Consider the following 57,340-nt stretch of genomic DNA (forward strand, 5'->3'; position numbering starts at 1 on the left):
ACCAGCAGTCAGAGTAAATATCGAAACCCCCGCGTCGCTGCGCTCCGAACGTCCAGCTTCGCGCGAAACCGCTGTCCACCTTCACGCGAAACGCGTGTCCAGCTTCCACGAATTACGCAGCTTACTCACTGAATCAGCGCTTGCATGGGTGGTTGTGAGTAAGTTTGCTGACGCGCTGCCGCTGTACCGAATCGCCGCGTTGCTGCACCGTTTCGGTGGCGATATCTCGCGCGGCACGCTGGCCGCAAGCGTAGTGCGCGTCGGCATGGCAGTGCAGCCTTTGATTAATCTGATGCGCGACCACTTGCTCGAGGCCGACATCGTCTACGGCGATGAAACGACGGTGCAGATACTAAAAGAACCAGGGCGTGCTGCACAACGCAAGAGCTACATGTGGGCGCAGATGAACGGTACCGGACCACCAGTGCGAATGTTCAGCTACAGTCCCACGCGCAGCGCGGCGCACGCCGCCGCGCTCTATGCTGGCATCAAACACGGCGCGGTGTTGATGAGCGACGGCTACGAGCCGTACAACGAAATCGCCCGAACAAACCAACTGGTGCACCTCGGATGTTGGGCACACGCGCGACGTTACCTGATTGAGGCGGAAGAGGCCCTTCCGAAGGAACAGCGCGGCGGCAATCATCCGGTGAGCGAATTTATTCGGCTGATCGGCCAGCTGTTTGCCGTTGAGGCACGATCCGAAAACATGACGCCGGAGCAGCGCCAGCAACTCAGGCAGGCCAGAAGTCAGCCAGTTCTTGATCAGATCGAGGCGCTGCTATCGCGTCATTTGAACTCGGTGTTGCCGCAAAGCGGGTTCGGCAAAGCGCTTCAATATCTACGAGGCCAGTGGCCCAAGCTTGTTCGCTACGTCGGCAACGGAGCGTGGCCCATCTCGAACAACCCGTGTGAGAACGCGATAAGACCGTTCACTGTTGGACGCCGGAACTGGCTCTTCAGTGACACCGTCGCCGGCGCAAACGCCGCCGCCAACCTGTATTCGCTCATGCAAACCTGCAAAGCGAACAGCATTGAGCCGTACCATTACCTCATCGCGGTGTTCAAAGGTCTGCCGCACGCGCACACCGCCGACGACTACGACGCTTTGCTGCCTTGGCGACTGAATCCAAACGTGACCTGACGCATGGCGCATGCCAATGCGCAAGGGGCGCCGTCTACTGCGCGCTTACGATCATCGGTGATCGCGGCAAACGACCACAGGTCGGGTTCACCCGGTATCGCCGTGCGCGTCCACAGGCAGGCGACCAGCAGCGGTTGTGACGGTGACGGGTCGAACTGGACGACAACATTCTTCCCGTCGCGCTTGACGTTCTCGTAGAACCGGTTGACGAGCAGGATGCCGTGGTTGTAGCCGAACAGCTTCGCCCATACCTGTTTCAGGCTGTCCAGCCGGGCGTTGTACGTGCCCGGCTTGTCCTTCTCCATCTGCTCGGTCCAGCCAGGCAGCCGGCAGCGGTAACGCATCGGCACCACAACGCGCTGGCCGTCCTGAACGATCAGGACCGGCGCGTACCAGCCGGGATAGATCCGTGAATCCCCCTCTACCGGGACGGTGCGCTCCAGATCAGCCAGCCGGCGCACTGCAGCGTCGATCTTGCCGGTCGCGATCCGCCTGCTTTCGGTGGCCGCCTTGGTCGGCTTCTTTTCAAGCGCACGCTCGGCGTCGGCGAGCTTGGCTCGCTGCCGGAGCAGTTCCTCCTCGAGGGCCGTTTTCGACCACGCGTTGCATTCGGCAATCAGCGCCCGGATGCGTTGCCCTTCTTCGGTCGGGGCATCAGAAAACGCCGCATCCATTGCCATCGGCGTTTTGAGCTTGCTTCCCTTGCGTCTCCAGTACAGATCCACGAACGCGCGCAGGCTCATCGCAGCGCCAAACATCCTGACGTACTTCCGGTAGTCCGCCTCAATCTGGGCCGAATAGCACATGGAATACCTCCAGTGACTTTCCAATGATAGTGCCAGATGCAACCGGCGAAATCCTGGATATACTGTACATTCATACAGTATCCCAACCAACGACTATGCGTCGCCGTCGCCCCCTCACCGCCGCAGAATTGGCCGAAATCTATGACCGGAATCCGACGCCCGCGGCGTTGACGCTGCTCAGGGAGATACACAGGCTGCGCGCGATGATCATGCGCGCCGATCAGGTTCGGAAGATGATCGCCGACAACGGCCGTCCCCATCTGGCGGGGTCGGTATGGGAGTGTTTCGAACGGGAGCTGGATGCGGAGCCGTGTCTGACTGACCCGCCTACGCCACGCCAGCAGCAATTCACCGCCCAGCGAAAGCGCATGATCGAAGAGTGGCAAAAGAATGGCCGAAGGAGATAACGCGATGCTCGTCGACGAACTGGTGGGTTCGCACCTCGACTACTGGGTAACCCAGGCCGAGCAGCGCAACACCGATGTGCCCATGCAGGGTCCGGCGCAACCAGCGCCCAGGTTTTCAGCCGAGCGTGCGTTGGCGGAGCCGATTATCGAACGTGAGCGCATCGTCGTCGGAGTAATCCACGATGCCGAGTTGGGAGTTCAGGCGGTGACGTGCGTCGGGACAATAACGCCGGGCGGGGTAAGGTCCGAGGACGGCCGGTACTGGCTGGGCGACTCTGGGTTGCAAGCCGCGATGCATTGTTATGTCGGCATCACTTACGGGGTGATCGTCGTTTGAATGCTAGCCGTCAGTGAGTCTTGCGGGACCACCAGAAGCTGTGCGGTAGCAACGGGCGTCAGGCGGCGGCGCTCGGCGACGAGGACCGGCCAATTCCAGCCGTTTATGCGGCGGCCACGAAGGAACGTTCGAACGTCGTCCATTGCCAGACAGCGGTCCTTCACAATGGTCAGGCATTGCCCGTTGCGGGCGCGTTTGCAACTCCGTTGCAGGCGACGATGACGGATTCCCGCCTTGAGAGTGCGGGATGTGCGAACCGACCATGTCGCCGGCAGGAATCGCCTATGCAAGAGCGAGTGCTAAGGCCGTCCCCTTGATGAATAGTTGTTCCAGATGCTCTTCCCACAGACTCACCTGCTTCATATCATTCACCACTCCTAGGAAGATCTCGTCGTGGAAGACAATTGCGGCGGTCCCGGCAGAATAGATCGCGGTTGGTTGACACTCGACAAGTATCGTTTCCACAATCGCTAGCAGCTTATTCTTTCGGATAGGGGTAGTGGACTCCTTGTAGCGCCGGAGACGCTCAACCGCGATTTCAATGGTTGCAGCGATCTGCTCGCCCAAGTCAAATCTTCTCGATACAAGGCGGTCTGAGTTGTTAAGATCAAGTGCCTCGATGGTTGAGGCTCCGATTGATGTCAGCCCTTTAAGCCGATATAGGCGAAAAGCGAGGTGCTCTTTGGGATCTATTTCGTATGGATTAATCAAAGGTAGAAGTCTGACATCGTGCGTTCCTTTGGCTATATTGCAACGCTTACATGAAGGCAGCAAGTTTTCCCAGTCAACGACCCGGTCTGGATATTTTCCTTTGTATTCGAAGTGCTCCACCTCCAGATACTTGCTTTCCGTAGCAACGCTACATTCGCAGTAAGCACACTTACCGTTGCTGGAGGCTGAAAGTGCGTCTTTTATATCAGGGTGGTTCCAAACGGATGAGCTGTCGGCCTTGAACGCTTCTACCAACTCTGCTACCTTCTCATCCGTCAAAAAATCCGGGGGGGCGGCTCTATCTAGCTTGATCATTGAGACGTCACCCTCTCAAAGCACCAAGTTGGAACGCAAAAAGCTTGCGTAGATGACTTTCAGGATGCAATAGCAAATCGAGCTCTGCATATGCGCTCGCGGCAGTCTCGAAATCTTCGCTATCAACAGCATTTTCGAATTTCTTTAGGGCGGCTTTATAAACGGGAGTACGCGTGTCCTTCATTCCCATCACATCCTCTAGAACTTCCTCGACGGTCCAGCCTTTGAATCCATACTTGTTTTGAGGTAGTTCTCGCTTTACTACCTTGCCCTCTATGAACTCTAACGCGACGACTTGCTGAGGCTCCGCTGCTTGGATGACATGCGGACTATGAGTAGTTGCAATGAATTGTGACGCGGGGAACGCCTGCATGAGAATTCCGGCGATTTTGGCCTGCCATTCTGGATGGAGATGTAACTCCAGTTCATCAATCAAAATCACCCCAGTAAACTCGTCAACCTTTATCGTCGGGTCTTTGAATCGATATTCGAGCTCCTTTGTAATTCCCAATAGAATTGAAAGACATGACTTAAACCCCGCCGAAAGGTATTCGAAATAAATCTCGCCGCTCGGCGTGTCCACCATGATTTCATTCGAGCCCGCGTCGACGCGGCTGAACTGGAACGACGGATTGAGGAGCGTGAAAAAACGTTTTGCGACTTCCAAATTGTGAAGTTGAGTTGCAGTCAGTGCGGTGCCATGTGGAGCGTAGAGATATCGATTTACGAACCAATTTTTCACCTCATTCAGTTTCACCCCGTTCCTGTTATCTTGCGAAAGTGTATTCACGTCCCGCGTTGCATCGCGAGTCACCGACGGAAGCGCCGAATAGCTGAATGTCCGTGCGACTTTTAGCGAAAGTAGCTGTCGATTTAGATCCTGGTCTAGACCAAAATAATCGTATTGATCTGGAATAAACGACTTCACGTCGAATATGACTTGCTTATTCCCCGCAGCGTTAGCCAAATCAGCAACCACTTTCCCTTGCTCTGACGTAACCCGTCTTTTCAACATGGTGGTTTGCATCCCCGCGAACGCTTGCGCCACGCTTTCCAAGATCGTCGTTTTTCCGATTCCATTGGGGCCACATATGACGTTCATCTGATCGTCGAACCTTATGAGGAGGTCGCCGATTCCACCAATATTTGTGATTGCGATTTGTTTCACATGCATAATATCCCCGTGCTCCGGCTGAATTTGGTATGGATGATATCTGAGCTTCAAGCCTTTGTGGCGAGCAGGCCTGCGCGGCGAACGGCTGGCGTCGACATTCTCATTGCCCCCCCGTTGCGACGAGTCGTTTTTAGTACGGGTTTCCAAACCGACTACGCATCTAGCGTGTATGTCCGCTTCGGCTGATGGCGCAGAGCAATGTGAAGAAGGTGACCGCCATACTTCAGAAGCTGCCGTTGAGGAACGGTGCCGGCGAACGGCTGAGAAGGGTCCAGAGTGTGTGAAAACGCATTGATCGCCTAAACTGAATCAACGCACTGAGACCGGGTGACTCATGAAGCGATTCGTTGAAGGCGATGACCGCAAGCAGGTCGCACTACTTCCCGAATGTATCGATGACTACATCGGACAGGACAACCCGGTCAGGGTTATAGACGCCTTCGTCGACGAGTTGGACCTCGCGGAACTTGGTTTCAACGGTACGACGCCAGCGATCACGGGCCGCCCGTCCTATCACCCAGGCGTGATGCTCAAGATCTATATCTACGGCTACCTGAACCGGATTCCTTCGAGCCGGCGTCTTGAGCGTGAATGTCAGCGTAACGTCGAGCTGATGTGGCTAACGGGACGTCTGGCCCCGGACTTCAAGACGATCGCCGACTTTCGCCGTGACAGCGGCGCAGCCATTCGGAACGTATGCCGGCGTTTCGTCGAACTGTGTCGTGGGCTAAAGCTACTCTCCAGTGACATGGTGGCCATCGACGGTAGCAAGTTCAAGGCGTCAAACAGCCGCGACAGAAACTACACGGCGAGCAAGATCGACAAGCGTCAGCAGCAGACCGAGGAAAGCGTGCAGCGGTATCTCGACCTGATTGAAACCGCAGACCGGACCAGTCCAACAGGTTTCGATGTGAAGACCGTTCGGCTGTACGAGAAGATCGCCCGCTTGCGCCAGCAGATGCGTGAGCTCGCACAGATCAGGAAGCAGTTAGAAAGGCAACCGGACAAACAGCTGTCGATGACGGATCCCGACGCACGATCCATGGCAACCAGCGGAAGAGGCTCGGGCATAGTGGGCTACAACGTTCAGGCAGCCGTAGACACGAAACATCACCTGATCGTTGAGCACGAGGTAACTAACGTCGGAAACGATCACGGACAACTCAGCAGAATGGCGCTGGCTGCGCGGGACGCAATGGGCAGATCGAAGCTGAAGGTTGTTGCTGATCGGGGTTACTTCAGCGGCCCGGAGATACGGGCGTGCGATCTGAACGACATCAGTGCGTACGTTCCCAAGCCACTCACCTCCGCATCGAGGAAGAAAGGTCTGTTCACCAAGGCCGACTTTGTCTACGTGGCAAAAAGCGATGTGTATCGATGCCCCGCTGGCGAGAGGGCCATTCTTCGATTCACGACCGTCGAGCATGACATGAATCTGCGGGTTTACTGGCCCAGCGCCTGCCCACGTTGCCATCTCAAGGAACGATGTTCACCGAGCGACTATCGTCGCATCCGCCGGTGGGAGCACGAGAACACACTGGAAGCGATGCAGCGCCGGCTCGACCGCAAGCCCGAAGCAATGACTATCCGCCGAAGTACTGTCGAGCATGTCTTCGGTACGCTCAAGCACTGGATGGGTCCCGCACACTTCCTGACCAGGACACTCAGGCGAGTGAGTACGGAGATGAGCCTTCAGGTGTTGGCCTATAACCTGAAGCGGATGATGAACATACTTGGCGTTGTGGAGACGTTGAAGGCCATGAAGATGGCCGCAAGCTAAAGCCCCGAGGGGCTTTGTTGTGCTCGCGATGTTCGATTAGTGCAGACTCGCCCGTATCCAACCCGATCGACCTGACCGGCAATCGCTCGCTTGGCGGCAAAAATGGAGTTTCCACACACTCTGGGTCGTAATGAGCCGTTCAAAGTCACTTTGCTGAGCGTCCTGGCCGGCGATAGGCCAAGGCGGAATGACCGGCGCAAGGTCTGTCAGATATTGATTGCAGCATTCGGAACGTTGATACAGCAGTGGCCGTTTAAGCGGCTGTTCAAAAGGTACAGCGGGGAGGTGCAGACCCGGGGCCCGCGCGAACGGACGGCTGTGCCGTCCGCGCTGCGCTTCCCTGTGGTACTGCGCTATGGATTAGCCCAGTGGCCAATTAAGTATCACAAGGCCGTCGTTGTAGTCGTCATCCGTTCCATCCTCGGACGCAACCAGCCCGAAATAGGCCTTCTGGAAAATATCGACCTGCCTTGATCCAAGCTTGGACTGCTTCCCGTTAGCTTCCACGATAACCCGGACACTCCCTTTCCCCGAGTTCAGTATCTGCGTCTGGAGGTTTCGGTCCTTCGTGCCCGAACCCGTGAATGTGGCGCTGGGCTTCGAGGCGTCATCCACAAAAACGCTGACCGTCTGCACGGCAGCTGAATTCACTAGCACGGTTACACCAAACGCTGTGTTTGGAGGCAGATTAAATATCCCATTCCGCTCACCCCCATTGCCGTTGCCGTCACCACCGTTGCCACCGGCCTGGTCCGATGCCACCCTGATGACGTTCCATGAGGTGGTATGGTAATTACCGTTGTATGTTCTGGGTAGCGTCGACGATGTGAAGACGCAATAAGCCTCGCCCTCAGCACCCGCGCGGCCATATGAGTCGAGGTACCCATTGTCCCCACAGTTGAGCAAATAAATGGTATCGCCGTCGTTCAGCGGTGTGCCTTCATCATTCAGCGCGGAGCCATCTTGATTCGTATGCCCGATTTTCCACTTCGATTTCGCATCGATTGAAGTGCTATTTTTTTGAACTGCGCCTACGCAATGGATTTCATTTACTGGGACAGTATTGCCATCAACAGCGGCAAGGACGGCTTGCTCATTATCTTCCAGCATGCTTCGCAAAACGATTGTGTCGCCCGATTTTACCGGCTTTCCGTCATTTGCCTGGTCAACAGACTCTATTTTCCAGGTGACAGATTTTCCGCTTCGCTTCGATGGTTGCGCGGCGTATACAGCACCGACTCCGCCATTGGATGGCAAGGCCCCATAGACGTCCAAATAATATCCGGGGGCCTTCGGGTCGTCAAAGGTGGTTTGGTTTGATAAATACAGCGTGTCGCCATACAAGAGATTTCCAGACATTTTGCACCCACAAGGTTGTTGAAAGAAAAATGATATGAATGTTATGGCCTGGTATTCCTTTCGGACGCCTGTAACTTGGCATATCAATGTCAATGCCATAGCTATCAATATTGATATTTGCCGCCTTTGCTGTGATTGCGGACTTCGGGGATTACCCAAGAGGCGAAAAGTGCCTGCCGTGCAATTGCTGTGATACGTGAGTGGAATTGCAGCCCTTCGATCGCGGAGGTTATCGTATTCGACCAACAGAAAGAACCTATCCAAGTTGATGGCTTGTAACTGCCAACAAGAGGTATAGGGAACCCTCGACAGGCTCCTATAATCGCGGCGACTAGAAAAGTCCAGCCGGTTGCGCTGCATCGTCCCAACTGAAAATGATCACCTCCTTCCGTGCGGCCTCCCGTCCCCCACCGCCCACGGTGTACCTGATGTCCACCGTCTCGATGTGGAACCCCTCGAACGCGCGGCGAATGTCCGGATGGTCGTTGAGGCTCACGATCGCCCTGCCCTTCAGCGATCGCAGGCGTGCCGCCATCTCGACGTATTCGGAAAACGGAAACGGCACGCCATAGCCTTCCGTCTCCCAGTACGGCGGATCCAGATAGAACAGCGTGTGAGGCCGGTCGTACTTGTCGATACACGCCTTCCAGTCGAGCCGCTCGACGAACGTGTTGGACAGGCGCAGGTGAGCGGCCGACAGTGTCTCCTCGAGCCGCAGCAGGTTCAGACCCGGCGGCGTAGTGGTTGCCGTGCCGAACGACTGCCCTTCGATCTTCCCGCCAAAGCAGTTCTTCTGCAGGTAATAGAAGCGGGCCGCCCGCTGGATATCGGTGAGCGTTTCCGGGATCGTGTCCTGCAGCAACCTGAACACCTGCCGGCTGGTGAGCGCCCACTTGAACTGGCGCACGAACTCCTCGAGGTGATGCTGCACGACGCGGTACAGGTTCACCAGTTCGCCGTTGATGTCGTTGATGTCGTTGATCACCTCGACCTTCGCCGGCGGCCGCATGAAGTACAACGCGGCCCCGCCCGCGAAGACCTCGACATAACACTCATGCTCAGGAAACCGCGGGATGAGATGGTCCGCGAGGCGGCGCTTGCCGCCGATCCATGGAACGATGGGAGTTGCCATATCTGGAATTGCCTTTTCTTTTTCGGTTAGAATTCGGCCCGCCTACCGGTAGGTAGCAGGGCCCTGGCTAATTCACTGGCTATCTCAGTGGAAAGGTGACCGGGAGAAATGCGCGAACATCATCCCGGTCGCCCTGTCTTTTGCCGCGCCGCGAAGCGCGATCAAAGTAACTTTATGCTGCGCGCATCGGGTGGCTGATTGCCCGTGATACGCGCGTGTGGCATGCTGGATCCCCCGTTTCGAACGAGGAACAGCCTGGTCATGGCACAGCCATCTACGCACCACAATCCCGCGACGCGACAACAGCCGAAGCCCCACGTGGCGCCGGCATACGTGCAGCAATTCATCGATACCCATCTGGCCGCCGCGCAGGAAGTGCAGCGCAGGTACCAGGTGCCCGCAGGCGTCGTCATCGCCCAGTCGGCACTTGAGAGCAACTGGGGAAGATCGGTCGTCGGCAACGCCTATTTCGGCGTCAAGGGCCGCGCGCCCAGCGGCGACAGCACCACGTTCACCACCCACGAAGTGATCAACGGCCAGGCCATCAGGATCGATGATGCGTTCCGCGCCTACGGCAGCTATGAAGAGGCCGCCGACGACTACGCGCAGATGCTCCGCAACAACCCGCGCTTCCGGTCGTGCTTCCTCTACACCCGCAGTTCGCAGTTCGCCAACGCACTCGCCCGCAACGGCTATGCGACGGATCCGTCTTACGCGGTCAAGCTCAACGCCATCATCCGCGCGCACAAGCTCGATCAATATGACGCGCGCAGGACCGCGCCATGATGCGCCGCGCGATCATCACGGCAGCGCTGATCGTCTGCGCGCAGGCGTGCGCGGCCCAGCAACCGTTGACCGATGACAATGACGCAGCCACCCTTGCGGCCGACATCACGCGTACCTACGGTCTGTCGGAAGACAGGACCGAGTGCCTGCTCTTCGATACGGCCGACCAGGGCGAGTACTTTCTGGTACGGGTGCGCGAAAACCACACCGAAGCGTGCGGCGGTGCGGCCGGGGTCTCACCTACCCTGTTCTTCCTGAAGATCCGCAAACGCGACGGCTACACGCTCACCACCGCGTACGACAGCGAGCAGTACCTGCCGCTCAGAACATCCACAAAGAACTGAGGCGCGTACTGCTCCTCGCCTTTCAATACCTTCAATGTCGGCGGTACCTGCGACCAGCTGATGCTGACGTGCCCGAGCCGCCCAGTTCGATGTGCGCACCACGAGTCCCCTTTATTTTTCAGAATTGGTGACCTAGATTCATATCCTGCCCAGGAGGGAATCATGCTGCACGCATACAAGGTCTACACGATCGACGCGACGCCTGATTTTTCGATTGGAAAGTTCTTCGCGCACGTCCGCATCAGCCGTCCGCCAGCCAAAGGGGAAAAAGACGGCGACACGTTTGAGGCCATCGATCTCGGCCAGTTTGACAACGAATGGTCGGCTGAGGCCTTCGGCCGTGCCTGGGCGGTCGCCTGGATCGATGAGCACTGGGACCGAAACACCGTGACTGCAGCCGATGCGCTCAGCCCGCCGGCCTATCCGGCCGACTCGTGAGCGCATCCGAGCGCGCCACCACCGTATCCGGCGACACCGCAAACTGCGTGATCGCCGCAGCCTGCCTGTCGGCACGCGACGACGAGCCGAAGAAATACTCCTTCGAGCCGAGCACCATCGCGATCAGAATGCCGAACAGCGTATCGAGCGCACGCATCACGCCATCGTCGAGCCGGATCTGTCTGGCCGCCAGCAGGAACTCGAGGCCGATCACCGCGAAGAGCGCGACCGTATACATATAGGCCAGATTGCGAGCCGTATGGTCGTGCTCCGCCGCCGCAAAGTTGCGTGCGCTCGCGCGATCATCGGCCGCTATCCGGTCGGCCTGCACCTGGATGCCGGCCATGTTCTCCGCATGTGTGAAACCCGCCTGCCGCATTTTCAGCGCGAAATCGTCGTCGGCCTGCTTCAGCGCCAGTAACTGCTCGGGCGTGATCTGCTGGCCGGTCAGTGCGGTCTTCACCGCGTCAACCGAACCGTCCGCCAGCCCGAGCCTGCCGGCGATCGCCGAGGCGGCCATTGCGGCAATGCCCGGCACCCCGCCCGTCAAGGCGGTGACCAGCCACGGCGCGACCGTTTTCAGGACATCCATCATGCGCTCACCCCCAGTGCCCGATTGAGCTGCCAGCCGTATTCGAACGTCTCGTTCTCCACGCGCTTTTCGGCACACTCGATGTAGAAGACCGACTGCTGCGCGGTCACCATACCCAGCAGCACCCGATGGCCGTCCGCACCCCGCGCGGCGAGAAACGCCTTCAGCGCCGCAATCGTCATCGCACCGATGCCGCCGTCGACGGCGATATCGGCGAACGCGCGCTGGTTCTGGTTCAGCACATTCAGCGCACGCTGCAGGAATCGCGTCAACCTGATTTACGCTGGCATCACGAACAACGACGGCGAGAAGCTGACGCCGCTGCAGCTTGCGGAAAAAGTCGTGGAACTGCAGGAATTCGGCGAATCCAACGCTGCGATCTGCAAGCGGCTCAACATTACCGATCAAACCATCCGCGACGTTCTGCTGTTAGCGCATGCGCCCGCGCCATTGCATAAGCTGGTTCGGGACAAGATCGTCTCCTCGACGCTCGCGATCGAGGAGATCAGGGCACACGGCGGTGACAAAGCGCTCGAGCGACTCCAGAGCGCCGCGCGTCAGGCGAGCGCCGAGGGCAAGGCCAAGGTTACAAAGAAGGCGCTGGAAAAGTCGGTCGAGCGCAAGATCTCGGCTGCGCAAGCAAAGCAACTTTTACAGGCACTGCAGTCGGTGCTGCACGACCCCGTTTTTGGCAAACTTTCGCCGGGCACGATCGCCGTAGTGCATGCCGCGCTCACGCCGCACGCGGATATGCTTGATGCGATCTCTACGCGGCGCCACAGGCATCCGGTCCACACTCCTAACGAGAATGGCGTGTTCGTGAAGTGCGAAACGATCCGCGCGCCCATGTCCAAGCGGACAGGACTCTCTCCGGCTGAGATCCACCTTGCACAGCCCGAGGAAGGCAGGTGGATTTACTCGACCACGTTACGGGTAGGCAATGGCACGACATCAGGCCTGCCTTCGATGCGAGATTTCACATCGACGTATCCGACCCGCATGCAGGCCATCAGAGCCGCCGTTATCGAGTTCACGCGCGCGCTCGACCGGGCAGACAGGACGAAGGCAAAAGAGGCACCGGCGGTGCGCGCATGGCTCGACAAGCTTTCAACGATGCCCGATCCCGACTGGACCGAGAACATGGCGACGGAGGTGGCTAAATGACGGCTCGCCGGGCCATTTCTACCCCACGTCCGCTGCCGCGAAAGCGGGAAGCGGCAGACCGACGCCCACAGCTTTCCCTCGCTGGCGCCGTCCCGGCGCGGGCATCGAACGACGACATCAACAGCAGCGGGCTCACGCCCGCCAAAGCGATCCAGATAGACAAAGCGCCGCTTGCGCGGCGAAAAACTATCCAGAAGAAGGAAAGCGAGTCGGATACCCGACTCGCAACGATCGCGCGGATCGAAGCCCTGCGCCTCGAGATCCGCAAGCTGGTCGAAGTCATCGCGCTTGGCGCGGACATCGAACTGCTCGACCTCATGCGGGACGAGGTCGGCAGCTACAGCCGGCACAAGACTGCGCAAGAGGCACGCACGTGGGCAGAACAAGCGCGTCTATCCATCGAAACCGGGTTGATGCAGCTCGACCGAGCGATTAACCCGATGTCGTAGTAACGACCCGACATAGAGTGTCGAATGAATACTGTTTTTCTTTTGATGGCGCAGTTCGGCGCACGTGCGGTCATTCCGATTGACGAAGTCTGCCGCTCGTACTTCCCGCACCTTGAAGTGGACAAGCTGCTTCGAAAGATCACTTACGGAGAAATCAAGCTACCTCTCGTTCGGATCGAATCATCGCAGAAGAGCGCAAAGGGCGTATACGTGCAGGACCTGGCCAACTATATCGACGAGCGCCGCGCGGCAGCAAAGAAGGAATGCGATCAGCTCGCCGGCATCGCGTAATCCTGCGATGGCGCGATCACATCCAGCCACTTCCAGTTTTCGTACTTGTCGCCCACCTTGCGCACGTGCGTGTAACGCTTCAACGTATTCCAGCTGCGGTGGCCACTAACTGCGGCCACCCGCTGGATCGTCCATCCCATTTCCGACAACCTGCTCGCGCCCTCGTGCCGTAGATCATTCAGATGCAGGTCGTCAATCCCCAATAACTGCACTGCGTTCGTGAATGCGGTGCTCGCCGTAAGAGCGCGGTACGGAAAGATACGATCGCCCACTCGCGGCTGCGCCTTGACGATCCGTAATGCTTCTGGCGTTAGATCCACCCAGGTGTCGTTTCCCACCTTTGTGTTTGGGTGTTTCAGGTCGCGGACCATAACGCGACATCCGTCCTCATCCAGGTCATCCCAACGAAGCCGGCAGATTTCACTGATTCTTCGCAGCGAAAAAATCGTAAAGGCTGCCAGCGCCTGCATCGGAATACTGTCGGGCGTTCCGTCCCGCACCTTACCGAACTCGGCCATTAAGCGATCCATCTCATCTAGCGTTGGCCGACGTTCACGATGCTTTGATCGGCCAACGAGCCCCATTCGCGTCAACGCGACGCGCGCGTCCGCGACCACCGAGGCATCGACTGGATAACCCCAGGCGGGCCGGGCCAATGTGATTACGCTGGACAGGTGCGCGAGATAGTGGCCACGCGTCGATGGCGCGACGTCAACCGTGCGCATGTAGGCAACGATGTCCGCACTTTCGAGCTGCGCCGCCTTGACCTCGCCCAAGGTTGAGCCAGAGATCTGGTTCAGGATCATTCTTTTAGTACGGTCTAAGGGCTTGCCCAGTTCGGCGATGTATCGCTTGATCATTTCCTTGACTGGTGGATTCTCCTGCAGCGCGGCCTTCAAACCGTCGGCGTGTGACAGCGCGGCCTCGCGCTGCTTAATCCAGATCTGCGCCGCCTGCCGACGTTCAAACGTCTTGGTTTCCTGGTGCAAAACCTTGCCGCCCTTCCGCACGCGGACTTGTGCCTTATATGAGGTGCTACCGTCCTTGTTCTCTCTTGGTGTAATTGTGCCCATCTGTGCTCACTTGCTGTAGTGTGGTGCCACGCGAAAATGGCACCAATTTTGGAGCCTTGGCACCACAAAAACAAGTGTAAACGCGAGACCACCCGAGCAAACAAGAGGTACATCGATAGGCATCAAAGCCACACCAGCAAAGGCTATCGCCGTCTACCAAGGATTACGCGGTGAAGCGCACCGGCAGCGCCGTCGAATACTTGATCTGTTCCATCGCAAAACTTGAACTCACGTCGTACAGCGGCACGGCGGCGATTAGAAGCTTGTAGACGCGATCGTAGTCGTCGATGTCGGACACCACCACGCGCAGCAGGTAATCGGTTTCGCCGCTCATCCGGTACACCTCCACTACCTCCGGAATATCCTGAACCGCACGCGTGAAGCTCTGCGCCCACGCCTCGGTATGCTGGTTGGTGCGCACCGCGACGAACACGGTCGTGCCCACGCCCAGCTTGCGGGCATCGCAAAGCGCCACCTGCGCGCGAATCACGCCCGCCTCTTTCAAACGCTGCAGCCGTTTCCAGCAAGGCGTTTGCGACAGATTCACCCGCTGCGCCAACTCGGCGATCGGCATGGTTGCGTCCTGCTGCAGCAGTTCGAGCAGTTTCCGATCGATGATGTCCATTCCCATTCTGGCGCCTCTGTAGGAAATTATTCTACTTTTAACACTTCGAGGGGAATTATATGGAAACTCTTTCTCCGGGGAAATCGGTATAAATGTCGCTATTCGAAATAACCGACAAGCGGCAGCGCAGCCGCGCAACGATCATGAGCCAAAACCTTTCTTCGACGCCCCGCGATCGTTTCCAGGCCCACGGCGGACAATCGGCTGAAGCGGCCCGAACCGCCTCGGACGTTCAAGCCCGAATTCGAGCCGCCGCGCCGTTGCACGACCACGGCAGCGCGCCTCTCAAACAGTTATGCGACGCGCTCGACGCGATTTTCGAAGCCTGTTCGACATGTCCCGAGCCGTCGGATTCGGCGTTGTTCGCGCGCGGTATGCGTGTCACCCTCGCTGAAGCCGCGGCCACCCCCGACTTGCTGACGCCGGCACAACGCGAAGGCGCGGCGGAGAATTACCGTCGTCATCTGCTCGCCGCCGATCCGCATGGCCGCTATGCAATTGCCGCACTCGTGTGGCTGCCGCAACAGGCGAGCCCCGTGCACGCGCATCACACGTGGTGCGGCTACGCTGTGCTCGATGGCAGCTTGAACGAAACGATCTTCGAATGGAATGGCGCGCGGCAATGCGCGAGCGCCGCGCGGACGCAAGCGCGCAATCGCGGCGCGGTGTCGTTCGCACGCGGCGGACGCGGCGCCATTCATCGGCTGGGCAATGGCACTCTTGCGCCCGCCGTCTCATTGCATGTCTACGGCGTGGCGGGCGCGCGAATCGCCACGCATGTCAACGACATCGTGCGCGTGGCCGAGGCGCCGGCGCGCGTTTGAAAGCTCACGCCTTGCGTGCGCCGCGCAGGCAGCGGCGCACCACCAGCGCAATCAACTCTTGCCGCCCGCTTCTCCCGCGGTCGGAATCTGCGGTGGAATCGGCGCGGTCTGTCCGGTCGGCGGCGGCGCCGGACGCGGTTCGTGCGACACATCGCGCGCCACCGCGACCGCCGCATGCGCGGCCCGCACCGACGACGCCGTTTGAGCCTGCGCATGGGCATGGCCGTGCGCACCGGACCCAGGCAACGCGTCGTCCCCGAAAGGCTGACCTTCGCTATCCTTCGACGACGTGAACAAGCGCATCTGCGGCAGCGGAATCTCAATCCCGGCTTCGTCCATCTTGCGCTTGAGCCGCAGATTGAACGCGCGCGCCACGCTCCATTGCTGCAGCGGCCGGGTCTTGATCTGCCCTTTTACGACCATCCAGTTCGGATCGAAACGGTCCAGCCCCCACACCTCGATCGGCCCGAGCATCTCGCGCCGGTAACGGAAGTCCGCCATCAGATCGGCGCCGACTTCGCGGATCAGCTGCGTGATCTGATCGACGTCCGCGGAGAACGACACCCGCACTTCGAACACTGCGTAAGCAAAATCGCGCGACAGGTTCTTGACGATCTTGATCTGCGAGAACGGAATCGCGTGAATCGCGCCCTGGCCGTCGCGCAGGCGCACGGTGCGGATCGACAGGTGCTCGACGGTGCCCGCATGGCCGCCGTCCACGTCGATCCAGTCGCCCACGGAGATCGTGTCCTCGATGATGATGAACAGGCCCGTGATCAGGTCGGTCACGAGCGACTGCGCGCCGAAACCGATCGCGAGGCCGATCACGCCGGCGCCCGCCAGCAGCGGCGTCACGTTGATGCCGAGGTTCGCCGCGGTCACGATCCCGGCGATGGTCATGATCGAGACGAGCAGCACATTGCGCACGAGCGGCAACATCGTGCGCGCGCGCATGCTCGGCGCGCGCGACTTGTTGCGCGGACCGCCCGGATTGAGCGCCTCGGTGATCGCCGTGTCGACCAGGATCCAGAGCAGCCACGCAATGAACACGGTCGCGATGATCGCCGTCACCGCATGGGCGATACCGCGCGCCGCGACGTTTTCCTCGACCACGGCCGCGAGCGACACGCCCCACAAACGCGCCGCCAGTTCGAAGAAAAACAGCCAGATGAAGAGCGTGAGCAGCGTGCCGCAAAAGCGCAGCAGGCGCGTCAGATACGGCGAGCGGCGGCGGGCGCGCGCGCTGCGCGGACGCGTCATGCGCAGCACGATGGCCGACAGGAAGAACGCCAGCACCAGCAGCAGCGCCGTCACCACCGAAATCTGCAGCACGTTCTCACTGGTGCCCGAGCCGCCGAGCGTGGCGATCACCGAGGCGGTGGCGAGCACCAGCACGGGCACGTGCCACAGCGCGGCGAGGACCTCGAAGGCGTCGGTCGCCGCCTTGTGATCGTTGCGCTGCTCGTACGGCCGATTTCGAATCAGATGCGCGACCGGCCGGCGAAACGCGAGCGCGAAGTAGCCGGTGAGCACGGCGGCCGTCATGTTGGCCGCGGTCGAGATCAGCGCCGCGAGATTCGTTCCGAGTTGATGCGCGACGTCGTAATTGACGGCCGCATCGCCGAGCGCGCCGCATATGCCGATCACGAACAGCACACGCCGCGCATGATCGATCAGAAGACGCACCGCGATGCGCCGATGCCCCGAGCCGAACAGCGAAAACATGATCAAACAGATCGCCGAGAACACCGCCCCCGCCACGATCGCGTAGGCGACCACCATGCCGAGCGTTCGTCCGAGCGCATCGGGCATCGCGCGCACGAACAGCAGCGCCGCGACAAACGCGATGATCCACGGTCCGACGCGGCGCAGCGCGAAGATCAGCAACTCGCGCGTGGTGGGATTCGGATTCAGCCCCATGACGATGCCGAAGCGCCGGTACAGCCGGTGTTGTCCATAGATCAGCGCGCCGGCGCACGCGCCCCAGCCGGCGAGCATCGCGATCATCGAAAACAGCACGCGGCCGAAGCTCTCGCGCCCCTGGCCCGAGATGATCGTGAAGAGTTCGTTGCCGGCCGCGTTGAGGCGGCCGCCCCAATAGCGCACCGGCGTGCGGCCCTGATGCATGTCGGATTCGAACGACGCGATGCCCGACGCGATCGCGCCCAGCAGGCCGGCACTGGCCTGCGTCTGCGCCGGCACCGGTGGGCCGACGTTCTGCGAGACGTCGCGTAGCTTCTTGAGCTGGGCGACGAGCGCGGTGCGCTGCCGGTCGTTGTCGAGCGTGGCGATCACGCTGTCGAGCGAGCGCGCCAGTTCCGCCTGGCTCGCGGGCGACGGCGCGGACGCCGCCTGCGCCGCGGATGCGCCCGAAGCGGCGGACGCGGGCGTCGCGGTAGCGCTGTTGATCAGGCTCTGCAAGGCAGGGATGACCGGCGTGCTGCTGCCGGCGGCCTCGGCGTTGGCGGGCGTGCAGCCGGCGTAGAGGATCAGCGCGAGGAATACCCCGGCCACCCATGCGCCGAGCCACGCCGCGACGCGCGTGGGCGAGCTGGGGTGGACGTCGCCCCCGGCATGAGGAGAAGGAAGATGAAAGGTGGCGCGAGTCGCCGGTTGCCCGCCGTTGAACGGCGCAGCCTCGGACTCACGCCGCGAAGAGCGTGACTGCATGGCGATCCGTGAAAAAACGGGAGACGCCAGTGTAGCCGCACTTTTATCGGGCGCGACCGAACATGCGTAACGGAATGTTAGGGCGCTTGCGCTCGGCAGCGGGTGTGGGGATCGCCCTACCCACCGCGCCGCGGGCGCCTGCCTGCCAGGCTAGGCCGCGCCATTCAGGCTCAATAGGCGACTGTCGCGATCTGACGCACGAAGCGGCCCTGCTCCAGTTCGTCGACGAAGGCGATTGCGTAGTCTTCCGCCGAAATGCGGCTATTGCCTTCGGCGTCGGCCAGCAGCGCGCCCGTGCCGGTGCGGAATTGCCCGGTGCGCTCGCCCGGCGCGATCAGCGCGGCCGGCGCAAAGAAAGTCCAGTCGAGATCGGCGACGCCACGGTAGTAGTCAAATGCGTCGCGGTGCGCGAGCGCGACCGGCTTGTAAGCGACAGGGAAACCCTCGGTATCCACCAGTTGCTTGCCCGGCGCGACTTCGAGCGAACCCGCGCCGCCCACCACCACGAGGCGCTTCACGCCCGCCGCGCGCACGCCTTCGACCAGCGCGCGAGTCGCCGTGGCGAGCGCCGCCTCGTCACCTTGCGGCGGCGCGTAGGCGCTGGCGACGACGTCGTGCCCGCGCACCGCCGCACCGACGCTCGCGGCGTCGAGCAGATCGGCTTGCGCCGCCTTCAGGTTCGCCACGTCGGCCGGCACCCGCGCCGGGTTGCGCGCCAGCGCCGTCACCTCGTGCCCGCGACGGGCCGCTTCCGCGGCGATCCGCGAACCGATCGTGCCGGTGGTGCCAAACAACGCGATCTTCAACTGTTTGCTCATTTCGATGCTCCTTCGATTAGCTTATATGTAACTATATTGATTACATATAAGACGGAAAAAAGAGGGGTGGGTACCCCTTGATTATCAGGCGCGCGCGCTGACTGACAAACACGCGCATTCCCGGACTGCTTGCTCACGCCTTATCGATGCGAACGCCGCTTGCGCTCCCTGACCCGCTCCGCGCGCACGACATCCGCCGTGGCATCGGCCAGCGTGCGGGCGCCGAGCGATGCTTCCATGGCCTGCTGCGCTTCGTCGATGATGCCGCTCAGCACGCCTTGGATATTACGGCCGACCATGCACGCGGGATTCGGCTCTTCCCGATGCAGCCCGAATAAACGTGGATCTTCCACCGCACGGTATATCTCGAGCAGGCTGATATTCCCGGGCGCCCGGGCGAGCAGCGCGCCGCCGCCCGCGCCAAGCTGGGAGGTGGTGAGGCCCGCCTCCGCCAGCATGCTCAGCAAACGCCGGATCAGTGCGGGATTGGTGTTCACGCTGCCCGCAATTATCTCCGACGAAAGCGGCACGCCCTGCTGCAACGACAGCAGCGCAAGCACGTGCACCGCAAATGCGAACCGGCTACTCGTATTCACAACACCCCTGCCCGGCGACCACAATATGTAATTATAGTAATTACATTTGACCGGGCCGTCAAACGTTCGCGCGCGCCGGGGGTCGAACGGACGGTCACGACGGTCACTTGTCCATCTGCTTTTGCGCGTCGCCGGAATCGCCCGCAGCGGACGAAGACGCCGCAGCGTTCGTCGATGAAGCGGTGCTCTGCGCGGACCACTGCTGCAGCTTGCGGCCCGCGGTCTCCAGGCTCTGCCCGGTCAGCGCGGCGGCCTTGCCGAGTTGCGCATTGGCCGCGCTCGCGGCGCCTTGCAGATTGGCCTGCGCGCCCGAAGCAAGCGCCTTGGGGTCGATAGTGACCGACGGCGCGGAGGCCGAATCGAGATTCTGCTGCGCGGCGGATTTGGTCGCGTCGACCTGCTGGCCGATGTAGCTAGCCGCCTGATCGAGCTTCTGACCGGCCGCTTGCGCGGCGTCGTTGAGTTTGCCGGCGACCTGCCCGGCGGACGCATCGTTTTTCTGGCAGGCCGTGAGGCCGCCGAACACGGCGAGAACCAGAACGACACGGTGCAACAAAGGCGAACGGATGGATGAAATCATGTTTGAGTGTGAGCCGCGCCAAGCGGCTTCCGCATGCGAAAACGCGCCAATGATACGCCGTCGCGTGGCGCTTTCGCCCAGCATCGGCCGATCGTCCGGATCGCGCCGCGAACGCGGGCGCATCTGCTGGCATTCCGCACCGTTCGAACCCGCTCATCGCGTGCGGCGTCGCGGTTCTGTCAAACGCGTTGGGGTAGACTGGCTTCGCTTGAATGAGCGTGACGAGCGCTTGGTGTGTTCCGTTGATCAACTGGAGGCATACGATGGCAGCAAAGAAGATTCTGTTCCTGACCGGCGACTTCGCCGAGGATTATGAAACGATGGTGCCGTTCCAGGCACTGCAGGCAGTCGGCCACGTGGTCGACGCGGTCTGCCCGAACAAGAAGGCGGGCGACCGGATCAAGACGGCGATCCATGATTTCGAGGGCGACCAGACTTATACGGAGAAGCCTGGTCATCAGTTCACGCTCAACGCGACCTTCGACGATGCCGATCCCCGCCAGTACGACGCGCTGGCAATCGCGGGCGGCCGGGCGCCGGAATATCTGCGGCTCGATCCCAAGGTAATCGAAATCGTGCGGCAGTTCGCCGAAGCGGGCAAACCGATCGCCGCGATCTGCCACGCCGCGCAACTGCTGGCCGCCGCCGACGTGATCCGCGGCAAACGAATTTCCGCCTACCCGGCGTGCGCGCCCGAAGTGAAACTGGCGGGCGGCGACTATGCCGACATTCCCGTCGACGCGGCGATCACCGACGCCAACTTCGTCACCGCGCCCGCATGGCCCGCGCATCCCGAGTGGCTGCGCCAGTTCCTCGTGCTGCTCGGCACCCGGATCGAACTCTGATCGAAGTCCAGTCGAAGTCCGATCGAGCCGGATGCCCCCCATCCGGCTTTGATCCGGCCATATTCCGGCTCCGGGCCAAGGCGAGCGCCATGCCCTCATGGCCTTGCGCATTCACCTAAACCGCGCACATTTTGAGAGTAATCCGATAGTTCGCAGCGAAACGGCTTTCTATAGTCAACGGTTGACTTTGGAGTGCCTTTCGATGGAACTGACTGACTGGATCGTCGTGCTCGTCGTCACGTTGATGGCGATCGCTTTTTTCTGCGGGCGCACGCCCGCCAACTGGTCGCGTGAAAACCGCGCGCGGCGTCTGGCCGGCGCGCGCATGCTGGTGCTAGCCGCATGCTCGCTGTGGGCGGCGCTGCTGCTCGCCGCACGTGGCCTGTTCGCGCTGGACGGCGTGCTCGGCTTGCATCCCGCGCCGCTCGAGGCATTGACCGGCGTCATGATCCTGATCGTCTGCGCCTGCTACTGGTTGATTCGCGGCAGCAAGCTGCTCAAACCGCGGCGGCTCTTTAACGCCTGCTGATCACCGGACACCGACGCCGGGTTCGGCATTGGGGGCATTCAGCGCCGCGCCGCCACCAGAACCTTGGCTGTCACGCTCATCCGAGCCCATGCGCGCCTCGCGCACATCACGCATCGCATCAACGCCGCCCGCCTCCAGCGGAACCCGCGGATCGGCAACCGCCTGCGCATTGCGCGGCCGGGCTTCGGGTAGCGACACATAGAACGTCGTGCCCTCCCCCTCTTTCGACTCCACCCAGACACGCCCGCCGTGCCGCTCCACCACGCGCCGCACGAGCGCGAGGCCGATGCCCTCGCCCGCCACCACATTGCCGTGCAGCCGCTGAAACGCATTGAATAGCCGGGGCAATGCGACCACCGGAATCCCCAGCCCGTTATCCCGCACGTAAAAGATCCGCAGCGAATGCACGCCGAGCGGCGGCGGCGTGGTCCCGATTTCGATCCTGCCCTCGCGGGCGGGATCCAGATAATTGACCGCATTGCCGATCAGATTCGCGAACACCTGCTCGAGCGCGGTGGCGTCGCCCCACACCGCCGGCAACTCGTCGACGCTGATCTGCGCGCCGCGCGCCCGGATCGAGCCTTGCATCGCATCGATCACGCGCCGCACGATATCGTGCACCTCGACCTTCTGCTGGCGGTACTCAACGCGGCCGACACGCGACAGCCGCAACAGCGCGTCGATGATATGCGATGCCCGCAGCACGGCCGTTTGCAGATAATGCAACGCCTCGCCGATGTCCTCGTCGACCACCCGTTCGATGCGCTCGCGCGTCCCGGCGCCAAGCGACGACTCGCGCACCGCGACGCGCAATTCGTCGCACGCGCGGATCAATTCCTTCGAAAAGCCCTGCAGATTCACGAGCGGCGCACGCAGATCGTGCGACACGCTGTAAATGAACATCTCGTTCTCCTGGGTCTGCTGCCGCAGGCTCTCGTTGATGCGCGCCAGTTCGGCGGCGCGGCGCGCGAGGTCGGCGTGGAAACGCGCCTGGATGCGCTCCGCCTCGAGCAGGCGCCGGCTGGTTTCATGCAAGGTCAGGTCGAGCCGGGCGATTTCATCGCTGCCTGCTGCGATCGGCGCCAGCGGCTCGTTGCCCGCGAGGCGCCCGGCGTTGTCGGAGAGAACGGCGAGCCGGCCGCGCACGCCGCGCGTGAACAGCCAGACGGCCAGCGCGACGAACAGCAGCGAGCCGAACACGGCGGCGCCCACCAGCATCTGCTGCCGTTCGCGCGCGGCATCGGCGGCGTTCAGGCGCTGCATGTCGAGGCGCCGTTCCTCGCTCTGGAATGCCACCACCTGCTGACGGAAGCGATCGAGCACATCGGATTGAGCGAGGTCGCGAAAGCGCTCCAGCACGTCGGGCCGCCGCCGCGAATGCAGCATGTCCTGCATGCGGTCGGACCACTGGCGATAGGCTTGCACCGATTGACGCAACTGAACCACGCGCGCGACTTGCCGGGGATTGTCCGCGACCAGTTCGGCAAGCTGGTCGATGCGGCGGTCGACGTCCATCCACAGTGCAAGCGGCGTCGCGAAACGGCTGTCGTTTTCCAGCACCGCACCGCGCAGCGCGACGGATTCGCCGAGCACCGGCTCGAGAATCGCGGTGGTCTGCCGCAGCACTTCCTGGCTATGGAGAGCCCAGCGCTCCGCTTGCGCCGAATCGGATTGCGCCTTGACCAGTCCGGACAGCAGCGCCAGTTCGAAAAGCGCCGGAATCGCGATCAGCAGCAGGCCTTTGGTGGTGAGTCTCATGCGTGCGCATCGGAAGTCGGGGGCCGGCAGATCATGCGCGGGGAGCGCACATTATGTCGACGTTTCCAGCGGAAAATAAAGGGGCGCGCCATTTATTGGGCGCAATCGGCCATGGCAACCTGCGCGCACATGTGTTGCGCATCGGGCGGCGGGTATTCGGCAGGCGAGCACTCGAAAATATCGGATGACGCACAATTTCGGAACATGACGCCCAAAATAGAACATGAATGCACCTGTATTGTGCTTAAAGTCGCACAAATCAAAGCCGTTCGTTCCGAGGTCCCGAAGTCGCGCAAGCGCTAGCCACCAATTCCGGTGCGCACCGCACCGAATAGACGCTTCACGCACAACATTGGCCCATTTCTTGCATTCGTTGCCCGCTTTTTTGGCATACGCAGGAAACACCGATGGAAAGTCTTAAAACCGGCACCGACACCCTCTTTCTCTTATTGGGTGCGGCAATGGTGCTGGCCATGCATGCCGGGTTCGCGTTTCTGGAACTCGGTACCGTGCGCAAGAAAAATCAGGTCAACGCGCTGGTCAAGATTCTGGTGGATTTCTCCGTCTCGACAATCGCCTATTTCTTCATCGGCTACACGATCGCATACGGCACGCAGTTCTTCGGCAACGCTCAAACGCTGGCCGCGCATAACGGCTACGAGCTGGTGCGCTTCTTCTTCCTGCTGACCTTTGCCGCGGCGATTCCGGCGATCGTGTCGGGCGGCATCGCGGAGCGTTCCAAATTCAATCCGCAACTCTTCGCCACCTTCGTGCTGGTCGGCTTCATCTACCCGCTCTTCGAAGGGATCGTCTGGAACAACCGCTTCGGCATTCAGAACTGGCTGACCGGCGTGTTCGGCGTGCCGTTCCACGACTTCGCCGGCTCGGTGGTCGTCCATGCGTTCGGCGGCTGGGTCGCGCTGCCGGCCGTGCTGCTGCTGGGCGCGCGTCATGGCCGCTACCATCGCGACGGCGGCATTGCCGCGCATCCGCCGTCGAATATTCCGTTTCTCGCGCTGGGCGCCTGGGTGCTGGCGGTGGGCTGGTTCGGCTTCAACGTGATGAGCGCGCAGACCATCGACAAAATCAGCGGCCTCGTCGCCGTCAATTCGCTGATGGCGATGGTCGGCGGCACGCTGACGGCCTGGCTCGCGGGCCGCAACGATCCCGGCTTCACGTACAACGGCCCGCTCGCCGGGCTGGTCGCCGTGTGCGCCGGCTCCGATCTGATGCATCCGCTCGGCGCGCTGCTGACGGGCGGCATCGCGGGCGTGCTGTTCGTCTTTATGTTCACCTGTGTGCAGAATCGCTGGCGCATCGACGATGTGCTCGGCGTCTGGCCGTTGCACGGCTTGTGCGGCGCGTGGGGCGGCATTGCGGCGGGCATCTTCGGCTTGCCTGCGCTGGGCGGCATCGGCGGGGTGTCGTTCGGGGCGCAACTGGTGGGGACGTTGGGCGGCATCGCGGTGGCGGCGCTCGGCGGCACGCTCGTGTACGGCGCGATTCGCCTGACGGTGGGCCTGCGGCTCGACCAGGAGGACGAATACAACGGCGCGGACCTGTCGATCCACAGAATTTCGGCGACGCCGGAGCGCGAGAGCGTCGGCTGACGCGTTCGCCGCGCGGCAGCCTTCGACGGTTCAGTGGCGAGCAAGGCCCGAGGATGCGCCGGCGCTTGCCGCGCGAGCCGCTCCTAGCGGGACGATGAATCCACCGCGTCCGCGTTGCCGCCGACGATGCCGAATTCGATCGGACAACGCGTATAAAACACCGGCACGCTGCCTTGCCGCACGGCGGCGAGCAGCGTTTCGGCTTCCCCTTCGGTGACGGCGAAAATCACCTGCACCGGCTGATCCGCCAATTCGAAGAAACGCGCCGCGTGACGCGCGCCGGCGTGACCAATGCCTTCGGCGGCCGCCACGACGGTCGCGCCGCGAATGCCGGCCTGTTTGGCAACCGACAATAGCCATTCCACGACCGGCTCATGATCATGACGCCGGTTCTGCTCGGTATAAAACGTCAGCTGGTAGCCTTTCTTCATATCGGCCGTCCTTGTTGAAGCCTGGCGGGCCCGCACTCGACGTCGGCAGGCGCTGACTTCATTCTAGGTCACGCCCACGTGATGCCCGCAACGCTATCCAACGACCCGCGCGACTACCCCGCGCCGCCGCCCCGACCTGTCCCCACATGCGCTAGCCAGTGTTAGACTTGCGCGCTGGAAATGGCATTCTCCCTTAACCGCCGTGGCGGCTGATGATGCCTGCTTCGCCCGGGTGACCGCGGACGCGGCAGCGCGTCTCCCGCTCAGCCCGGTTTGTCGACCTTCCGGTTTTGCCAGGCCTCTTCCCATGTATTGGTCCATTCTCGCGGTCGCCGTCGGCGGCGCGCTCGGCTCGCTGTTCCGCTGGTTTCTCGGCATCCGCCTGAACGGCTTGTTCGTCAGCTTGCCGCTCGGCACGTTCGCCGCCAATGTGATCGCCGGCTACATCATCGGCGTGGCGGTCGCGGGCTTCGCGCGGGCGCCGCACATCGCGCCGGAATGGCGGCTCTTCGTCATCACCGGGATGATGGGCGGACTCTCGACCTTCTCCACTTTTTCAGCCGAAGTCGTGCAGCGCCTGCAGGATGGCCGGCTCGGCTGGGCCGCGGGCGAGATCGTGATTCACGTGGGCGCGTCGCTCGTCATGACCGTGCTTGGTATCGCCACGGTCTCGTTGCTGTCGCGCTGAGAACGCCGCGGCGTGCCCCGTCACACGCCGAATGGGAACGTATCGGGCGTGCCTTCGCGCATCGGCGTCGGAAGCGGTTCAACGGCGCTGGTGCGATCGACCCAGACATAAGCGTCGAACTGATCGGCGAGCGACGCTTGCGCATAGTGGCTATAACGCTCGGTGTCCGGCCGATAGATCACGCCGATGAAACGTTCCAGCAGCGGTTCGCTCAAGCGCGCCCGCAACGCGTCGTGCACACCGGGGCGCAGGTCCAGCAGAAAGCGCGGCTGCCCCGCGCGGTGCATCCAGTATTCATAGCTGTCATCCAGCGCCGGACGCACTTCCTTCACCTCCATCGGACCATCCCAGTCGCTTGCGGCGGCGACGGTGCCCGCGTGCGTGCCGAAGCCGATCAGCGCCGCCTCGTCGCCGAAGTACTCGCGGCATAACTGCCCGACGTTGATCTCTCGCGAGATGCGCCCCATCTCGGTCGCGCTGGCGTCGCCGATATGCGAGTTGTGCGCCCACACCACCGCGCGCGCGTGCGGGCCGCGCGCGTCGAGCGTATGGCGCAGCGTCTCGAACATATGCGTGTCGCGCAGGTTCCAACTGTGCGCGCCGCCGTAATACATGGCGCGGTAGTAGCGCTCGGCCGACGCGACGAGGCGCGCGTTCTGCGACGCGTCGAAGAAAGTCTCGCCGTCATGCTCCGCGTAGTCGAGCCGGTTTCTCAGCAGGTCCTGCAATTGAGCGACGACGTGTTGCTCGCATTGCGCATAGCCGCCCTCGAGCGCCGCGCGTCCGTACACGGCCGGGTCCTTCTGCCACGGACCGAAGCACCCATAGCGCTCGCGAGCAATGCGGGCCGCGGCGGGATCGACGGAGTCGAGATAGCGCAGCACCGCGTCGATCGACTCGGAGAGGCTATAGATATCGAGCCCATAAAGACGCGCCTGACGCTCCTGCGGCAGAGTGGCGTTATGGCCGCGCAGCCAGTCGGTGAACGCCTTCACGTCGGTGTTGCGCCACATCCACGTCGGGAAACGCCGGAACGGCGCTTCCCGACCGCTGGCGGGCGGCCGATTCCGCACGTGCCGGTCGAGCGCCGCCGCGTCGGGCCAATCGGCTTCCAGCGCGACGATCGAGAAGCCATGCTCCTCGATCAGCCGCCGCGTGATGGCCGCGCGCAAACGATAGAACTCGGCAGTGCCGTGGCTCGCCTCCCCGAGCAGGACCACGCGCCGCGCGGCGAAGCGGTCGGTGAAATACTCCAGTATCGCGGACTCGAAGTCCGTGAACGGCTCGGCGGCGGCGCGGATCGCCGCGGCCAGATCATCCGGCGCACGAGCGTGTTGCGTCGGACTGTCGGCGACGGCCGGCGGATCGAGCATCACGTCTTCGGCCGGCCAGCCGTCGTCGCCGATGAGCGGCACGAACATCACCGCGCCGAGCGTCCGTTCGTCGTAGTCGTGTTCCGTGCGGCGCACGACTTTCACGAGCCGCTGATGGTATCGCTCGTGACCCACGGGCATGATGAGCCGTCCGCCGAGCGCGAGTTGCTCGCGCCACGCCCGCGGCACGTGCGGACCGCCGGCGGACGCGAAGATCGCGTCATACGGCGCGCCTTCCGGCAAACCGTGCGTGCCGTCTCCGGTATGCACCGTGACGTTGTCGATGCCGAGGCGCGCGAGCGTTTCGCGCGCGGACTGCGCGAGCGCCGCGTGGCGCTCCACCGTGTCGACATGCGCGGCGATGGCGGCGGCGATGGCGGCGGCGTAACCCGATCCGGTGCCGATCTCCAGAACCCGGTCACCGGGGCGCAACTGCGCCGCCTCGATCATGCGCGCGACGATGTAGGGCTGCGAGATGGTCTGCTGCTCGGCGATCGGCAACGGTGTGTCGTCGTAAGCGAATTCGCGCAGATGCGCGGGCACGAACTCTTCTCGCGGCACGCGCCGCATCGCGGCCAGCACGTTCGGGTCGCCGATGGAGCGCCCGGCGATCTGACGCTCGACCATCAACTCGCGTGCCTCGGGCAAGTTGGTCATGGCTGCTCCTTGACGCTACGCCTCCCGCATTTCATAACAGGTCGCGAAGCTTGTAGTACCACATGCCGAGGACAAGGCCGGGTGCGCGCAGCATCGCGCCGCCCGGAAACCGACGATGGCGGATGCGGTTGAACACCTCGAACCGCGAGGTTTCTCCCGCGATGCTGTCGGCCATCAGTTTGCCGGCCATGCCCGCGAACACCGGGCCATGACCCGAGAAGCCTTGCACGTAGTAGATGTTGTTGCCGAGCCGCCCGAGGTCGGGCGCGCGGTTCATGGTGATGTCGACGAACCCGCCCCACGCGAATTCCACGCCGAGATCTCCTGTTTGCGGAAACACGTCGGTCATGCGCACGCGCATGCGCTCGACGAGATTGCGCGGCGCCTTGGCGCTATACGTTTCGCCCGCGCCGAACAGCAACCGATGGTCGGCGCTGAGCCTGAAGTAATCCAGGACGAGGTTATTGTCCGACGCCGCCGCCCGGCCCGGCATCAACGCATCGGCACGGGCCTGTCCCATCGGTTCGGTGGCGACCATATAGGTGCCGACCGGCATGATGCGGCCTCTCAGTTCGGGCGCCAGTTCGTCGCCGAACTCGCCCAGATAGACATTGCCGGCGAGCACCACGTAACGGCAGCGCACCTCTCCCTCGGCGGTCTTGACGACCGGCTCCCGCCCTCGCTCCAGCCGGAATGCGGCGGTGTTTTCGAATAGCCGCACGCCGGCGCGGCGCGCGGCGGCGGCCAGTCCGAGGCAGTACTTCAACGGATGCAAATGGCCCGAGCCGGCATCGTAGGCGCCCGAAACAAAGCGATCGCTATTCAGATGTCCGGCGATCTGCGCGCGATCGAGCCATTGCAGCGGGTAATCGTAGACACGCGCCATGTGCTCCACCCAACGGCGCAGCGCCTCCGACTTGCGCTTGCGCAACGCGAGCGTCAGGTAGCCCGAGATGTAGTCGCAATCGATGCCGTAGTCGCCGATGCGCTGCCTGAGCAGGCGCATGCCGTCGATCGACGCGTCCCACGCGGCCCGCGCCACTTCGCGCGGACACTGCTTTTCGATCGCATGCTCGCCTTCCGCGCCGAAGCCCACGAGCGCCTGGCCGCCGTTTCTTCCCGATGCGCCCCAGCCGATGCGATGGGCTTCGAGCAGCGCAACCGTGTAACCCATTCTGGCGAGTTCCAGCGCACAGGAGAGGCCCGCATAGCCCGCGCCGATCACACACACGTCCACCGCCATAGATTCCTGGAGCGGCGCGCAGAGCGGCGCGCGAACCACGCTCGCCTCGTAGTACGACTTCTCCAGAACGCCCAGCTCTTTTTGCAGTAATCCGGCCATCAAGGCGCCTCCTCGCGCGCTCGCAGTCAGGCAACCCGTCAGGCAACCCGTATGTTGAGGAACTGCCACGGGTCGCTATCGTCCCGTGGCTCTTCGTAGAGCCGCGAATGCTGCGTGAGCGGCGTCCATTTGTCGTAGACGCCGACGACCTCGCCAAGATACGGGCGCGCGACGCGCATGACGGTTTCATAGTCGATGTCGTCGGGCTCGATCACCCCCGCTCGAGGGTTGGACAGCGCCCACACGATGCCGCCGAGAATGCCGGCCACCACCTGAAGACTCGTCGCCGTGTTATGCGGCGCGATGCGGCGTGTTTCCTCGGTGCCGAGCTGCGAGCCGAACCAGTAAGCGCCGCGCTCGTTGCCCATCAGCAGAACGCCGAGTTCGTCGATGCCCTCGGTGATCTCCTCGCGCAAGATCCGCTCGCGTTCCTGCGGCACCCATCCGCGGCCGGCGAGTTCGTCGATTGAAAGCACCGCGTCGTCGCAAGGTCGATACGCGTAATGGACGGTCGGCCGATAGACGACCTCGCCGTTTTCCCTGAGCGTGAGATGGTCCGCGATCGAGATGGACTCGCCGTGCGTGATCAGAAAGCCGTGATACGGTCCGCCCAACGGCGTCCAGCTACGTACCCGGGTGGCGAGGCCCGGGCGCGTCAGATAGATTGCCGCGTCCGAGCCGAAGCCGTGCTGGCACGCGTCGGCGGGCCAATGCCGTTCGTGCGTGCCCCAGCCGAGTTCGGCCGGCTGCAAGCCTTCTTCGATGAAGGCCTGCACGGACCACGTGTTGACGAACTCATTCGGCGCTTTCCTCGCCGCCGCGATCTGTGTGTCGTGTTCGGCGATGTGGATCGCCCGGATGTCGAGCCGCTGCGCGAGCGTTGCCCAGTCCTCGAAACTCGCGAGCCGTCCCACCGGCATATTGCTGTCCGTCGCCATGTTGACCAGCGCCTGCTTGACGAGTGACGAGATCAGTCCGGGATTGGCGCCTTGCGTCAAAATGGCCGTGGGTCCGTCGCGCTTGTCGAGGCGGAATGCGAGCACGGCTTCTCGCAACGCATAGTTACTGCGGCGCGACGGCGGCCCCTTCTGGCTCGCGCCGCCTCCGCTCCATGGTTCGATCGAGGTATCGAGGTACAGTGCGCCGCATTCCCAGCAATACCGCACGAGCGCTTCGCTGGACACGTTCACGGAGAGATTCAGCAGAAAGTCGCCTTCGCCGACGAGCGGTTGAAGCACGGTCCCGTAGTTTTCCTCGGTCAGCGCCTCCTGCACGATCGCCACGCCGTACTCCTGCGCGATGGCGATGTCGTCGGTGGGCAGGCAGAGCACGGTCACCGCGCCGTACTCCTGCGCGATGGCGATGTCGTCGGTGGGCAGGCAGAGCACGGTCACCGCGCCGGGGTCCATGTCGATGTGCCGCAGCAGCAGCGGCAGCGACGAACTCGCGATACATCCGAAGCCCACGATCAGCATCCGGCCGTCGAGTCGCGCATGTTTCGTGTCGAAAGAAGAGGCGTTGTTCATGGCGCGTGGCAAACCGTTGAGCATGACACCCCGGTCGCAGCAATGCGCGTGCCGCCACGCGGACAGTGTCGCTATCCCACGCCGTCGCGAACCTCCGCTGACGGCCCGCGCGCGCTCGGATCGATAGCCGCGTCGGCAACATTTACATGGCTTGCATGCCGAACCATTCGGTGGCGGCACAGGCGGCAAAGGCGGTGTTTCCACTACTCAAGAAACGTCCTGCTCACGCCGTTAATGCAGACAGTAGCCGTCCATTGGAATAGGCCCGGAGACTCCATAGCACGGCCCCAGCATGCCAGCCGATACACCCTTTCTCAAATCCGTTCTCGCGACTCCGACGGCGGCCGATTGCCCCGTGACGACGGGCGTGCGCATCTCGCTGCTCTCGTCCATCTTCGCGGATCGGCGCTCGCTTTTCATGTCCGGCTTCGCCACCGCCTTCGTCGCGCTGGTCGCGTTCGCGCGCTTGCATGAGGCGTGGACGTTGGCCTGGCTCATCGGCGACGCGTGCGTTCTCGCCGCCCGGCTGACCATCGCTCAGGCGCTCGTCTCGCAGCGAGCTTCCGCGCTCGCGCATCTGCGCCGGCCGCTGACGTTCTACGTGCCGCTTTCGCTGCTGGCTTCCGCGTTCCTCGGCGGCGGCACGATGCTTTGCGTGATGTCGGGAGACGCGGCGCTCGCCTCGCTCGCCATCATGGTGACGGCCGGCATTCTCGGCGGCATCGCATCGAAAAACGCGGCCATACCGCGCCTTGCGATTTCGCAGATCTGTCTCGGCGCATTGCCGATCGGCATTGGCGCATTGCTCGCGCCATCGCGCGATTACTGGATTCTCGTACCGCCGCTTTTCATCTTCAGCACCGCGATGGCGTCGATTGTCCGGCGTCACTACTTTTCGCTCAGCGCATTGATGACCGCCGAGGAAAATCACGCGCAACTCGCCGCCCGCTTCGATGCCGCGCTCACGCACATGCCGCACGGCCTGTGCACCATCGACGAAGCGGGCAAAGTCATCATCGCCAACGGCCGCACAGCCGAACTGTTCGGCGCGAAGGGGGACGCGCTGCTGCTCAATGTGCCGTTTCCCGATTTCCTCTGGTACGTCGGCGTAAAAAAACTGGGCGAGCCGCGCGCACGACAATGGGTGGACGAATCGCGCGCGTGGCTGTCGGAAGGGCGCGGCCCGCTCGAACTCGATCTCGGCAATGGACGGAAGCTCGAGATGTCCCGCAACGTGGTGCCGGACGGCAGCGCCGTCATCATTATCGAAGACGTCACGGAGCGGCGGCGAGCCGAGGCGGAAATCCTGCATTGGGCCAGTCACGACCCGCTCACCGGCTTGTCCAACCGCCGCCGCCTGCGTGAGCAACTGGAGCAGATGTTGCTGCGGCAGACGAGCGGCGCCCATCGTGCGTCGGCGGTGATGTATCTGGATCTGGACGGCTTCAAGTGCATCAACGACAACCTCGGCCACCATGCCGGCGACGAAGTGCTGAAGGCCGTGGCGCATCGGCTCGAAAAAGGCTTGCGGCACGGCGAGACGGTGGCGCGGCTCGGCGGCGATGAATTTGCGATCGTCATCGAACGTACGACGCCCGCCGCGTGCGCCGCGCTTGCGCGGCGACTCATCGAGCAATTGTCGAGACCGTATCCGCTATCGTCCGGCGGAACGGTGACCATCGGCGCCAGCGTCGGCATCGCGCTCACCGTCGACGGCGAGACGCTCGAATCGCTGCTGGAGCGCGCCGATACCGGGCTGTATGAAGCCAAGGCCGCGGGGAAAGGCACCTTCCGTTTCGCCGCGGCGAGCAGCGTGGAAGCGCTCGACGAGAGCGCTCCCGGCGCGCCGTTGCGGATGCAGGAGTAGCGACGTCATGCCGCGATGCCGGCGGCGAGCGGAACGCGCGGATTTTCCGCGCGGCGTTCGCGTGTCGCATGTCGCGTGAAAATCGTTGGCTCATGGAGCGGGCCCGGAGATTGCCGCCCACGCATAAGCTGCATGACAAGCCGCACTGACGCGGCTGGCTACGAGGAGCGAGGCGAATGGAACAGCTACCGTTCTTCACCATCGGTCATTCGACGCGGCCGCTGCCTGAATTCATCGCCCTGCTGGAAGCATCGCGGATTCAGACCTTGGCCGACGTGCGGAGCATTCCGCGTTCCCGCACGAATCCGCAGTTCAACCAGGACAGCTTGCCGCAGGCGCTCGCGCATGCCGGCATCGACTACGTGCACCTCGTCCGGCTCGGCGGCCGGCGCGGCCGCACGAAAGCGGAGGGCGCGTCGCCGAACGCTTACTGGACGCATCCGGCCTTTCGCAACTACGCGGATTACGCGATGAGCGAGGCGTTCCAGGCGGGTCTCGCGGAATTGCTCGAACTGGGGCATCGGCGACGCACGGCGATCATGTGTTCGGAAGCGGTCTGGTGGCGGTGCCATCGTCGCATCATCACCGATTACCTGTTGCTGCACGGCGAGACGGTCGAGCACATCATGGACGCGCGGCATACGAGCCCCGCGACGATGACGCCGGGAGCATCGCCGCAGCCGGGCTTGATACTGCATTATCCGCAGGCACCGGATTAGCGATCCGGGGACGTGTGTGTGGTCATGCGCCGCGCCGGCTTGAAATTTTCGTCACAGGGTTCTAACCTGGAATTCGCTCGGGCAGACGACTCGTGTCACGCGCCGAGCGCGTCGCGGCATCTCGGCATCGCGGCGCGTGATCGCGGCTGTCGATTGCCGTCACGCGGTTTGGCAACCGCTCTCCGGGCCGTTAGCTCAGCTGGTAGAGCAGCGGACTTTTAATCCGTTGGTCGGCGGTTCGAATCCGCCACGGCCTACCAAAGAAAGAGAATGAAAAACAACATTTAGCTCAACACTGGAAAGCCACTTACTTCACCGTGGGTAGCTTTACGGTGTGGCTGAATCTTGCCGAATCTTGCGGAATTCACGCTTGTGCGCATTAAGCGCGCGGCACGCTGATTGCTCAACCTCATGGTCAAGCAGACGGCGGTCGTCTGCGTCGACATTCCAGTTCAATCAAGGAGGAACGGATGATGAACAAGGCAACCAGCATATTGATCGCGACCGTCACCGCACTCGCGCTGTCGGGCGGCGCTTATGCACAGGCGGGCGGAGGCTCGAGCGGCGACGGTACGTCAGGCAGCACGGATGGCCCGGCGAACCTGGTGAACGGTGCAACGAGCGGCTACGGCACGCCAGGCGCCACCGGTTCGGACAGCGGGAACGTCGCCGGGTCGCCGAACTCGGGTTTGCCGAGTAGCACGAACAGCTCGAAGTCCGGCACCAGCGCGCCCAAGAGCAACAACACGCTGGCGACCCCGAGCACCAAGTCGCCGGCCGCCGGCCAATAACGCCGGAACACGGCATTCACCGCGCCGGCCGCTCGGCCGGTACGCCGGCGGAAGCAAGGAGTTCGTTCTCGACCAGATCAAACTTCAGCGGTGCGTCCGCGGAAAGGTGCTTTCTCTGCACGACGCGCCGCCACGTTCCATTCGCGTCCGGCTCACGATAAAACGCCACCACCGCCACGTACTGCGTGTCGCGCCGCATCGGCTGCGACACGCATGCGGCCGCGCCGGGGTTGACCACCGTCGCGATGCTCGCTTGCAGGTCCTCGGCGAGCACGGTCTGGTCGTCCTTCAGCAGATCGTCGTATGACGCGGCATCGAAGCGCTTGCGGTCCTTGAACTGGTACACCCTGACCGCGACCGAATACGGCCGGTTCGCGTCGTCGGGATTCAGAGCGGCGCCGAGGCTGACCGGAGAAGCCGGAGAACACAGCACCCTATCGACCGCGAGAATCCACCAAGCGACGCTCAATTCGCGTGGATGAATCACGCCAAAAAAAAGGCGTCACGTTTCCGTGACGCCTTAAAAAGTTCTAGCCATTCCGAGGGCCGTGCTAGAACCTGAGAGACGGCATTCGAAAGTTCGGCCGGCGAGGCTGCGCCCTGAACGGCGCGCAACACGTGGACTCGAGCACTTAGCTCAAGCGCCTAAGCGCGGACTGTTACCGTGGACTGTGGAAAGGCACTCGACCAGACACTACGCGGACCACGGTAGGTATCGGGAGATTTCAAACGCAAGGACCCGAACCCGTCTTTCGAAATGAGGTTCCATTTTTTATGGTTATGCTGACTAAGTCAAGCAAAATCTAAACACACGCGATCCGTTCCGGCAAAATGTTCCGATACAATAAATGTTCGGAGAAATAAGAACGCAATGCCCCAACATGGGGCTGTTCCAAGGCCTTGGCGGGTGAGTCGCCGGCGAGCCGGCGCGTAAAGAAACTGAAATATAGTTCCAAAAAAACCATGAACCGACCCACGTCCTCCCGAATCGCCGCCGACCAGGCCAAAGAAAAAGACGGTCCCGGCGAGGAAGTCACCGCGCTGGCACGCGGCCTCACCGTGCTGCGCTCCGTCGCCGCCGCCGACGCCCCGCTCAGCAATCGCGAACTGACCGAGATCACCGGAATTCCCAAGCCCACCGTCTCGCGCATCACCGCCACGCTGGTCAGCGCGGGCTTTCTGTTCCGCTTGCCCGACAGCGAGCGCTTCGTGCTGACGTCGTCGGTGCTGGAGTTGAGCAACGGCTTTCTGCGCAACTTCGACATTCGGGCGCGCGCGCGGCCGTTCCTGATCGAACTCGCCGAACGGACCGCGCTCTCGGTGCATCTGGCCGTGCGCGACCGTCTCGACATGGTGGTGATCGACGCGATCCGGCCGCGCTCGGCGGTGCTGGTGTCGCGCCTCGAGATCGGCTCGCGCATGAACCTGAGCCGCACCGCCATCGGCCGCGCCTATCTGGCGGCGCTCGCGGAGCCTGAGCGCGAAAAGCTGCTGATCGGCCTGCAAGCCGCGGAAGGCGACGACTGGGGTCACGTCGGCAGCCGGCTCGAAAGCGCATTGCAAGAAACCATCGAGCAAGGTTTCGCGATCGCCACCGGCGAGTGGCACGACGGCCTCAACGCCATCGCCTTGGGCTTCATCGGACCGTCGGGCGAACGCTATGCGGTCAACTGCGGCGGCTCCGCCGACCAGTGCCCGCGCGATTGGTTGATTTCGCGCGCGGCGCCGGCCCTGCTCGAATGCGTCTCCAGGATCGTTCTGGAAATCGGCGGCACGCCGGGGCGCCGACTCGACAACTGAGACGCCCAAGGGCTCGCCGGTCGGCGGCCATCGGCAACCAGACGTCCTGTAACCCTCGTAACCAAAAGAAAAATACACGGGTGGACTGTTACAGAGCCCGCGACGTAGGATCATGCATTCCCGTCGCGGACGCTCGCCCTGGCTCGTTGCCACTGCGTCGACATTGCATCGGCATTGTTTGATAGCGCACCGGGCGATCCGTCGTGATGCCACGTTGGGTTAGCATCTCTGTCCCGCGCCTCGGGTAGCATCGCGCTGAACACGCGCAGCGCCCGCACTGTCGAAACCGCCTGTTACGCCGCGCGAGCCGGGCCGCCGAACTGTCCCGGCGGCTTGTATGCGAGCGGCTCACATCAAAAGCCAGCCACCTGACGAACCGATGGACGAACAACAAAAGCATTCGGAAACCACACGCCCCGCCGCCCCGGCTTCGCCACCGTCCGCGAGCGGCGCGCCCGGCGCGGTAAAGCGCCACCGCGGCCGCAACCTCGCGCTGCTGGTCGCGGCGCTCGTCATTCTCGGGGTCGTGCTGTGGCGCTGGCATCCGTGGGGCGGCCCCGGCGGCGGCGCAAGCGGCGCTTCCAGTGCAAGCGGCGGGAGCGGCGTAAGCGGTGTAAGCGGCGGCCGCGCGGGCCGCGGCGGGCCCGGCGGCATGGCCAACATGCCGCAGCCCGTGCACGTCGCAACGGTGACGCAAGGCGAGATGCCGGTGGTCTTGACGGCGCTCGGCACGGTCACGCCGCTTGCCAGCGTCACGGTGCTGCCGCAGTTGAGCGGCGTGCTGCAAGACGTGTATTTCAAGGAAGGCCAGATGGTCAAGAAGGGCGACGTACTTGCCCAGATCGACCCGCGCCCCTACCAGATCTCGCTCGACAACGCGCAAGGCACGCTCGCGCGCGACGAGGCCTTGCTGCAAACCGCCCGGCTCGATCTGAAGCGCTATCAGACGCTGCTCGCGCAAGACTCGATCGCGAGCCAGCAGGTCGACACGCAGGCCTCGCTCGTGCGCCAATACGAGGGCACCGTGAAGTCCGACAAGGCGAACATCGACACCTACAAGCTCGACCTCGCCTACGCGCGCATCACCGCGCCGGTGTCGGGGCGCGTCGGCCTGCGCCAGGTCGATCCCGGCAATTACGTCACGCCGAGCCTGACCAACGGCATCGTCGTGATCACGCAGTTGCAGCCGATCAGCGTGATCTTCACCACCTCCGAAGACAACCTTCAGCAGATCCTCCAGCAAACGCAAACCGGCGCGAAGCTTTCGGTCACCGCCTACGACCGCAGCAACACCACCTCGCTCGAAGGCGGCACGCTCGAAACGCTGGACAACCAGATCGACACCACCACGGGCACGGTCAAGCTGCGCGCAGTGTTCCAGAACACGAAGAGCCTGCTGTTCCCGAATCAGTTCGTGAATACGCGTCTGCTCGTCAATACGATCAAGGACGCGGTGATCGTGCCGACGCCGGCCGTGCTCAACGGCTCGATGGGACAGTTCGTGTATGTCGTGAAGCCGGACAACACGGTGAGCGTGCGGCCCGTCAAGGTCGGCCCGGTGGACGGCGAGCGCACCAGCATCAAATCCGGTCTGCAAGTCGGCGAGCGCGTGGTGATCGACGGTTCCGACCGGCTCAAGGAAGGCGCGAAGATCACGATTCCAGCCGAAAAGCCGCGCGGCGCATCGGGCGCGCATGGCGCAAGCGGCGCGGCCTTCGCGTCGGGCGCATCCGGCGCACGCGCGCATCGCGGCAAACACGCGGCGCAAGCCTCGCAATAAAGTAAAGGCACGGCCATTACCGCATGAATCCATCCCGAGCCTTTATTCTGCGTCCTGTCGGCACCGCGCTTCTGATGGCGGCGATCATGCTGGTGGGTCTCGTCGCGCTGCGCTTCCTGCCGCTCTCCGCGCTGCCCGAGGTCGACTATCCGACCATCCAGGTGCAGACGTTCTATCCGGGCGCGAGCCCGGACGTGATGACCTCGTCGGTCACCGCGCCGCTCGAGCGGCAGTTCGGACAGATGCCGTCGCTGAACCAGATGTCGTCGCAAAGCTCGGCCGGCTCGTCGATCATCACGCTGCAGTTCAGCCTCGACCTGCCGCTCGACATCGCCGAGCAGGAAGTGCAGGCGGCGATCAACGCAGCCGGCAACCTGCTGCCCTCCGACCTGCCCGCGCCGCCGATCTACGCGAAGGTCAATCCGGCCGACGCGCCGATCCTCACGCTCGCGATCACGTCGAAAACGCTGCCGTTGACCCAGGTGCAGGACCTGGCCGACACGCGCCTCGCCCAGAAAATCTCGCAGGTGGCGGGCGTGGGTCTCGTGAGCCTGTCGGGCGGCCAGCGCCCCGCCGTGCGAATCCAGGCGAATCCGCGCGCGCTCGCCGCATACGGCCTGAATCTGGACGATCTGCGCACCACGATCTCGAACCTGAACGTCAACACGCCGAAGGGCAATTTCGACGGCCCCACGCGCAACTACACGATCAACGCAAACGACCAGTTGACCGACGCCGAGGCCTACAAAAGCGCGGTGATCGCGTACAAGAATGGCCGCGCGGTGATGCTGACCGACGTCGCCACCATCGTGCAAGGCCCCGAGAACACCAAGCTCGGCGCATGGGTCGACAACACGCCGGCGATCATCCTGAACGTGCAGCGCCAGCCGGGCGCAAACGTGATTCAGGTGGTGGACAGCATCAAGAAGCTGTTGCCGCAGTTGCAGCAGTCGCTGCCCGCCGCGCTCGAGGTGCGGATCGTCACCGACCGCACCACCACCATCCGCGCCTCGGTGCGCGACGTGCAGTTCGAACTGGCGATGTCGGTGGTGCTGGTAGTGCTGGTGATGTATCTGTTCCTTGCCAACGTCTATGCGACCATCATTCCGAGCTTGTCGGTGCCGCTGTCGCTGATCGGCACGCTCGCCGTGATGTACCTGTGCGGCTTCTCGCTTGATAACTTGTCGCTCATGGCCTTGACCATCGCGACGGGCTTCGTGGTCGACGACGCGATCGTGATGATCGAGAACATCGCGCGCTACGTGGAGCAAGGCGAATCGCCGTTGGAAGCGGCGCTGAAAGGCTCGAAACAGATCGGCTTCACGATCATCTCGCTGACGGTTTCCCTCATCGCCGTGCTGATTCCGCTGCTCTTCATGGGCGACGTGGTCGGCCGCCTGTTCCACGAATTCGCGATCACGCTCGCCGTGACCATCGTGATCTCGGCCATCGTGTCGCTCACGCTGGTGCCGATGATGTGCGCGAAGCTCCTGCGCCACTCGCCGCCGCCTGAGAGCCACCGCTTCGAAGCGCGGGCGCACCGCTTCATCGACTGGGTGATCGCCCGTTACGCGGTCGCGCTCACATGGGTGCTGAACCGGCAGCGCTCCACGCTGGTCGTCGCGATTCTCACGCTGGTGCTGACCGGCGTGCTGTACGTGTTCATTCCGAAGGGCTTCTTTCCCGTGCAGGACACCGGTGTGATCCAGGCGATCACGCAGGCGCCGCAGTCGGTGTCGTATGCGTCGATGGCCGAGCGCCAGCAGGAACTCGCCGCGCAGATTCTCAAGAACCCGGACGTGCAAAGCCTCACCTCGTTCATCGGCGTGGACGGCAGCAATATCACGCTGAACAGCGGCCGCATGCTGATCAACCTGAAGCCGCGCGACGACCGCGACAACACCGCGAGCGAGGTGATTCGCCAGTTGCAGCGGGACGTGGCGCATATTCCGGGCGCGTCGCTGTACATGCAGCCGGTGCAGGACCTGACCATCGACTCGACGGTCAGCCCGACGCAGTACCAGTTCATGCTGACCGATCCGAACATCGGCGAATTCACGACGTGGGTGCCGAAGCTCGTCGAGCGGTTGAGGCAGTCGCCGGAACTCGCCGACGTCGCCACCGACTTGCAGGACAACGGCCAGTCGGTCTACGTCGAAATCGACCGCGCCACCGCGTCGCGCTACGGCATCACGCCGGCCACCGTGGATAGCGCGCTGTACGACGCGTTCGGCCAGCGCATCGTCTCCACCATCTTCACGCAGTCGAACCAGTACCGCGTGATCCTGGAAGCGCAGCCGCAGATGCAGCACTACACCGAGTCGCTGAACTCGATCTATCTGCCCTCTTCGACGGCGACGGGCGGCCAGGTGCCGCTGTCGGCGATCGCGCGGTTCATCGAAAAGCCCGCGCCGCTGCTGGTCACGCACCTGAGCCAGTTCCCGGCCACCACCGTCTCGTTCAATCTCGCGCCGGGTTCGTCGCTCGGCGCGGCCGTGAAGGCGATCGAGCAGGCGCAGAAAGACATCGGCTTGCCGGCCTCGTTCCAGACGCGCTACCAGGGCGCGGCGCTGGCGTTCCAGGCGTCGCTGTCGAACGAACTGTTCCTGATCCTCGCCGCGATCGTCACGATGTATATCGTGCTCGGCGTGCTGTACGAGAGCTTCATTCACCCGATCACGATTCTGTCGACGCTGCCCTCGGCCGGCGTCGGCGCGCTGCTCGCGCTGCTGATCACCGGGCACGATCTGGACATCATCGGCATCATCGGTATCGTGCTGCTGATCGGCATCGTGAAGAAGAACGCGATCATGATGATCGACTTCGCGCTCTACGCCGAGCGCGAGGAAGGCAAGGCGCCGCGCGAGGCGATTTACCAGGCGTGCCTGCTGCGCTTCAGGCCGATTCTGATGACCACGCTCGCCGCGCTGCTCGGCGCGCTGCCGCTGATGCTCGGCACGGGCGCCGGTTCGGAGTTGCGCCGGCCACTCGGCATCGCGATCGCCGGCGGCCTGATCGTCAGCCAGTTGCTGACGCTGTTCACCACGCCGGTGATCTACCTCGGCTTCGACGCGCTCGCACGCCGCATGCGCGAGCGCTTCAATCGCGGCAAGCCTGTGCCGCCCGCCACCGACGCGGGAAGCTGACCGATGAACCTGTCGCGTCCGTTTATCTCGCGCCCGGTCGCCACCACGCTGCTCGCGATCGGCATCGCGCTGGCCGGTATTTTCGCGTTCACCCAACTGCCGGTCGCGCCGCTGCCGCAGGTCGATTTTCCGACCATTTCCGTGCAGGCCTCGCTGCCGGGCGCGAGTCCGAACACCGTCGCCACCAGCGTCGCGAGTCCGCTCGAACGGCATCTCGGCTCGATTGCCGACGTCACCGAAATGACCTCGATGAGTTCGGTCGGCTCGACGCGCATCACGATGCAGTTCGGCCTGAACCGCGACATCGACGGCGCCGCGCGCGACGTGCAGGCCGCGATCAACGCCGCGCGCGCCGACCTGCCCACGAGCCTGCGCAGCAACCCGACCTATCACAAGGTCAATCCGGCCGACGCGCCGATCATGATCCTCGCGCTCACGTCGAATACACTGACCGCCGGCCAGTTGTACGACTCCGCCGCCACGGTGCTGCAGCAGTCGCTCTCGCAGGTGGACGGCGTCGGCGAAGTGGACGTGAGCGGCTCGGCCAATCCGGCCGTGCGGGTCGAGCTGGAACCGCAGGCGCTGTTCCACTACGGCATCGGTCTCGAGGACGTGCGCGCGGCGCTCGCCGCGGCCAACGCGAACAGCCCGAAAGGCGCGATCGAGTTCGGCCCGAACCGCGTGCAGATCTACACCAACGACCAGGCGAGCAAGGCGTCGCAATATCGCGACCTCGTGATCGCCTATCGCAACGGCGCGGCCGTGAAGCTCTCCGACGTGGCCGAGGTGGTCGATTCCGTCGAGGATCTGCGCAACCTCGGCCTCTTCAACGGCAAGCGCTCCGTGCTGGTGATCCTGTACCGCCAGCCGGGCGCGAACATCATCGAGACCATCGACCGCGTCAAGGCGATGCTGCCGCAACTGCACGCGTCGCTGCCCGCCGATGTCGACATCACGCCGACCGCCGACCGCTCCACCACGATCCGCGCCTCGCTGAGGGACACCGAACTCACGCTGGTGATCGCGATGGCGCTGGTGGTGATGGTGGTGTTCCTGTTCCTGCGCAACTGGCGCGCCACGTTGATTCCGAGCGTGGCCGTGCCGATCTCGATCATCGGCACGTTCGGCGCGATGTACCTGCTCGGTTTCTCGATCGACAACCTCTCGCTGATGGCGTTGACGATCGCCACCGGCTTCGTGGTCGACGATGCGATCGTGGTGCTGGAGAACATCTCGCGCCATATCGAGAACGGCGTGCCGCGCATGAAGGCCGCGTTCCTCGGCGCGCGCGAAGTCGGCTTCACGGTGATGTCGATCAGCATTTCGCTCGTCGCCGTGTTCCTGCCCATTCTGCTGATGGGCGGCATCGTCGGGCGGCTCTTTCGCGAGTTCGCGCTGACGCTGTCGCTCGCGATCGGCGTGTCGCTGATCGTCTCGCTCACGCTCACGCCGATGATGTGTTCGCGCCTGTTGCGCGAGCCGCACGAGAAAAAGGAAGAAGGCCGCTTCGGCCGCTGGCTGGAACGCGGCTTCGCGTCGATGCTGCGCGGCTATGAGCGCACGCTCGGCTGGGCGCTGCTGCATCCGCGTTTGATCGTCACCGTTCTGCTGTTCACGATCGGCCTGAACATCTGGCTGTACATCATCGTGCCGAAGGGCTTCTTTCCGCAGCAGGACACCGGCCGGATGATCGGCGGCATTCAGGCCGATCAGAGCACCTCGTTCCAGGCCATGAAGGGCAAGTTCGCGCAGATGATGGAGATCGTCGGCAACAACCCGGCGGTGGACAGCGTGGTCGGTTTCACGGGCGGCCGGCAGACCAACGCCGGCTTCATGTACGTCTCGCTCAAACCGAAGAGCGAACGCAAGATTTCCGCCGACCAGGTGATCCAGCAACTGCGCGCGCCGCTCGGCGACGTGGCCGGCGCGCGCACCTTCCTGCAGGCAGTGCAGGACATTCGCGTGGGCGGGCGACAATCGAACGCGCAATACCAGTTCACGCTGCTGGCCGATTCCACGCCCGACCTGTACCTGTGGGGGCCGAAGCTCACCGAGGCGCTGCAGGCGCGCCGCGAACTGGCCGACGTGAATTCCGACCAGCAGCAAGGCGGCCTGGAGGCGATGGTGACGATCGACCGCGCCAGCGCGGCGCGGCTCGGCATCAAGCCGGCGCAGATCGACAACACCTTGTACGACGCGTTCGGCCAGCGCCAGGTGTCGACGATCTACAACCCGCTGAACCAGTACCACGTGGTGATGGAAGTCGCGCCGAAGTACTGGCAGAGCCCGGACATGCTGAAGCAGATCTACATCAGCACGTCGGGCGGCAGCGCGAGCGGCGCGCAGACCACGAACGCGCCGGCGGGCACGGTCACCACGCAGACCACCACTTCGTCGAGTACGAGCACGAGCACCAGCGCGTCGGCGGGCGGCACGGCGGGCACCACTGCATCGAGCGCGGCCACCATCGCCGCCGATTCCGCGCGCAACCAGGCGATCAATTCGATTGCGACGAGCGGCAAGTCGAGTGCTTCGTCGGGCGCGGCGGTGTCGACCTCGAAGGAAACGATGGTGCCGCTGTCGGCGATCGCGAGCTTCGGGCCGGGGAATACGCCGTTGTCGGTGAATCACCAGAGCCAGTTCGTGGCCTCGACGATTTCGTTCAATCTGCCGCCGGGCGTGTCCTTATCGACGGCGACTCAGGCGATCTACGAGACGATGGCGCAGATCGGCATGCCGGCCACGATCCACGGCAGCTTCCAGGGCACGGCGCAGGCGTTCCAGCAGTCGATGTCCGATCAGCCGATCCTGATTCTGGCCGCGCTGGCGGCGGTGTATATCGTGCTGGGGATGCTGTATGAAAGCTATATTCATCCGCTGACGATTCTGTCGACGTTGCCCTCGGCGGGCGTGGGCGCGTTGCTCGCCTTGCTGCTGTTCAAGACCGAGTTCAGCATCATCGCGCTCATTGGGGTGATCCTGCTGATTGGCATCGTGAAGAAGAACGCGATCATGATGGTGGACTTCGCGATCGAAGCATCGCGGCAAGGGCTGTCCTCGCGCGATGCGATTTTTCAGGCTTGTTTGCTGCGCTTCCGGCCGATCATGATGACCACCTTCGCCGCGCTCCTCGGTGCATTGCCGCTGGCGTTCGGGCGCGGCGAAGGGGCGGAGCTGCGGGCGCCGCTCGGCATTGCGATCGTGGGCGGCCTGATCGTCAGTCAGATGCTCACGCTCTATACCACGCCGGTGGTTTATCTCTACATGGATCGGGTTCGGGCGAGGTGGGAGGCGAGGAAGGCGCGGCGGGGGGGAACGGCGGCGACTTGATCAGTTCAGTCGCGGCGCGAAACCCCTACGGCCTATGCCCCGCCGCCCACTCCTTCACCGCTTTCAACGTGTTCTCGACGTGCTTCTCCGGCGAGAGGCTCGTGTACTCGTAGATGATCTTGCCGTCCGGCGCGATCACGTACGACACGCGGTTAGCCATCGACGCATGCATCGGCATGCCGGCGTCGTATGCGCCGATAACCTTCGAATCGGCGTCCGCCGCCACCGGAAATTTGCTGCGGCATTCGCTGACCGAAAACTTCGTCAACGTATCGATGTTGTCGTGCGACACGCCGATCACCGTCGCGCCATATTTCTTGTACTCGTCGACGGCTTCGGCAAACTCGTGCGCCTCGATCGTGCAGCCCTTGGTGAAAGCCGCCGGATAGAAGTACAGCACCACCGGCCCTTTCTTCAACTCGTCGGCGAGCGAATAGGTGTAGGTCTTGCCGCCGAGCGATGCCTGCGCGGTAAACGGCGGCGCGGCGTCGCCCGGCTTGAGCGTCGCCGAGGCCGTCAGCGAATGCATGGCGATTGCCACCGACATGGCGGCGGCCAGCGCCCCCGATATGAATTTTCTGTTCATCCGCAGTTCCTCCTGGCGTGAATGCACGCGGTTCGTCCAATGACTCGAAGGTCGTGGCGACCTCCCATGCCATTGGACCACGTATGAACAAGCGGCGTCGGAATCCGCCCTGAAGATGGGAACGCGAGCCGCCGCCCGCAACCTTAGGCGGCCGCCTCCTCGACATGCGCGCCAAACCACAGCGCCGCGCACAGATTCAGCTCGGCCAGCACGTCGGGCGTGAGCGCGGCGAAGCCGGGCGGCGCATCGGGGCCAGCCGCGATCGACGCCGCATCGGCGCCCTCGCCGGCCGCTTCCGCGACGCGCAGCAATGCGCCGAGCGTGCCGCTGCGCGAAACGATCGCCTCGCGAATCCGCGGCGCGAGGCCGAGTTTCTCCAGCACCGCAGCCGGCGTGCTGCCGACCACCACATGCACCAGCGAAAAAATGCCGGTCATGAAAGCCGCATCGGCGAATTCGTCGTCGGCCGGGCGCAGCCGGCTTGCGGCCAGTTCCATGAAGCGCGAGCGCGTGCCGGCCAGGTGCACCAGCGGATCGGCGCGCCACGGCAAATCGCCGCTGTCCGCGTAGAGCAGCAGTTGCGCCCAGCGCGCGATCTGCCGCGTGCCCGCAGCGATGATCGCCTCGCGCAGCGACGCAATATTGCGCCCGAGGCCGAACGCACTCGAATTGACGAGGCGCAGCAGTTGCACCACCACGCCGGGGTTCAGCTTGAGTTCGGCCTCCAGCTCGACGATGCCGGCATCGCGCGAAAGCAGTCCCAACAGACGCAGCAGGCCCGGCCGCAGCGAGCGGTTGCGCGGCGCGGTCAACACCTGCGGCCGCGCGAAGAAGTACCCCTGGAACAGATCGAAGCCGAGTTCGCGAGCAAGCATGAAGTCCTCGCGCGTCTCTATCTTCTCGGCGATCAGCGTCTTGCCGTAAGCGCGCACGGCCGCCGCCAACCCGGGCAGCGCGTCACGCGCGGTCAGCAGAAAATCGATCTTGACGATATCCGCATACGGCAACGCCGCGAACAGTTCGTCCGACAGTTCGCTGACGTCGTCGAGCGCCACTTCGAAACCGGCGCGCCGCAATTCGGTCAGCCGCCGCGTCAGTTGCGGATCGAACTTCACGGTTTCGAGGATTTCGAGCACGAAGCGCTCGGGCGGCATCAGATGGACGATGTCGTTAAAGAGCAGCGCGCGGTCGATGTTGACGAAGCCGCGATGCCGCCCGAGCACGGCCGGCACACCGATCCCGCCGATGGTGCGCGCCACCACGTGCGCGGTGGCCTGGGCGTCGTTGCCGACTTCGGCATAGTTATGCGCGCCCGCTCGAAACAACAATTCGTAGCCATGCAGCGCGCCGTCGCGATCGAGAATCGGCTGGCGGCCCAGGTAGACGAACTGGCCCGCGGCATCGGCTCTACCATCGGCTCTACCATCGGCTCTACCATCGGCCCTAACATCGGCCCTAACATCGGCCCCGGCATCGGCGCCCGAGGCAGACGGATCGAGCACCCCGCTACGCCGGGAAATAGCCCTGACAATGTGACGTTCAGACATGGATCATCGGCGCAAGGGTTCGGAAAGGCCATGCAGCGGCGTCACAACCGGCACTGCATAACAGGTTTGCCGTATTAACGGACACCGGGCCGTCGCGCTTTAACCGAACAGGTCCGGAAGCACGGCCAGCGCGCACGACGGCTCCCTTACAGCATGTTTCTTGCATCAATCGCTAAAGATTTGCCGGCGCGGGTCGTTATCTTGTTCTGATGGGGCGGCCTGATACCTCTCGACCCGCCCGAGCACGGCGGACCGCGAGCCGCTCCGCCTGCAGACGAACACAGGTTGCCAGCGACAAACATGGAAGCGAACAGGATCACCGCGCCCCGCCGGGGCTCCTTGCGCACGGTCGTGGACCGGCTTCGGGCGTTCGGCCGGCGCGCGGACGTCAAGCCGCGGATGGCCAATAGCCGCGCCGCGCAATTGGAACAGGTGGTCGGCGCGGTCGATCTGCTCGCGCATGTCGACCGCGAACTGCGCTTCATCTACGTGTCCGACGCCAGCCTGCGCTTCATCGGCTACCACCGCGAGTATCTCGAGACCGTCACGCTGCACGAACTCGTCGCGCCCGCCGACGTGGCGCGCCTCGACGCCCTGCTCGCGCGCGCCGCCGCGTCGGGCAACGTCGAGAAGGCCACGCTCGGCCTCATCAAGTCGTTGACCTATCCGATCACGGTGGAGCTGCGCGTGGTGCGCAGCAATCACGACGGCATCGACGGCTACGCGATCGCCGGCTTCGACGTTTCCGCGTGGCGCGCCAGCGAGGAACGCCTGACCCAGGCGCTGCATCTGGACCGCCTCACCAATCTGGCGAATCAGCCGGCGCTGATCCCCGCCGTGCTCGACGCGCAACAGCAAGCCGACGCGCACGGCACGCCGGCCGCGCTGCTGCTGCTCGACATCGACGACTATCAACGCGTGAACCGCGCGCTCGGCTACGACGCCGGCGACGAAATGCTGCGCGACACCGCGCGGCGTCTGTTGAACATGACGAGCCCGAGCGAGACCGTCGCGCGCGTGGCAAGCGACGAGTTCGCGATCCTCGTCAAGCCCGCCGCCAGCCGCACCGACGCGGCCGCCGCCGCGGAAGCGCTGGCGCGGCGGCTGTTGACCGCGATCCAGCAGCCGTATGCGTTCAACGGCCAGCAGGTGCATCTGTCGGCGAGCATCGGCATCGCGCTCTATCCCGACGTGCGCCACGCCAACGACACCGCCGGCCACGACACCCATCTGCTGCGCTGGGCCGACCACGCGTTGCTGCAAGCCAAGGCGGCCGGCGGCAACACGCTCGCCTTCTACGTGCCGGACGACAACCCCGCCGACGCCGAGCGCCTGAAGCTCGAGGCCGATCTCTACGACGGCGTGCGCAACGGCGAGTTCTCGCTGCACTTCCAGCCGATCACGAGCAGCCGCACGCACGGCGTGGTCGGCGTGGAAGCGCTGATGCGCTGGTCGCATCCGGTGCATGGCCTCGTGCCGCCGTCGATGTTCATTCCGCTCGCGGAGTCGATCGGCCTGATCAACTTCCTCGGCAACTGGGTGTTGAAGGTCGCCTGCATGCAGTTGATCCAATGGGATGCGCAGGGCATCTCGCTGCAATACGTGGCCGTGAACGTGTCGCCGCAGCAGTTCCGCGACCCGCGTTTCAAGGACGCCGTGCGCGAGGCGATCGAGCTGACCGGCATCGATCCGCGCCGCCTCGTGTTCGAGATTACGGAAAGCCTGCTGATGCACGACCCCGCGCACGCCAAGGTGCTGCTCGAGGATCTGACCGCGATGGGCATCCGCTTTGCCGTCGACGATTTCGGCACCGGCTATTCGAGCCTGGCTTACCTGCAACGATTCCCCCTCGCCAAGCTCAAGATCGACCGGAGTTTCGTCGAGAATCTGCTAACCTCGCGAAACGATCAGGCCATCGTGAGCGCCGTCGTCGGCCTCGCGCAAACACTCGATCTCGAACTGGTGGCCGAGGGCGTCGAAACGGAAGCGCAGCGCGCGCTGCTCACCGAAATGGGATGTGACCACATACAGGGATGGCTCGTCTGCCAGGCGCTGCCTTCCGAGGAACTCGCGCAGCGTTTCGAGGCGCGCTCGCTTCACCTGCACACCGTCTAGCGATGCGGTCCCAGCGCTCACGCGGCGAAACAAGCCGGCTCATGGCCGGCGTGGCATTCATTGGAACAGGTATGGCTTCTGCGGGATTCACATGGTAAAGGCGGCAGTGCTCGACCGGCTCTGGACGCGAATGAGCGAGCGCGGCGATTTTCCGATGCTGTCGCAGTCGCTGCGCAGCACCATGGCGGCGATGAACAATGACGACCTCGACTTCACCGGCCTCGTCCAGGTGGTGTTATCGGACTTCGCGCTGACCCAGAAAGTGTTGCGGCTCGCCAATTCGGCGATGTACATGGCGTTCGGCGGCAACATCACCACCGTCTCGCGCGCGCTGATGGTGCTCGGCATGGACGCGGTCGGCCACCTCGTCGTCGGCCTGAAGATCGTCGATCACTTTCATCACAGCGCGCCGCGCCGCATCGACGCGAAACTCGAATTGAACCGCACGCTGCTCTCGGGTTGCGTCGCGCGCAAGCTGACCGAGCGCGGCGATCTGCGCGCCGGCGAGGAAGCCGTGGTCTGCACGCTGATGCGGCAGATAGGCAAGCTGCTGGTGGTGTTCTATCTCGACGCCGAGTGGGACCAGATCCGCCGGCATATCGACGACGGCGCGCTCGAGACCGACGCCTGCGTGCTGGTGCTCGGCGTCACGTTCGACGAGATCGGCGCCGAAGCCGCGGTGCGCTGGCGGCTGCCCGACATGATCCGCTCCGGCATGGGCGAGTTCGACCCGCAGGACACCGAGCAGCCGCGCCAGGTGCAATGGCTGCGCGCGATCACCAATTACTCCACGGCCGTCGCCGACGTGCTCACCCAGTCGGGCATGCCGGAGGAGGAGCGCGAGGCGCGCATCGGCGAACTGGCGCAGGAATATAGCCGCGTGCTGAACACCGATCCCGAAGTGCTGCTCGAGATGAGCGTGGCGCTGGCCCGCGAGGAAGGCGGCGACGGCGTGATGCGCGAGATCGTCGAATTGCGCGCCAACGCGGACGCGATCGCGCGCGAGGCGCTCAATCCCGAAGCGCGCATCGCGGCGGGCGTGGAGGATCTGCGCGGTCTGCCCACCGGCAGCCCGCTCGCGCCGGCGCTCGCGATGGCTTCGGAAACCGTGCTTGCCGGACTGGGTTTTGCGCGCACCGTGGTGTTCGTCAAGCACAGCAACGGCACCTTCAAGGCGCGTTTGGGTCTTGGTCCGAAGATCGACGCGGCACTGCCCCGGCTGACGTTCAACACCGCCTTCGAGCCCGACGTGTTTCATCTCGCGATTGCGAACTCGGTCGGCATTTTCATCGAGAACGCGCGAGATCCGAAGATGGTCGCGCGGCTGCCCGAGTGGTTCCGCCGCTCGTTCGACGACGCCCGTGCCTTCGTTCTGTTGCCGGTGGTCGACGAAACGGGGCAGACGGTGGCGCTGCTGTACGGCGACTGGTCGCATACTCAGGAGCCACGCAGAATCTCGCAGAAGGAAATGAGCGTGTTGAACGAACTGGCCAAGGAGTTAGGCCGTTTTTTTGGTCTGGGGCAGATGCGGGAAATGGAGACGATGTGAAGACGTGGCGTGATCGTTGATCGCGGCGCTTCGCTTGTTACCGGTTCTGCATTTGCCCGACGCCTCGCGTGCGGAGCGCGGCATGTTCCGCATGCCGCAGCCCTTCGGATACACGCCTCAAGCCTTAATCCTCGATCCGCTCCAACCCTTCCGCGCTGCGATCCGCCACCCCTGCCCACGCACCCGCCATCAAGCCCAACTGGGCGACCTCTTCCACCGTCAACGGCTGCAGGCGCGCGCACATGGCCTCGACGTCATCCCATGCGCCGCGCTCCAGCGCTTCGACCGCGGAGAGCAGCAAGCCCAACACGCCCTCGCGATGCAGAATCGCCGCCTGGATCGGCCGCGACAGCGTCAGCACATTGAGCGTGCTTTCGAGCGAGCCGCCGAACACCGCATCGACGAATGAAAACACGCCGGTGAGAAACGCCGCGTCGGCCTCGTCACGCCCCGCTTCGGGCAAGCGCTCGATCGCCAGTTCCATGAAGCGCGCCCGGGTCGCCGCGAGTTGCAGCAAGGGATCGTCCTCGAGCGCGACCTTGCGGCCGTCGGCGTAGAGCAGCAATTGCGTCCAGCGCGCGATGCGGTCGGTGCCCGTCGCGTTGATCGCTTCGCGCAGCGTCGTCACCTTATGGCCGACCGCGAGGCCGCTCGAATTCGCGAGCTTCATCAGATGCATCACGAGCACCGGATTCAGTTTCAACTCGGCTTCGAGCTGCGCGACGGTCGGATCGCCCGCCAGCAGTTGCAGCAGATTCAGCAACGCATGCCGCGGCGCGCTGACACGGCGCGTCAACGAGGTCTGCGCACGCGCGAAGAAATACCCCTGGAAACGGTCGAAGCCGAGCGCCAGCGCCGCCTCGAAACCGGCCTGCGTGTCCACGCCCGACGCGATCAATAATTTGCCCGCCGACTTGAGCACGCTCGCGAGCTTGGGCAACAGCGCGGCCGGCGCGCGTGTCACGTCGATCTTGACCACGTCCGCGTAAGGCAGCAGCCTGGCGAAGCTCTCGTTGGGCTGCGTCACTTCGTCGAGCACGAAGCGGTAGCGCCGGCCATGCAACTGCACGATGCGCTCGATCAGCGCCTCGTCGACTTCGATTGCGGGCGACAGTTCGAGCATGAAGCGCTCGGCGGGCAGCCGCTCGATTGCGTCGTCGAGCAGCAACTCGCGGCTTACATCCACGTAAGCCGGATGCCCGGTGAGCGCGCCGCGCACGTGGCCTTGCACGAGGCCGCGAACGATCGCGTTCGCCACCTGTTGCGCGGGACTCGGCGCGCGGCCCGGCAACGCGTCGGGCTCCGCCTGGGTGTTCGGGTTCGAAGCCGGCTCGTCGGCCGGGGCGTCGGGCCATGCCGGCGCGCGGACCTTGATCTCATAGCCGCACAGCATGCCGTCCCGATTCAGAATCGGTTGCCGCGCAAAGCTGGCGTTCAATTGCGTATCGTCCGTGGCGCCTGTGCGGCCCGGATTTTCGATTGCGATGGTGGTGCTCATTCCGATCCCCCGCTCAGCGCCACCCCGGCGCCTCCTGCTGTATTTTGGTTTTGCTGCATCGACAGCGTGCGGCCCAAGGTCTGAAGCCCAGAAGCCGTTTCGCCCGCGATGCGCCAGGCGATTCTATCTCACGTCGTTATCGGCGGACATGCCTGTGAAGCAATATCTGGAAATATTTGGCGAGCGGCCTCAACGATAACCGGCCAGCAATAGACAATGCTTGAAGGCGCGCGCGACTCCCTGCGAAACATCGATCTGAAGAGTGCATGGAGGGGGCCGCCGGCGCTCCGACTCGCGCCGTGGCCGGTATCGCTTCCGGGCTTTCAATATGCAAACGGCCGCTGTTCACGATCAGCGGCCGCTTGCATTTACTTCAAAAAGAAACCCTCACCAGGCATTACTTCAACACGACCTTCACATCGAAGTACTTCGCCGCGAAGCGGTCGATCGTGCCGTCCGCCTTCAGTTCCTTGAGCGCCTCGTTCAACGCGTTCTTCAGCGCCGTATCGCCCTTGCGGATGCCGAAGCCGACGCCCGCGCCGAGCAGTTTCTCATCCGTGACGACCGGGCCGGCGAACTCGAAGCCCGCGCCTTGCGGCTTCTTCAGAAAGCCCTTCGAGGCCGCTTCCGCGTCCTGGAACGCGGCGTCGAGCCGCCCGGAGGCGAGGTCGGCGTAGATCTGATCCTGCGTCTGATACGGCACGACGTCGACACCGGCGGGCGCCCAGCGCGCCTTTGCATACGCTTCCTGAATCGTGCCTTGCAGCACGCCGACGTGCTTGCCCTTGAGCGACGCCGGCGTAGGCAGCAAAGCGCTGCCCTTCTTCGCGATCATCTGATTCGGAATCGAATAGATCGGATCGGTGAAGTCGACCGCCTGGCGGCGCTGATCCGTGATCGTCATGTCGGAGTTGATCGCATTGAACTTGCGCGCCTGCAACGCCGGAATCAGGCCGTCGAACGAATTCTCGACCCACACGCATTTCGCCTTGAGCTTCGCGCACACCGCGTTGCCGACGTCGATATCGAAACCTTGCAGTTCGCCCGACGGCGACTTCGATTCGAACGGCGCGTACGACGCCTCCACGCCGAAGCGCACTTCCTTGATGTCCGCCGCCGACGCGGTGCCTGCCGTTACCGTGACCGCCGACGCCGCGAACAGCGCGAGCGCAGCCATGTTTCGCCAATTCATCTTCATTACGGGTGTTCCTCTACGGTATTGAATAAGACGGAGCCGAATCCGGGCAAACATGATTGCCGCGCCAAAAAGGCGATTCAAACTCGCGCGGCCGGTGTGGTGCAACGCAACAGCCGCGAGGCGGCGATTGTACAGGCCGGGTTGCGTACGACTGACGGGGCCAGGCAAGCGCGAGCGTCGCGCGACGCCGGATCGATGCACGTCGAACGTGCAAATCCGTGTCGCGTTCACGCAAGGCGGAGAACATAAAACAACTGAAGCGACGCGCGGCTAGACGAGTTGCGACAGCGTCTCGCCGGTGATTTCGATCACCAGCAAACCGGCGCGCAAACCCGGCTTGACCGTGGCGTTCGGAAACACGATGCGCTCTTCATCGTGACGCACGGTGTAGCGATAGTCGCCGTCGCGCGCGAGCAGGGTGCCCTTCGCGAACGGCGTGAAGTTGGGCACGTCCTCGGCCAGCAGCAATTCGAACGCTTCACTGTGCTTGGTGAGTTGATCGATCACGGTGAACACGCGCGGCATCGCCGCCTGCGTGTTGCCGTTCGTCCCGGCGAGCAGATGACGCAGCGCTTCATCCGCGCCCGCGAACCGTGTCAGGTCGTTCTGGCCGAACGGCCGCACCTTGCCGAGTTCCAGCGTGCAAGCTTGTGCACGGCAAGTCTCAGCCGTGAAGTTCGAGAACGTGTTGGCCTTGGTGGTATGCAACAGCACCGCGCTGATGCGCGCCTCGCCGAGCCATGCGAACATCGCGCGCGAAAACGGCTTGCCGGTATGCGGCAACAACGCGAATTGCTCGAAGGCGGAGGCGCGAATCGCCGTATGCATGTCGACATGCCAACGCACGCCCGGCTTATCCGACGCGGCGGCGAAGAAGCGCATCGCCGCCTGTTCCAACGCGGCGGCACGCGACGCTTCGTGGCTGTGCGGCAGTTGTTCGTGCCGTCCGCTGAAGAGGCGGTTCAGATCGTCGTCGCGATAACGGCACGCGTCGCGCATGGCGTCGACGTTGCCGAGGATCACCATCAAGCGGCAGGTCAGCGCGGCATCGCCGTGCGCGATATCGCGCACGAGACGCGACAGCAGTTCGATCGGCGCGGTCTCGTCGCCGTGAATGCCGGCCGAGGCGAGCACGCTGCGCGTATCGCGCTCCTGCGCCGCGGGCTCGATGACGAGCACGCCATCGTCGAGCCACGACCAGCGCGCGCCGTGGGCACACGTACCCTGCGCCTCATGCGCGGCAGGCCGCGAACCCGCCAGCGTATAGGCGAGGAAATCGTCGAGCAGCGCGACCGGCATGCCGTGCTCAGCGCTGGAAGTCATACAGCGAGCCCAGCGCGAGAATCTGCGTCAGTTCGTCGAGCGCGGTGCGCGATTCGGCGAGCAATTGCGGATCGGTCAGATCGGCCGGCGCGAGGCGGTCGCGATAGTGCTTTTCGATCCACGAATCGAGCCGGCCGAACAGCTTGTCGTCGATCCACACGCCGCCGTTCACCGCCGCGCGCTCCGCGTCGTCGAGCACCACGCGCAGCCGCAGACACGCCGGGCCGCCGCCGTTCTTCATGCTCTCGCGCAAATCGAACACCAGCACGTCGTCGATCGGACCGGTGCGCGACGTCAAACCGTCGAGGTAGGCGGCAACGCGCTCGTTCTCACGGCACTCCTGCGGCACGACCAGCACCTGCTTGCCGTCGGGGCGCGTCAGCAACTGGCTGTTGAACAGATACGAGGTGACAGCGTCGGCCACGCTCACCTGCGCGTCGGGCACTTCGATCACGTTGAACTCGGCCTTCAGCCCCAGGAGCTTCGAGCGCAATTCGTCGTACACCGCCTTCTGTTCGACGAACGCGAGTTGATGACAGAACAGCGTGGTGCGATTGCCGACCGCGATCACGTCGTTATGAAACACGCCCGCGTCGATCACATCGGGGTTCTGCTGCGCATAGACGGTGGCCGCATCCGCGAGACTGTGGCGCTGCGCGACCGCGCGGCTCGCCTCGAAAGTCTGACGCGCGGGGAAGCGCTTCGGCTCCGGTCCACGGCGGTATTCGCTGCGGCCATAGACGAAGAATTCGACGCCACATGCGCCATATTCGGCGCAAAAGCGCGTGTGATTCGCCGCGCCTTCGTCGCCGAGCGCCGGCGTGCCGGGCAGCGCTTCGTGCACGGCGAAACGGCCGTCGTCGCTGAAAATCGCGCGCAACGTGCGGCGCGTGGATTCGTGTTCGATCGCGCGATGCAGCTTGCTGCACAGATTGGCCGGCGTGAAATGCACACGGCCGTCGTGCGTATCGGCGGACGGGCTCACGGTGGCCGCGTTCGCCGTCCACATCGCCGACGCGGAGCTTGCGGCAGCCAGCAACTCGGGGGCGTCTTTCGCCACGCGGGCGATGACCGTGGCGTCGTCGCCGGAAAAACCGAGCTCGCGCAACAGGCGCATCGACGGACGCTCCTGCGGCGGCAACACGCCCTGATGAAAGCCGAGGTCGGCCAGTTGCTTCATCTTGCGCAGGCCCTGCTTGGCCGCCGCCTTCGGATTCGCAATCGACTTCTCGTTGCTCTGCGACGCGACATTGCCGAACGAGAGCCCCGCATAGTTGTGGGTCGGGCCGACCAGGCCGTCGAAATTGGCTTCAGTGGCTTGCATCGTCGATCCTTAGAATTGAAGGCCCGGCGAGACGCTCGCGGGCATGTGCAGTTGCGCGCTTTCGACGGACGCCATCGGATACGCGCAGTAGTCGGCGGCGTAATACGCGCTCGGCCGGTGATTGCCCGAGCGCCCCGGACCGCCGAACGGCGCGCCGGAAGAAGCCCCGTTGGTCGGCCGGTTCCAGTTGACGATGCCCGCGCGGATGGTGCGCTGGAAATGCGTCCACAGCGCTTCGTCGTCGGCGAGCAGGCCCGCCGAGAGACCGAATTCGGTGTCGTTGGCCTTGTCGAGCGCCTCGTCGAAGTTGCCGTAACGGATGACTTGCGCGAGCGGGCCGAAATGTTCCTCGTCGGGCAGATTCTTCACGGCCGTTACGTCGAGAATCGCGGGCGTGACGAAGCCGAGCTGCGGATCGCGCTGCTCCATCTTCAGCCACGCTTGCGCGCCGTCGGCCAGCAAACGCTCTTGCGCGGCGACGAGCCGCGCAGCCGCGCGCGCCGAAATCACCGCGCCCATGAACGGCTGCGGGTCGGCGTCGTATTCACCGACGCTGATGCGCGACGTGACCTCGGTAAAGCGCGCCATGAAGCGGTCGCCGAACGCGTCGTTCGGCACGAAGATGCGGCGCGCGCACGTGCAACGCTGCCCCGCCGACAGAAACGCCGACTGGATCGTGTGATGCACGGCGGCGTCGAGATCGGCAACCGGCCCGATCACGAGCGGATTGTTGCCGCCCATCTCCAGCGCCAGCACGATCTCGGGCCGCCCGCCGAACTGCTTGTGCAGCAAGGTGCCGGTGTCCGAGCTGCCGGTGAAGAACAAACCGTCGATCTGCCGATGGTTCGCGAGCGCAATGCCGGTCTCTTTCTCGCCTTGCACCAGATTCAGCACGCCCGCGGGTAAGCCCGCGTCGCGCCAGATCTGCACGGTGACGGCGGCCACGCCCGGCGCGAGTTCCGACGGCTTGAACACGACCGCGTTGCCCGCGATCAGCGCCGGCACGATGTGCCCGTTCGGCAGGTGGCCCGGAAAGTTATACGGCCCGAACACCGCCACCACGCCATGCGGACGATGCCGCAATACCGCGGTGCCGTCCGCCATCGCCGAACGCTTTTCGCCGGTGCGTTCGTTATAGGCCTGAATCGAAATCTCGACTTTCGCCGCCATCGAAGCGGCTTCGGTGCGCGCTTCCCACAGCGGCTTGCCGGTCTCGCGGCCGATCGCCTCGGCCAGCGCCTCCTTGCGCTCGGTCACGAGCGCGGCGAAGCGGCGCACCACGCCGCAACGCTCGTCGAGGCTGAATGCGGACCACGCCGCAAACGCGCGGCGCGCGCTGCGTACCGCGCGATCGACGTCGTCCGCCGACGCGCTGTTGCCTTCCCACACCGTCGCGCCCGTACCGGGGTTGCGCGACGCGAATGCGGGTCCCGTGCCGGCGGCCCATTCGCCGTCGATGAAAAGCTCGCTCATGATCATCCCTGTTTATGTTTCAACGGCAGTACCCGCACCGGGTCGCCTGCCTTGACGTCGAGCGCCGCGGCCTCGGCGGCGCACAGACGGAACACGCCGTCTTGCGGCACGCCCGCCGCC

The 57,340-nt window shown here is 63.6% G+C and carries 51 protein-coding genes, 1 tRNA gene and 1 riboswitch (1 of these 53 cut by a window edge); of the genes, 25 read left to right on the plus strand and 27 right to left on the minus strand.

Translation table 11 applies throughout. The annotated features are described in order from the left end of the window. Window positions 1–1,144, plus strand: a 1,144-nt coding sequence (tnpC, locus tag ACTJLC_RS06500; protein ID WP_440843324.1) for an IS66 family transposase, incomplete at its 5' end; no start/stop codon positions are given. Here tnpC and ACTJLC_RS06505 read toward each other — a convergent pair. Then, window positions 1,099–1,950 (minus strand): SOS response-associated peptidase family protein, encoded by an 852-nt coding sequence (locus ACTJLC_RS06505; RefSeq protein ID WP_440843325.1) that lies wholly within the window; start codon window positions 1,948–1,950, stop codon window positions 1,099–1,101. The genes tnpC and ACTJLC_RS06505 overlap by 46 nt on opposite strands. 128 nt (window positions 1,951–2,078) lie before the next feature. On the opposite strand from ACTJLC_RS06505, the gene ACTJLC_RS06510 reads away from it, so the two are divergent. Together ACTJLC_RS06510 and ACTJLC_RS06515 are read left to right on the plus strand one after the other, a co-directional pair. Beyond that, complete coding sequence (locus ACTJLC_RS06510; protein WP_310132151.1) at window positions 2,079–2,357, plus strand: hypothetical protein; 279 nt, start codon at window positions 2,079–2,081, stop codon at window positions 2,355–2,357. Window positions 2,358–2,361: 4 nt separating this feature from the next. Then, a complete protein-coding gene (locus ACTJLC_RS06515; protein WP_310132153.1) occupies window positions 2,362–2,694 on the plus strand; it encodes a hypothetical protein in 333 nt (110 codons plus the stop codon). Between the two features lie 282 nt (window positions 2,695–2,976). Here the strand turns inward: ACTJLC_RS06515 and ACTJLC_RS06520 are convergent, their stop codons facing one another. Together ACTJLC_RS06520 and ACTJLC_RS06525 are read right to left on the minus strand one after the other, a co-directional pair. Beyond that, on the minus strand, window positions 2,977–3,720 hold the full coding sequence (locus tag ACTJLC_RS06520; RefSeq protein ID WP_310132155.1) for an HNH endonuclease: 744 nt from the start codon (window positions 3,718–3,720) through the stop codon (window positions 2,977–2,979). 7 nt (window positions 3,721–3,727) lie between these two features. Beyond that, a complete protein-coding gene (locus tag ACTJLC_RS06525; RefSeq protein ID WP_310132157.1) occupies window positions 3,728–5,041 on the minus strand; it encodes an AAA family ATPase in 1,314 nt (437 codons plus the stop codon). A 187-nt stretch (window positions 5,042–5,228) separates the two neighbouring features. Between ACTJLC_RS06525 and ACTJLC_RS06530 the strand changes: the two genes are divergently transcribed. Further along, window positions 5,229–6,674, plus strand: a complete 1,446-nt coding sequence (locus ACTJLC_RS06530) for an IS1182 family transposase (RefSeq protein ID WP_310132159.1) — start codon at window positions 5,229–5,231, stop codon at window positions 6,672–6,674. Between the two features lie 360 nt (window positions 6,675–7,034). Here ACTJLC_RS06530 and ACTJLC_RS06535 read toward each other — a convergent pair whose 3' ends face one another. Then, on the minus strand, window positions 7,035–8,018 hold the full coding sequence (locus ACTJLC_RS06535; RefSeq protein WP_310132161.1) for a fucose-binding lectin II: 984 nt from the start codon (window positions 8,016–8,018) through the stop codon (window positions 7,035–7,037). A gap of 346 nt (window positions 8,019–8,364) precedes the next feature. Continuing rightward, on the minus strand, window positions 8,365–9,165 hold the full coding sequence (locus ACTJLC_RS06540; protein WP_440843326.1) for a DNA adenine methylase: 801 nt from the start codon (window positions 9,163–9,165) through the stop codon (window positions 8,365–8,367). Window positions 9,166–9,498: 333 nt separating this feature from the next. Between ACTJLC_RS06540 and ACTJLC_RS06545 the strand changes: the two genes are divergently transcribed. The 3 genes from ACTJLC_RS06545 (at window position 9,499) to ACTJLC_RS06555 (ending at window position 10,733) form a co-directional block, all read left to right on the plus strand. After that, window positions 9,499–9,951 carry a glycoside hydrolase family 73 protein gene (locus tag ACTJLC_RS06545; protein ID WP_440843327.1) on the plus strand — a complete coding sequence of 151 codons (453 nt, stop codon included), beginning with the start codon at window positions 9,499–9,501 and terminating at the stop codon, window positions 9,949–9,951. After that, complete coding sequence (locus ACTJLC_RS06550; RefSeq protein ID WP_310132169.1) at window positions 9,948–10,295, plus strand: hypothetical protein; 348 nt, start codon at window positions 9,948–9,950, stop codon at window positions 10,293–10,295. Before ACTJLC_RS06545 ends, ACTJLC_RS06550 begins: the two co-directional genes overlap by 4 nt. 162 nt (window positions 10,296–10,457) lie before the next feature. Further along, window positions 10,458–10,733, plus strand: coding sequence for a hypothetical protein (locus ACTJLC_RS06555; RefSeq protein ID WP_310132171.1), 276 nt, complete (start codon window positions 10,458–10,460; stop codon window positions 10,731–10,733). Here ACTJLC_RS06555 and ACTJLC_RS06560 read toward each other — a convergent pair. Together ACTJLC_RS06560 and ACTJLC_RS06565 are read right to left on the minus strand one after the other, a co-directional pair. Further along, on the minus strand, window positions 10,702–11,325 hold the full coding sequence (locus ACTJLC_RS06560) for a hypothetical protein (RefSeq protein ID WP_310132173.1): 624 nt from the start codon (window positions 11,323–11,325) through the stop codon (window positions 10,702–10,704). The genes ACTJLC_RS06555 and ACTJLC_RS06560 overlap by 32 nt on opposite strands. Beyond that, window positions 11,325–11,567, minus strand: a complete 243-nt coding sequence (locus ACTJLC_RS06565) for a putative peptidoglycan-binding domain-containing protein (RefSeq protein ID WP_310132176.1) — start codon at window positions 11,565–11,567, stop codon at window positions 11,325–11,327. The genes ACTJLC_RS06560 and ACTJLC_RS06565 overlap by 1 nt, the downstream gene beginning before the upstream one ends. Window positions 11,568–11,667: 100 nt before the next feature. Here ACTJLC_RS06565 and ACTJLC_RS06570 point away from each other — a divergent pair, with 100 nt between their 5' ends. The 3 genes from ACTJLC_RS06570 to ACTJLC_RS06580 are packed head-to-tail and all read left to right on the plus strand — an operon-like array spanning window position 11,668 to window position 13,229. Continuing rightward, complete coding sequence (locus ACTJLC_RS06570) at window positions 11,668–12,489, plus strand: hypothetical protein (RefSeq protein ID WP_440843328.1); 822 nt, start codon at window positions 11,668–11,670, stop codon at window positions 12,487–12,489. After that, on the plus strand, window positions 12,486–12,938 hold the full coding sequence (locus tag ACTJLC_RS06575; RefSeq protein WP_310132183.1) for a hypothetical protein: 453 nt from the start codon (window positions 12,486–12,488) through the stop codon (window positions 12,936–12,938). Before ACTJLC_RS06570 ends, ACTJLC_RS06575 begins: the two co-directional genes overlap by 4 nt. A 24-nt stretch (window positions 12,939–12,962) precedes the next feature. After that, window positions 12,963–13,229, plus strand: a complete 267-nt coding sequence (locus tag ACTJLC_RS06580) for a pyocin activator PrtN family protein (RefSeq protein ID WP_073430028.1) — start codon at window positions 12,963–12,965, stop codon at window positions 13,227–13,229. On the opposite strand, the gene ACTJLC_RS06585 is transcribed toward ACTJLC_RS06580, so the two are convergent. Next, window positions 13,208–14,302: a site-specific integrase gene (locus ACTJLC_RS06585; RefSeq protein ID WP_310132185.1), complete on the minus strand. Its 1,095-nt coding sequence runs from the start codon at window positions 14,300–14,302 to the stop codon at window positions 13,208–13,210. The two genes, ACTJLC_RS06580 and ACTJLC_RS06585, sit on opposite strands and share 22 nt — an antisense overlap. 163 nt (window positions 14,303–14,465) lie before the next feature. Then, window positions 14,466–14,933 carry an Lrp/AsnC family transcriptional regulator gene (locus ACTJLC_RS06590; protein WP_310132187.1) on the minus strand — a complete coding sequence of 156 codons (468 nt, stop codon included), beginning with the start codon at window positions 14,931–14,933 and terminating at the stop codon, window positions 14,466–14,468. A 137-nt stretch (window positions 14,934–15,070) separates the two neighbouring features. Between ACTJLC_RS06590 and ACTJLC_RS06595 the strand changes: the two genes are divergently transcribed. Continuing rightward, on the plus strand, window positions 15,071–15,751 hold the full coding sequence (locus ACTJLC_RS06595) for a cysteine dioxygenase family protein (protein WP_073430107.1): 681 nt from the start codon (window positions 15,071–15,073) through the stop codon (window positions 15,749–15,751). A gap of 51 nt (window positions 15,752–15,802) precedes the next feature. Here ACTJLC_RS06595 and ACTJLC_RS06600 read toward each other — a convergent pair whose 3' ends face one another. The 4 genes from ACTJLC_RS06600 to ACTJLC_RS06615 form a co-directional block, all read right to left on the minus strand. Next, the gene (locus ACTJLC_RS06600) at window positions 15,803–18,421 is read right to left on the minus strand and encodes a mechanosensitive ion channel family protein (protein ID WP_073430031.1); all 2,619 of its coding nucleotides are present in this window, start codon (window positions 18,419–18,421) and stop codon (window positions 15,803–15,805) included. A gap of 170 nt (window positions 18,422–18,591) precedes the next feature. Continuing rightward, window positions 18,592–19,239 (minus strand): NAD(P)-dependent oxidoreductase, encoded by a 648-nt coding sequence (locus tag ACTJLC_RS06605; protein WP_073430032.1) that lies wholly within the window; start codon window positions 19,237–19,239, stop codon window positions 18,592–18,594. A gap of 140 nt (window positions 19,240–19,379) precedes the next feature. Continuing rightward, a complete protein-coding gene (locus ACTJLC_RS06610; protein ID WP_073430033.1) occupies window positions 19,380–19,835 on the minus strand; it encodes an Rrf2 family transcriptional regulator in 456 nt (151 codons plus the stop codon). 103 nt (window positions 19,836–19,938) lie between these two features. Beyond that, window positions 19,939–20,415 (minus strand): hypothetical protein, encoded by a 477-nt coding sequence (locus ACTJLC_RS06615; RefSeq protein ID WP_073430108.1) that lies wholly within the window; start codon window positions 20,413–20,415, stop codon window positions 19,939–19,941. A 263-nt stretch (window positions 20,416–20,678) separates the two neighbouring features. On the opposite strand from ACTJLC_RS06615, the gene ACTJLC_RS06620 reads away from it, so the two are divergent. Together ACTJLC_RS06620 and ACTJLC_RS06625 are read left to right on the plus strand one after the other, a co-directional pair. After that, window positions 20,679–21,260 carry a DJ-1/PfpI family protein gene (locus ACTJLC_RS06620; protein ID WP_073430034.1) on the plus strand — a complete coding sequence of 194 codons (582 nt, stop codon included), beginning with the start codon at window positions 20,679–20,681 and terminating at the stop codon, window positions 21,258–21,260. Between the two features lie 202 nt (window positions 21,261–21,462). Then, complete coding sequence (locus tag ACTJLC_RS06625; RefSeq protein WP_073430035.1) at window positions 21,463–21,789, plus strand: hypothetical protein; 327 nt, start codon at window positions 21,463–21,465, stop codon at window positions 21,787–21,789. Here ACTJLC_RS06625 and ACTJLC_RS06630 read toward each other — a convergent pair whose 3' ends face one another. After that, entirely contained in the window at window positions 21,790–23,547 is a 1,758-nt protein-coding gene (locus tag ACTJLC_RS06630) for a sensor histidine kinase (protein WP_073430036.1), read from the minus strand. A 407-nt stretch (window positions 23,548–23,954) separates the two neighbouring features. Between ACTJLC_RS06630 and ACTJLC_RS06635 the strand changes: the two genes are divergently transcribed. Continuing rightward, window positions 23,955–25,157, plus strand: coding sequence for an ammonium transporter (locus ACTJLC_RS06635; protein WP_073430037.1), 1,203 nt, complete (start codon window positions 23,955–23,957; stop codon window positions 25,155–25,157). Between the two features lie 83 nt (window positions 25,158–25,240). Here ACTJLC_RS06635 and ACTJLC_RS06640 read toward each other — a convergent pair whose 3' ends face one another. Next, window positions 25,241–25,588, minus strand: a complete 348-nt coding sequence (locus ACTJLC_RS06640; RefSeq protein ID WP_073430038.1) for a DUF190 domain-containing protein — start codon at window positions 25,586–25,588, stop codon at window positions 25,241–25,243. A 167-nt stretch (window positions 25,589–25,755) separates the two neighbouring features. After that, a riboswitch (Fluoride riboswitch) is annotated at window positions 25,756–25,817 on the plus strand. A 78-nt stretch (window positions 25,818–25,895) separates the two neighbouring features. On the opposite strand from ACTJLC_RS06640, the gene crcB reads away from it, so the two are divergent. Continuing rightward, the gene (gene crcB / locus ACTJLC_RS06645; protein ID WP_073430039.1) at window positions 25,896–26,276 is read left to right on the plus strand and encodes a fluoride efflux transporter CrcB; all 381 of its coding nucleotides are present in this window, start codon (window positions 25,896–25,898) and stop codon (window positions 26,274–26,276) included. Between the two features lie 20 nt (window positions 26,277–26,296). Here crcB and ACTJLC_RS06650 read toward each other — a convergent pair whose 3' ends face one another. The 3 genes from ACTJLC_RS06650 to ACTJLC_RS06660 are packed head-to-tail and all read right to left on the minus strand — an operon-like array spanning window position 26,297 to window position 31,174. After that, complete coding sequence (locus tag ACTJLC_RS06650; RefSeq protein ID WP_073430040.1) at window positions 26,297–28,306, minus strand: protein-L-isoaspartate(D-aspartate) O-methyltransferase; 2,010 nt, start codon at window positions 28,304–28,306, stop codon at window positions 26,297–26,299. Between the two features lie 31 nt (window positions 28,307–28,337). After that, complete coding sequence (locus ACTJLC_RS06655; RefSeq protein ID WP_440843329.1) at window positions 28,338–29,648, minus strand: NAD(P)/FAD-dependent oxidoreductase; 1,311 nt, start codon at window positions 29,646–29,648, stop codon at window positions 28,338–28,340. 38 nt (window positions 29,649–29,686) lie between these two features. Next, the gene (locus ACTJLC_RS06660) at window positions 29,687–31,174 is read right to left on the minus strand and encodes a homospermidine synthase (protein WP_073430109.1); all 1,488 of its coding nucleotides are present in this window, start codon (window positions 31,172–31,174) and stop codon (window positions 29,687–29,689) included. Window positions 31,175–31,529: 355 nt separating this feature from the next. Between ACTJLC_RS06660 and ACTJLC_RS06665 the strand changes: the two genes are divergently transcribed. From ACTJLC_RS06665 to ACTJLC_RS06680, 4 genes are all read left to right on the plus strand, one after another. Continuing rightward, the gene (locus ACTJLC_RS06665) at window positions 31,530–33,041 is read left to right on the plus strand and encodes a sensor domain-containing diguanylate cyclase (RefSeq protein ID WP_244143183.1); all 1,512 of its coding nucleotides are present in this window, start codon (window positions 31,530–31,532) and stop codon (window positions 33,039–33,041) included. A gap of 176 nt (window positions 33,042–33,217) precedes the next feature. Then, complete coding sequence (locus ACTJLC_RS06670; RefSeq protein ID WP_073430043.1) at window positions 33,218–33,760, plus strand: DUF488 domain-containing protein; 543 nt, start codon at window positions 33,218–33,220, stop codon at window positions 33,758–33,760. Window positions 33,761–33,944: 184 nt separating this feature from the next. Further along, window positions 33,945–34,020 (plus strand) — tRNA-Lys (locus tag ACTJLC_RS06675). 213 nt (window positions 34,021–34,233) lie between these two features. After that, complete coding sequence (locus ACTJLC_RS06680) at window positions 34,234–34,551, plus strand: hypothetical protein (protein ID WP_440843410.1); 318 nt, start codon at window positions 34,234–34,236, stop codon at window positions 34,549–34,551. Window positions 34,552–34,567: 16 nt separating this feature from the next. Here ACTJLC_RS06680 and tssJ read toward each other — a convergent pair whose 3' ends face one another. Beyond that, a complete protein-coding gene (gene tssJ / locus ACTJLC_RS06685; protein WP_374710293.1) occupies window positions 34,568–35,020 on the minus strand; it encodes a type VI secretion system lipoprotein TssJ in 453 nt (150 codons plus the stop codon). 494 nt (window positions 35,021–35,514) lie between these two features. On the opposite strand from tssJ, the gene ACTJLC_RS06690 reads away from it, so the two are divergent. The 4 genes from ACTJLC_RS06690 (at window position 35,515) to ACTJLC_RS06705 (ending at window position 44,607) form a co-directional block, all read left to right on the plus strand. Continuing rightward, a complete protein-coding gene (locus ACTJLC_RS06690; protein ID WP_073430045.1) occupies window positions 35,515–36,351 on the plus strand; it encodes an IclR family transcriptional regulator in 837 nt (278 codons plus the stop codon). Window positions 36,352–36,730: 379 nt separating this feature from the next. Continuing rightward, window positions 36,731–38,131: an MdtA/MuxA family multidrug efflux RND transporter periplasmic adaptor subunit gene (locus ACTJLC_RS06695; protein WP_073430046.1), complete on the plus strand. Its 1,401-nt coding sequence runs from the start codon at window positions 36,731–36,733 to the stop codon at window positions 38,129–38,131. Between the two features lie 23 nt (window positions 38,132–38,154). After that, window positions 38,155–41,277, plus strand: coding sequence for an MdtB/MuxB family multidrug efflux RND transporter permease subunit (locus ACTJLC_RS06700; RefSeq protein ID WP_073430047.1), 3,123 nt, complete (start codon window positions 38,155–38,157; stop codon window positions 41,275–41,277). A 3-nt stretch (window positions 41,278–41,280) separates the two neighbouring features. Further along, window positions 41,281–44,607: an efflux RND transporter permease subunit gene (locus tag ACTJLC_RS06705; RefSeq protein ID WP_073430048.1), complete on the plus strand. Its 3,327-nt coding sequence runs from the start codon at window positions 41,281–41,283 to the stop codon at window positions 44,605–44,607. 25 nt (window positions 44,608–44,632) lie between these two features. Here the strand turns inward: ACTJLC_RS06705 and ACTJLC_RS06710 are convergent, their stop codons facing one another. Beyond that, window positions 44,633–45,193, minus strand: a complete 561-nt coding sequence (locus ACTJLC_RS06710) for a peroxiredoxin (RefSeq protein ID WP_073430049.1) — start codon at window positions 45,191–45,193, stop codon at window positions 44,633–44,635. Between the two features lie 143 nt (window positions 45,194–45,336). Continuing rightward, the gene (locus tag ACTJLC_RS06715) at window positions 45,337–46,740 is read right to left on the minus strand and encodes an EAL and HDOD domain-containing protein (protein WP_440843330.1); all 1,404 of its coding nucleotides are present in this window, start codon (window positions 46,738–46,740) and stop codon (window positions 45,337–45,339) included. A gap of 300 nt (window positions 46,741–47,040) precedes the next feature. Between ACTJLC_RS06715 and ACTJLC_RS06720 the strand changes: the two genes are divergently transcribed. Beyond that, window positions 47,041–48,855, plus strand: a complete 1,815-nt coding sequence (locus ACTJLC_RS06720; RefSeq protein ID WP_073430051.1) for a putative bifunctional diguanylate cyclase/phosphodiesterase — start codon at window positions 47,041–47,043, stop codon at window positions 48,853–48,855. A gap of 91 nt (window positions 48,856–48,946) precedes the next feature. Further along, window positions 48,947–50,404, plus strand: a complete 1,458-nt coding sequence (locus ACTJLC_RS06725; protein WP_073430052.1) for an HDOD domain-containing protein — start codon at window positions 48,947–48,949, stop codon at window positions 50,402–50,404. A 124-nt stretch (window positions 50,405–50,528) separates the two neighbouring features. On the opposite strand, the gene ACTJLC_RS06730 is transcribed toward ACTJLC_RS06725, so the two are convergent. The 6 genes from ACTJLC_RS06730 to astA form a co-directional block, all read right to left on the minus strand. Further along, window positions 50,529–51,902, minus strand: coding sequence for an EAL and HDOD domain-containing protein (locus ACTJLC_RS06730; RefSeq protein WP_073430053.1), 1,374 nt, complete (start codon window positions 51,900–51,902; stop codon window positions 50,529–50,531). A 397-nt stretch (window positions 51,903–52,299) separates the two neighbouring features. Beyond that, a complete protein-coding gene (locus tag ACTJLC_RS06735; protein WP_073430054.1) occupies window positions 52,300–53,100 on the minus strand; it encodes an ABC transporter substrate-binding protein in 801 nt (266 codons plus the stop codon). Between the two features lie 270 nt (window positions 53,101–53,370). Next, on the minus strand, window positions 53,371–54,423 hold the full coding sequence (astE, locus tag ACTJLC_RS06740; protein ID WP_235004891.1) for a succinylglutamate desuccinylase: 1,053 nt from the start codon (window positions 54,421–54,423) through the stop codon (window positions 53,371–53,373). Beyond that, window positions 54,407–55,747 carry an N-succinylarginine dihydrolase gene (gene astB / locus ACTJLC_RS06745; RefSeq protein WP_073430056.1) on the minus strand — a complete coding sequence of 447 codons (1,341 nt, stop codon included), beginning with the start codon at window positions 55,745–55,747 and terminating at the stop codon, window positions 54,407–54,409. Before astB ends, astE begins: the two co-directional genes overlap by 17 nt. Window positions 55,748–55,756: 9 nt before the next feature. Further along, entirely contained in the window at window positions 55,757–57,220 is a 1,464-nt protein-coding gene (gene astD / locus ACTJLC_RS06750; protein WP_114163534.1) for a succinylglutamate-semialdehyde dehydrogenase, read from the minus strand. A gap of 2 nt (window positions 57,221–57,222) precedes the next feature. Next, window positions 57,223–57,340: the 3' end of an arginine N-succinyltransferase gene (astA, locus tag ACTJLC_RS06755; RefSeq protein WP_073430057.1), read on the minus strand. The gene runs 920 nt beyond the window's last position; 118 of the gene's 1,038 nt are visible here — the last part of the coding sequence; the start codon falls outside the window, past its right edge — the gene reads right to left on this strand; it ends in the stop codon at window positions 57,223–57,225.

This window comes from Paraburkholderia sp. 22099, from assembly GCF_052045835.1.
GTDB classification, from domain to species: Bacteria; Pseudomonadota; Gammaproteobacteria; order Burkholderiales; family Burkholderiaceae; genus Paraburkholderia; species Paraburkholderia terricola.

Coding starts and splice junctions, on each gene's coding strand:
- ACTJLC_RS06580 (WP_073430028.1), top strand. CDS start 12,963: ATGAATACTGTTTTTCTTTTGATGGCGCAGTTCGGCGCACGTGCGGTC.
- ACTJLC_RS06640 (WP_073430038.1), bottom strand. CDS start 25,588: ATGAAGAAAGGCTACCAGCTGACGTTTTATACCGAGCAGAACCGGCGT.
- ACTJLC_RS06585 (WP_310132185.1), bottom strand. CDS start 14,302: ATGGGCACAATTACACCAAGAGAGAACAAGGACGGTAGCACCTCATAT.
- ACTJLC_RS06695 (WP_073430046.1), top strand. CDS start 36,731: ATGGACGAACAACAAAAGCATTCGGAAACCACACGCCCCGCCGCCCCG.
- ACTJLC_RS06720 (WP_073430051.1), top strand. CDS start 47,041: ATGGAAGCGAACAGGATCACCGCGCCCCGCCGGGGCTCCTTGCGCACG.
- ACTJLC_RS06515 (WP_310132153.1), top strand. CDS start 2,362: ATGCTCGTCGACGAACTGGTGGGTTCGCACCTCGACTACTGGGTAACC.
- ACTJLC_RS06615 (WP_073430108.1), bottom strand. CDS start 20,415: ATGATTTCATCCATCCGTTCGCCTTTGTTGCACCGTGTCGTTCTGGTT.
- ACTJLC_RS06735 (WP_073430054.1), bottom strand. CDS start 53,100: ATGAAGATGAATTGGCGAAACATGGCTGCGCTCGCGCTGTTCGCGGCG.
- ACTJLC_RS06715 (WP_440843330.1), bottom strand. CDS start 46,740: ATGTCTGAACGTCACATTGTCAGGGCTATTTCCCGGCGTAGCGGGGTG.
- ACTJLC_RS06710 (WP_073430049.1), bottom strand. CDS start 45,193: ATGAACAGAAAATTCATATCGGGGGCGCTGGCCGCCGCCATGTCGGTG.
- ACTJLC_RS06520 (WP_310132155.1), bottom strand. CDS start 3,720: ATGATCAAGCTAGATAGAGCCGCCCCCCCGGATTTTTTGACGGATGAG.
- ACTJLC_RS06605 (WP_073430032.1), bottom strand. CDS start 19,239: ATGAGCAAACAGTTGAAGATCGCGTTGTTTGGCACCACCGGCACGATC.
- ACTJLC_RS06540 (WP_440843326.1), bottom strand. CDS start 9,165: ATGGCAACTCCCATCGTTCCATGGATCGGCGGCAAGCGCCGCCTCGCG.
- ACTJLC_RS06630 (WP_073430036.1), bottom strand. CDS start 23,547: ATGAGACTCACCACCAAAGGCCTGCTGCTGATCGCGATTCCGGCGCTT.
- ACTJLC_RS06620 (WP_073430034.1), top strand. CDS start 20,679: ATGGCAGCAAAGAAGATTCTGTTCCTGACCGGCGACTTCGCCGAGGAT.
- ACTJLC_RS06505 (WP_440843325.1), bottom strand. CDS start 1,950: ATGTGCTATTCGGCCCAGATTGAGGCGGACTACCGGAAGTACGTCAGG.
- crcB (WP_073430039.1), top strand. CDS start 25,896: ATGTATTGGTCCATTCTCGCGGTCGCCGTCGGCGGCGCGCTCGGCTCG.
- ACTJLC_RS06600 (WP_073430031.1), bottom strand. CDS start 18,421: ATGCAGTCACGCTCTTCGCGGCGTGAGTCCGAGGCTGCGCCGTTCAAC.
- astB (WP_073430056.1), bottom strand. CDS start 55,747: ATGCAAGCCACTGAAGCCAATTTCGACGGCCTGGTCGGCCCGACCCAC.
- ACTJLC_RS06705 (WP_073430048.1), top strand. CDS start 41,281: ATGAACCTGTCGCGTCCGTTTATCTCGCGCCCGGTCGCCACCACGCTG.
- ACTJLC_RS06730 (WP_073430053.1), bottom strand. CDS start 51,902: ATGAGCACCACCATCGCAATCGAAAATCCGGGCCGCACAGGCGCCACG.
- ACTJLC_RS06655 (WP_440843329.1), bottom strand. CDS start 29,648: ATGGCCGGATTACTGCAAAAAGAGCTGGGCGTTCTGGAGAAGTCGTAC.
- ACTJLC_RS06700 (WP_073430047.1), top strand. CDS start 38,155: ATGAATCCATCCCGAGCCTTTATTCTGCGTCCTGTCGGCACCGCGCTT.
- ACTJLC_RS06680 (WP_440843410.1), top strand. CDS start 34,234: ATGAACAAGGCAACCAGCATATTGATCGCGACCGTCACCGCACTCGCG.
- ACTJLC_RS06590 (WP_310132187.1), bottom strand. CDS start 14,933: ATGGGAATGGACATCATCGATCGGAAACTGCTCGAACTGCTGCAGCAG.
- ACTJLC_RS06635 (WP_073430037.1), top strand. CDS start 23,955: ATGGAAAGTCTTAAAACCGGCACCGACACCCTCTTTCTCTTATTGGGT.
- ACTJLC_RS06550 (WP_310132169.1), top strand. CDS start 9,948: ATGATGCGCCGCGCGATCATCACGGCAGCGCTGATCGTCTGCGCGCAG.
- ACTJLC_RS06625 (WP_073430035.1), top strand. CDS start 21,463: ATGGAACTGACTGACTGGATCGTCGTGCTCGTCGTCACGTTGATGGCG.
- ACTJLC_RS06660 (WP_073430109.1), bottom strand. CDS start 31,174: ATGAACAACGCCTCTTCTTTCGACACGAAACATGCGCGACTCGACGGC.
- ACTJLC_RS06555 (WP_310132171.1), top strand. CDS start 10,458: ATGCTGCACGCATACAAGGTCTACACGATCGACGCGACGCCTGATTTT.
- ACTJLC_RS06670 (WP_073430043.1), top strand. CDS start 33,218: ATGGAACAGCTACCGTTCTTCACCATCGGTCATTCGACGCGGCCGCTG.
- ACTJLC_RS06595 (WP_073430107.1), top strand. CDS start 15,071: ATGAGCCAAAACCTTTCTTCGACGCCCCGCGATCGTTTCCAGGCCCAC.
- ACTJLC_RS06560 (WP_310132173.1), bottom strand. CDS start 11,325: ATGGATGTCCTGAAAACGGTCGCGCCGTGGCTGGTCACCGCCTTGACG.
- astD (WP_114163534.1), bottom strand. CDS start 57,220: ATGAGCGAGCTTTTCATCGACGGCGAATGGGCCGCCGGCACGGGACCC.
- ACTJLC_RS06690 (WP_073430045.1), top strand. CDS start 35,515: ATGAACCGACCCACGTCCTCCCGAATCGCCGCCGACCAGGCCAAAGAA.
- astE (WP_235004891.1), bottom strand. CDS start 54,423: ATGACTTCCAGCGCTGAGCACGGCATGCCGGTCGCGCTGCTCGACGAT.
- ACTJLC_RS06650 (WP_073430040.1), bottom strand. CDS start 28,306: ATGACCAACTTGCCCGAGGCACGCGAGTTGATGGTCGAGCGTCAGATC.
- ACTJLC_RS06725 (WP_073430052.1), top strand. CDS start 48,947: ATGGTAAAGGCGGCAGTGCTCGACCGGCTCTGGACGCGAATGAGCGAG.
- ACTJLC_RS06530 (WP_310132159.1), top strand. CDS start 5,229: ATGAAGCGATTCGTTGAAGGCGATGACCGCAAGCAGGTCGCACTACTT.
- ACTJLC_RS06575 (WP_310132183.1), top strand. CDS start 12,486: ATGACGGCTCGCCGGGCCATTTCTACCCCACGTCCGCTGCCGCGAAAG.